Here is a 54,307-nt window from a genome sequence, read left to right on the forward strand (position 1 = left end):
AGAGTCCATCGGTACCCACACCGGCCTGATATTCGGTGAGTATACATATGAAGCAGATTTTGGACTGATGTTCCTCGGTGTACCGATCACAATGGGACCGGCGTGGCTATCGGTCATGGGAGCGAGTCTTGCCTTTTCTAAGTTATTCTCCTTTCGTCACAGGACCGTGATACTGGTTCCACTTTTTGCCGTGTGGTTGGACCTGGCCATCGATCCCGTGGCGGCCAATGTAAAATCCTACTGGATCTGGGCCGATGGCGGATTGTATTACGACATTCCTTCCCAAAACTTTCTCGGATGGTATCTGACAGCCCTTTTATTTGCCATCCTGATCTCCAGATTTGAACAAAAAACGACGATGATGGAGTTAGAGAGGAATAACCAGTACTTGTTCTTAATGCTGCATATCCTGTTCGGTTTTACTGCATTTATTTCTGGACTTTATGGGGTCTTGGCGGTCGGCGTCTCATCGAGCATCTGTTACTTGTTCTTGAAAAAGATCCGCACCGAACCATGATTCGACCGGAATAGGAAAAGCCTGGCTGCAGCCAGGCTTTTATCTGTCGTAATGGGATGACACTCATTCCCATGTAGACCTTATTCTCCGACCATCCCATCACCATCGCGGTCATCCATATATTCATAGAGCCAAGAATCCCTCGTGATCGGCATCTTGAATCCGGCCGCTTTCGCTTCAGCAATCGTCACCCTGCCGTTATGATCCGTATCAACCTTACTGATGTCATGAGTGCCTTCCTGTGTTGCGTCAGCCTCTGGAGCCGCTGCAGGTTCGGCTTCTGCTCGTGCATTCACGTCATCCGGGTTCACGTTATCGAAGTCATCCGTCACGGTTCTTCCCTTCATGATGTATGTATACGTGTAATGATCGGGAATCTGTGTTTCTGTATCTGGATAGCTGATCTTTGCCACGAAGTTTGTCACTCCTCCGGCATCGCGGATCACTTTTTCCATGTAAGCTTGATCCCCGTGACGGTTGAGGGTGCTGTCCTGAGGCGTGATGTTATAGGCATTGGACACTCCGCCCAGTGAGTCGGCGATCACATGCCCCTGGTCGAGGTAGGAACGCTCCGTCCCCGGAACATTGGCTTCATCGTAATAATACCTGCCTGACGACTTGACCGGCTCCGTTTTATCATCCTGAAGAATGATTTCCTTCGCCTCCACGCGGATCAACTGTCCATATTCATTGGTGAACGCCCAGTACTCCCTGTCACCGAATCCGATATCCACACGGACGTTGGGCTCACGATCACCGGACCTGTCCCCGCCGTCGACTTCGATCAGTTTATAGTCGCTGTAGTCAATGTCCCCATTGATGCTTGTTTCTGTCGGAGCACTGGTTGCAGGTTCGCTTTTACTGTCTTCAGGTTCTGCCTTGGCTTCCTGCGCCTCACCTTTTGCGCTCTCCTTGTTGCTTTCATCCGTTTTCTGTTCGCTTACTTGTTTCGTATCCTCTTTTGCTGACGACTGATCTTGCTCCTGTGCACAAGCCGCAAGCGTCATCATGACTAGTGAAACCAATAAGAAGGCTGCTTTCTTCATTTCCATTCCCCTTTTTTTATGTAAATTTCAAAGTCTTCTTCAATGATTTCATCTTTACCTGTTAATAAAAGGGATTGAAATGATTGAAATAATTTTTGGATTTCTTCTTGTTGATTTATTAATTTCAAACTTTTAATGTATTCTTTCTCGTCTTTATACCTCGTTATTTCTATCCATCTTGTATTATCAGCTTTGCTGTTTAAGTACATTGTATGTGATTCAATATATTGGCTATAAACCACGGATGCTTTTTCTTGAATTTGGAAATATTTATCTACTTTATCTTCTTGGATATGATATTGATACATTTTAACAAACATATTTCAAATCCCCCCTTACCTATTTATATTTGTATGCTAATCTTCAAAAAATAAATTTTTGACGCCAACGAATATACTTATTCTACCATCATTATACAGATATTCGAACATCCGATTGAGTCATATGTTTAGCATGCTTACCAATTACCGCCTCCCCCCTGCTGTTTGTGTCTAAACCATGACGCTTTCCAAATTATAGTCCTTTTCCCCATCGCCATCAATCAAACATTTGGATGATTATGGTATGGGGAAAACAGACCTACCTTTGAAGGAGGATGTAAAATGAAAACGCTTTACAAACCCACGCGCTGGAATCTGAACACCCTTTTATCAGGACTTGATATGGACCGGTGGGACCAACAGTTGAACACGAGTGGGGAAACCTTGCGTTCGTTCAATTCAACGGAAATGCCCGAGGAACAGGATATACGTCGCCTTTCTGACATCATCCAATACCTTGATTCAGCCGAATCCTTCTATTACTGCCTGACGGTGGAAGAAATCGCCCCCACTACATTATCGTCATTCCACTCCACGATCACATCCTTAACGTCAGAGGCCCGTACCATCCGCTCCAACTGGCAGGAATTGCTTGACACCATGAGCCACGCTCAACGGGAGGGCTGGTCTAAGACCATTCCCAACCGTCTTTTCATAGCTGAACTAACCTACAGGAACAGGTCGGCCGGTTCCCTAACAGCCTTAAAGTCCCTTGAAGAACGTTATCTCGATGAAGTCAGGAACCTGACCGTACATGCCGATCTCGGAGAAGGCGAAACGATTTTGCCTTTTTCTGAAGCCAATAAAATCGCCATGACCCATGCTGATCCCGCCATCAGGGAGCGCGCATTTCAGGGTCTGAACCGCGCGCTACAGGAAAAGGCTCCTGAAGCAGCGTCCATTTATAACGAAATGGTCGGGTCGAGGCTCGAGGATCACAAGCAGGACCATGTCGACTACCTTGATGACTCCCTTGCCGCGAATGGGATTTCCGGTGCGACCCTTCAAGCCATGTGGGACGCAGTCGATGCCCATCTGGATGGGTTCTCCGCATACCTCACCATCAAAGCGAAAGAGCACCGTAAAGAAAAACTGTCTTGGCTGGAGCTTATGACGTCACCTGAAGATGCTTCACCAAAGGTCCCGTTCCCACAGGCAATCGAAGGGATATTGACCTCCCTCAAAACCATCGATCCCAGGATGACGGACTTTGTAAAAGAAGCCCTCTCAAACGGCTGGGTGGATGCGGAAGCCCGCCCCGGAAAACCATCCGGCGGCTTCTGTGCACCGTTCCTCGCTCAAGGAGAGTCAAGGATTTCCCTCAGCTATGACAACAGCCTGGATAGTGCAAGACGACTGGCCCATGAGCTTGGCCATGCCTGGCATTTCAAGCAGATGAAAACCAGGAACACCCTTCGCTCACTGGAAGAAACGCTTGAAATGACCACGGCCGAGAGCGCTTCGATCCTGTTTGAAACGGCCCTGATCGATGAGGTCATCCAAGGGACACATGACCCGGCCATCAAAAAATCCATCCTTGGCTGGAAAGTGGAGCGAAGCATCAACTATTTGATGTCTATCCGGGCTGCCTATCTATTTGAAACGGCCTTTTATGAAAAGCGAAAATCAGGACCGCTCCCGGCAGAGGAGATGGAAGCTCTCCTCCTCGCCTCGCAACAAAAAGCGTATGGAAACAGATTAAAAGAATACGAACCGTGCCTGTGGATGAAATACCCGCACTTCTTCCGGGCTGACCTTTCCTTCTATAATTATCCCTACTCCTTCGGCTTCCTCTTCAGCATCGGCCTACTGGAGCTTGCCCACGAGCACGACGGATTTGCCCACAGCTTCCAGTCGTTCCTGAGTGAAACCGGCATGTTGCCACTGGAAGAACTGGCGAAGAAGCACTTCAACATCGACCTGTCCCAGCCTGCCTTCTGGCAACAGACAATGAAACGGGTCGTGGAGGATGTAAGGGAATATAGCCAGTGCATGTGATAGGCTGGAAGAAGGACAAAAAGTCGGTTTCCTGATGACAGGGAACCGACTTTTTCTGAAATTCGATCTTCTACACCTCATAAAACCCATTGAACCAATTACCAATATCTGTTACCATATCACCTGAATCGAATAATCATAAAGGAGAGGATTGGCATGGGTGTTTTTGATATTATTTTATTACTTACATTGTCAACAATGTTATTTACGATCTCAGAAGTATTAAAGATCAAAAAGGAAAATCAGCAGCTAAGGGAAGAGCTTGATGAACTGAAGAAGAGGATCACGTAAGTTCATATCCTCCTACTATCATGATGCTGAATCTGTGGGTCCCTACAATAACTGCCCCATTCTCCCTTTGGTTTGACTAGTTACCTGCTTTCATAGTGGATATAAAGGCGGTAAACTCTTCAAAACTCGTTTCTCCCAATACCAATTTAGACGTCTGAGCAAAGATCTCCTCATTTTTCGTCCGCGCACGATTCGTTGTTCGTTCAATCCATCCGTCTTCTTGAACCACTTTGTCTATCACATTCGTTCGGTTCAAGAATGCTTCATAGTACCTCAATCCGAATTTCCTTTGCGAGATGGCATTCATATGAATGCCGTCGGGATTGGCCGTCAACCCCTGTGAGGTTACTAGATACGTATGTTCTTCGGAATGGGCAACGTCAGCTAACACCTCGTTTAGTTGCTTATACTCCACCGCACTCTTTCCGAATCCTGATTCCCCAAGGTACTCTCCCAATTCCCCCATAATAATGGGGATCTCGGGAGCATTCAATTCCCCCCGCAAGTGGTTGAATAATGAACATACCTTTTCCTTATACGTTTCATAGCGTCCACCGTAGCTGTCGCTTTCTGCCTGATGCCACAGAATACCGACGAGTTCACTTGATTCCATGGCAAATCTTGCTTCGGAAATGGCATGTCTGGTCAGGATCCCATCAGGTGTCCACTCATCGATCGAGCTTCCACCCTCGGCGCAGGGGATCAATCCGATGGATTCCCCGGGGTGATCCTCTGTCCAGGCTTGAGCGAATGAGGCCCCCGGTCCAACTCCGGCTACGTGACGATCCACATTCAAGGGCTCAGCCATCATCTGCCATCTACCATTTCGCAGCATGCTGATATGCTCATTGTAGATCGGAGACACATCCTCCATGAATCCTCTTCCTGCCATATTCGACTGTCCAATCAATAAGATCGACTTCATTCCAACACCTCTTTCTTGATGTACGATGGGCCATCACTTGAGGGCGTTAAGCGTAGCTTCGGCCACCTCGGCAATCAGCGCATCGTCATACTCGGCATCCTCCGTATCATGACGGGTCATGATGGCGAGGATGATCGGCTCCCGATCTGGCGGCCAGACCACGGCGATATCATTTCTCGTCCCGTATCTTCCGGCCCCGCTCTTATCAGCGACCGTCCTGCCTTCAGGTGCGCCGGCCCGGATCAGTGTATCTCCCGTCGCATTTCCTTGCATCCAATCCAGTAGAAGTTCGCGCTTATCGTCCGTAAGCAGGTCGCCCACTGCAAATCCTTGAAGACTCGTGGCAAGGGCCGCCGGAGTGCTGGTGTCACGGGTATTTCCCGGGGTGAATTCATTCAAAGCCGTCTCGTATCGATCCGATTGTGTCACGTCATCGCCGATCTCCCTTAGAGATTGCTGGAATTGTTCAGGGCCTCCCAGTTCCTCAAAAAGTAAGTTACCGGCCGTGTTGTCACTGGTCCGGACCGCCGCCTCGCTTAGTTCCGCCAGGGTCATGCCGGTATCAACATGTTTTTCCGTTATCGGAGAGTATGAAACCAAGTCATCCTCAGTGTACGTGATGACCTCCTCCAGTTCTTCCATGGTATTTTGCTTCAATACAAGTGCCGCAGCCAACGCCTTGTAAGTGGAGGCAAAGGCGAAGCGCTCTTCTGATCGATAATCGATGGTCTGATCAGACCCCGTATCGATGGCATAGACCCCGACCCGGGCGTCATATTCACTTTCGATCGTGGCAAACGTCTCATCCAGATCGGTGCTCTCCTCCGCTTCCTTTTGGGTGGAAGGTTCGGTTGTTTTCTCCGGCTTCATGCAGGCAGATAGCGTCATCAGGACCAGTAAGGTAAACATCGTGACCGTAAGGATTTTCTTATTCAATACCATCACCTCTTTCTTTCTATACTACAGACACGTGTGATGGGATGGCTATCCATAATCAGACCTGCTACCAATGGTTTAGGTGCCGTTCCTTCTCCCGTTCATGTTTTTTATTCATCGCTAGATCAATCGATTCGCTCAACACGATACCCTTTCTCTTCAAGCTCACCAGGTACACTTGGATCGATTAACACATGAGCGGAACCGATGATCGCAAAGTAGGTCTTCCCATCATCTTTTTGTAAGATTTCATCCAGCTTGTCGGCCATGTGGACATTCCGGGTATCATTGACGGCCTGCTTATATTCGTCTCCCATGTCCTCGAAACCTGCCTGGAGCTGTTCCGTTAACGCCTCATTCTTTCCGTGAATCCAGTTGTACCCGATTAGATCTAAGAAGGCAGGAATATCTTCATAGGTGTGTATGGAATTCTCTAACGTCAGCACCTGTGTGTCCATGCTGAAATTCCGCAGCAGTTCATTCTGCATCGTAACGCTCTCGAGTTCAACGATTTCTTTTTTGTCTGCTAACGAACGTTGAAGGAAATACAGATCGACGCCATACTCAGGGGTCAGCTCACTTTTCGTATAATTCAATTGGGCCAACACACTTTCGACATACCAAGGCTGATAATCGGTATAATCCTCCACATCCATGCCGTTGTCTTTAAATATTTTAGAAAGTTTTGTGTAGGATTCTTCCGATAACACGTCTTTCAGCGTTGTGTCATCTTCGAATGATGCCATCTTGAGTGTTTCTTTTTCATCTACGTCCACTTCAAACATATTGATTTCCGGGAGTACAACATCGGAATGCTCATACGCTTCTTCGATCTCCGGAGCAAGGGGATAAAAGTCTTCATGCCCCAAATGGGTGGTTCCGTGCACATATAGGGTCGTGTCACCATGGACCACCTTCCATAGGAACCCACTATCGCCATCATAATGGAGGTCCTCTCCTGATTCCTGCTTGGTATCCCGTCCCCCTTCTCCTCCGCTTTTAGCCGACTCGTTTCCAGCGCTTGAGCAACCGGTGACCACCATCACGACGAACAGTAGGCTAAGGGACAATACGCGTTTCATCATACGATTCTCCATCCTTTCGTTTCATCTCTCGGCAGTAGACCATTTCCCGATCTACTCCCCCCAATTCACCGTCTCGATATCTACTAACCAATGATTCCGTAACATGAGGGTGCGCTCTGTGCCGGCAAGAACCGCTGCAACGCCAATCGTAACGTTTGACGAGGCGGATAGGCTGATTGGGGTGTTGAACGTCCCGATCTGCTCAGACACCCATGGAATATTCGAGAGTGTGTCCATGAGCTGGATCGATCCGATGGAAAGTGAGCTTAATAACGTGACGATCGCGCCCCATCCAATCCATGTGCTGAGCCTTGGAAGTCGTTGATGAACCCACCAACGGAAGCCTCTAATCGAACGCTTATCCGGATACACTGTAAATATATCTTCGTGATCCGTACGATAATGGATACCGTTGATGCCCGTTGAACTTGTCGTGACTTCCATGATGCCACGCTCTACCGGCAGGACTGCGGGAAGCTTGGAATAAGCAATATGCCTGCCCTCGCGATACAGATCAACCCTCGGTTCTTCCGTGAAATACTTGGACTTCAATGCGTAATGTGTTGTCTCTCCATCAGGATTCTTAATGGTCATATGAAATAATGAATGGGTGAACATATTCCAAAGTCGATACGGTTTTAAACGATGGCCATCCCCCTCCTTCACTTTTTTCAGCTTCTTCAAACGTTTCCGGATTCGGTGTGAACGGAACATGACGTCTCCTTTCTGTAGCACGGATGAATTTACTGACTGACCGTTTTAAATACTGACTGTTCAATCAGTTTTTAAGTAAAAAAATAACCTATACAGCTGGACAACGACCCCTACCAGGTACAGGAGAGTCCTGCACCCAGCATACTCATAGTGGTCGCCAACGCTACTTCAACATTTTCAATACGTTTTCCTTCACCTTTTCACTGTACCCTTCGAATCGTACATCCTCTTCATCTTGCGGCAAGGACATGGATAGGGAGATCGCCCCTCTAATGATCATGGCGACGACTTTATGATCCGTGCTGCTGAATTCACCTGTTTTCTGTCCTTCGAATAAGATCTCCTCTAACAACAGATTCAACTCTTCCTCCGGATTCATTTCCATCCTGAAATAAGGAACGTTATCTGGTGTGCGGACATTAAAGACAATTTCCAACAGGGCCGTCGTATTTTCCCGCTTCGTACCGCGGTAGGCTATTCCCGCTTCGATAAACGCCATCAACTTCCCCAAATACGTTTGTTCTTTCTCCACTTCATCCAGGATATAGCGTTTCTCTTCTTCGACCAGATAAAGCAGCGTACTGTTCATCAATTCTTCCTTACCCGAGAAATGGTAGGAGATCAATCCTGTGCTCGTTTTCGCTTTACTGGCAATCTTCGAGAGACTCGTGTTGACATAACCAAAATCCCTTAATACCTCTATTGCAGCTAAAATAATTTGTTCTTTGCGTGCATCCGCGATTAAATATTGTTTATTTTTCATCCTTACCAGCCTCTACACTTTTGATTGCTCATTCTTTTTCCTGATTGATCGTTCAGTTTTATTGTAAAGCGGTCTTTCATTCCTGTCAAGGAAAGGATGGAAGCATTTCCAAAGCATACGACTTTTGGATCCACCATCCGCCTTAGACGGTTGTAGGGGCGGGGCTGTGTAGAAACCGACATAAGACTCCTGTGTTGAAAATAGAGTTTATTGAGCGTGTGCCACAGCTTTGACTTCAATCCATTGCTCCGGGAACGCCAGATGAGTCACACCGATAAGGCTGCCGGCCGGTCTGTGCTGCCCCAAGTATTCCTTGAACAGTTGGATGACCGAATCGGAGTGCTCTTCCGGATGAGTCAGAAAGACTTCCACATATGCAAGATTGGTCTTCGTGACATCGAATTCCTTCAATACCCGATCGAGGTTCTCAAATGTTTGAAGGATCTGAGCTTCAATATCCCCCTTGCCCACAAACGCTCCCTCCTGATCGTGTGAAAATTGACCAGAAACATAAATCGTTCCGTTGACGCTGTATCCTTGGGTAATCCCGTGATCCCATAAATTGTGGTTGTAGGTTTTAACATGTGACATGTGATCCTCTCCTTTATCTCAATGTAAGGTCAGTATAAAATGGAAACAAAGAGAAAAACAGTACGCACAATAAAGATAGGGACTATCAGAAAGGATCGTGTCAACATGAGTATGGCTGAATTTAACGAAAAGGGAACGATTCAAGAGACATCCTTCGGGTATACGTTATCCGTCATTGGAGGTAAATGGAAGATGCTGATTCTGTATCTCCTTGCGGAAAATCAACCCGTTCGCTTTAATGACATGAAAAGAAGAATCGGAGCGATCACCTTTAAAACATTGAGTTCACAACTGAAAGAGTTGGAAGCAGACGGGATGGTCAAACGAAAGGAATATCCTCAAATCCCGCCTAAAGTAGAGTACAGTCTTACACCCAAAGGTGAATCCCTATTGCCATTATTGGAACAGTTGTGTGAGTGGGGAGAAAAAAACCGTACTGATTGATGGTGGTCATCTGAGATACCCACCATTATTCAAATCAAATGTCGCACCCGTATAGTGCTTTGATTTGTCAGAAAGCAAAAATATTACTGTATCCGCCACGTCCTCCGGCGTCACTGGCGTCTTGATCAACTGATGATTGACGTATTCTTCCTTCCTCCAATCAGGAATGGAGTCCATCATAGGGGTGAATACCATGGTGGGAGCCACTGCATTCACCCGGATCGAAGGGGAGAAATTCATGGCACTGCTTTTCGTCAACCCAAGGAGGGCCGCCTTTGATGCTCCGTACACTGCGTCAGAGCTTCCTTCCATCCCGGATACAGATGATAGATTCACAATGACACCGGTTTGATTTTGTTCAAGGATATTCTTGGCGAAGAACTTCGTGAAGAAGAGAGCCCCATTCACGTTGATGCTCATCACCTGATCGACCTCCTCAGAAGTGTAATCCAACAGATTCTTTGCAAGATAGATCCCAGCATTATTGACCAACCCATTTATGGTCGGGTGTTTCTCGCTCACCCATGCGAAAAAGTCCGAAACCTCCTGATGGCTGCTTACATCAAGTTGATACGTATGTAGTTTTTCTGTCCCCAGCTCTTGGATCAATGCTTTGAGCCCTTCTCGATTAATGTCACATCCGATTACGCTGGCACCTTCTTGGAGACAGGATTTCACGACCTCTTTCCCGATTCCTGAGGCGGCACCGGTGACGATGACGGTTAAATGTTTCAACATGATGACCCCTCCTTTACCGTTTATAGACTCAACTCATAATGAAGAAATGTTTCATCTTGCCTGTACCCATTCCGTTCATATAACCGCTGGGCTTCCAGGTTATCGGGTGCGGTGCTGAGGCTGAGTGAGGATGCCCCCGTTTCCACAGCATGCGCTCTCGCTGCCTGAAGCAAAGCATCCCCAACCCCCTTCCTCCTTGCATCCTTCGCAACAAATAAATCATTCAGAATCCATGCCCTTTTCATGCCGATGGACGAAAAGGTCGGGTAGAGCTGGGTGAAGCCTATTGCCTTTTCCCCTTCAAAGCCTAGGAAAATGACAGAATCATTCCCAGACAGGCGATCTTTCAGATACGTTCGTGCACCTGCAAGATCCGATGGCTGATTGTAGAACATGCGGTACTCATTAAACAGGATGGCTACTTCTTCTAGCTGCTTCGTCGTGGCTCGTTGGATATTCATGATGATCTCTCCTTTAAGTTGGGATAGTTAAAGTCTACCATTTTCAAAGACTTGATTCACGGACTGTTCTTTCACACATGAAAGCAGTACTCCTGCCAGGGTCAACACGCAGCCCCAAATGGCCACAAATGTCGGTACTTCTCCTAATAGCGCCCACCCCATGAGGAACGATAGGACAGGTGTGAGGAATAGGGGCATGGTCGCTTCAGCGGCACCCGAGTGGGAGGTCACATACGCCAGGGCAAAGTAGGGGATGACGGTTGGGAATACGCCTAAATACACAACTGCCACTGTTGAATAAGCATCAGCCTGAACGATCTCAGACCCGAGACCTGGAAGGAAGATCAGCATGCATAATGTTCCTGCCCAGATCGTGTAGATCGTGAAGGGGATAACTCCATATTTCTCAAGAAATCGATGTTGAATGACAAAGTAGATGCTTTCTCCCAGTGATGCCAACAAGATAAACCAGACACCGTACCCAATAACCTCCCCTTCCCCTTTCAGCGATAAGATGATGATGCCAGCCATGCTGATCAATGCCCCGAATGCTTTCCATCTTCCCCACTTTCTCTTGAACAAGAGTACGGCCAGAATGGCGGTCAAGATCGGTGTCGTCGAGACAAGCACGCTGGCCACCCCCGAACTGACCGTACGCTCACCAATGTTCAATCCGACGTGATACACCCCGAATCCCACTGCACCCATGAACAGGATGATAGGTAGATCCTTGCGCTCCGGCAACTTTATCTTAAAAATCATAGCCGGAATGATGAGGAAAGCCGATCCTATCAACATCCTGAGAAGGGATAGATGATAGGGAGAATAACCATGGAGACCCACCCGGATGACCGGGAAGGCCGACGCCCACAGGATGAGCGTGGCGGCATGGGCCAAGAGTAACTTCAGTTTTATTCCAATCTTCATTGCACTCCCTCTATTCACTAAAATACCAACCATTGATGGTGGATGTTTCCCATGATAGAGGATTATTGATACACTTACTCCAACCACTTAACCAACTTGTACCCAACCAATTGATTAGGAGATATCGATGAAGAATCCAAAGTACCGGCTCATAGCGGAGCATATCAAGCAGAAAATCACCAACGGCGAATGGGCGGTCGGAACCAAGATCCCCAGTCAGCGCCAGCTTTCAGAAGAATTCCGAGTGAATAGAAGTACGGTCATCACCGCTTTAGAAGAACTGACCGCTGAGGGGTTGGTCGAAGGGAAGACCGGTGTCGGCACGATTGTCACGAACAGCAGCTGGACATTATTAGGACAAGGCTCCCTGAAAAACTGGAACGAAAACCTGCAACTTGGCCCCTTGAAATCAAGCCTCCAAACCGTCCAAACCATCAACGACGAAGAATCCAATCCGGACCTGATCCAGCTGAGCAAAGGAGAGCTATCCCCCTCCTTCTTTCCCAAAAGGGAGATGCAAACCGTCATGACGAAGATGGCGACCGATTTCAAGACATTCGGGTACGAGGAGCCCAAAGGAAACGAGCGACTACGGGAGGAGATTAGCCTTCACCTATCGAAGAACGGCTTGAAAGTATCCCCCTCTTCCATTCTTATCGTCTCCGGGGCACTCCAAGGACTTCACCTGATTGCCCTCGGTCTTTTGCGGAGGCATTCAACCCTTTATTTAGAGTTGCCCTCCTACTTATACTCCCTAACGCTTTTCCAATCGCTCGGGATTGAACTGAAGGGTTTCAACATGGATCAATACGGGCTTACCACAAAAGGCTTTGCTGATTTCCATAAGAAGAAGGCCCTTTACACCATTCCCAATTTTCATAACCCGACCGGGGCTGTCATGCCTCTTCGTAAGCGAAAAGAGCTGATACGCTTTTGTGAAGAAAATCAGCTTCCCATCATTGAAGATGATATCTATCAGGAGCTCTGGATTGATGCACCACCGCCCCCTTCGCTCAAATCAATGGATCAGCATGGAAGCGTCCTATACCTAGGAAGTCTATCTAAATCCTTGAGCCCCGGACTTCGGATCGGGTGGGTCGTGGGTCCTGAACCTGTCATCAACCGACTGGCCGATCTCAAGATGCAATCGGACTACGGATCCAGCTCCCTCTCCCAATATGTTGCTGCGGAATGGTTAGGAAGTGGCTACCATGAAAGCCATGGGGCGAACGTCCGTGCAGCATTGAAGACCAGAAGGGATGCGGTCCTCACATACCTGGACGAACATCTGAGTGACTATGCGGATTGGACCGTGCCTACAGGTGGCTTCTTCATATGGCTCACCATCAAAAAACCTTTCATCTCAAAGAATCTCTTTAGAAGAGCGATGAAAAGAGGGGTCCTAATCAATCCAGGCTCAATTTATTCGGAGAATGAGGCAGGTCAGCATATTAGAATTTCGTTTGCATATGAAGATCTCGATCGGATTAAGAAAGGAATTACACAGTTAGAAAAGATACTTATAAATGAGGGTGTCGACGAAAGATCAGTCCCTCGAGTTGCCAAAAGACGGCCTAAAGAAATATGGGGTTGAGGGAATTTATGCCGAAAAAGAACCTGGTGGAAAATGGGACAGACCTGGTGATACGTTGGTGGTCTATAAATTGGACCGATTAGCAAGGAGTCAGAAACAGCTGATTGAAATTGCCGATCGTCTTCGGCAAGAGGACGTAGAGCTCGTAAGTATCTCGGGAGCAACTGGACATGAGGACGGAGATCGGCAAGGCTATGTTCGGGATGAGTGGAGTCGTGGCAGAATTAGAGCGAAACATATTCCGTGAGCGAACGGCTGCAGGATTGGCCACAGCTCGCGCTAGGGGACGACGCGGGGGAAGACCTAAGATGAATACGGAAAAGAACTGGTATGCCCTATCCTTATATGATGCACGGGAGATGACGATTTAAGAAATCACCGCGAAAACGGGGGTAAGTAAGTCGTTATTGTACAAAGGGCTAAATAAACGGAACCTAAAACAAGCAACCGAGTAGCCGGCATCTTGTTTTATCGCTTTCCTTCTGTATTTACATTATCAAAAGAATTCATAAGACTCTTCACAAACAAAAGGAGCCTTGCAAATCAAATCCATTTGCAAGGCTCCTTTTACTTTTTTGAAATGAATTGTTCCCTGTTCCCACTCTTTTGTCATTAAAGACGAGCTTGCAGGAACTGTTTAATTAAAGTGGCACTCGTTTTCAAATCTTCTTCTAATGGGAAATGGCCTGTATTCAATAAATGCACTTCGCAATCATCAAGATCCCTCTGGAATGCCAGAGCACCTTCTGGTCCGAAAAACATGTCATTTTTACCCCATATAGCGAGTGTAGGTGGCTGGTATGTTCTGAAGAATTCGTGCCAGTTTGAATACTGCTTTATGTTGTTTCTATAGTCGTATTGCAAAGCAAGCTGTATCTCGTCATTTCCTGGACGATTCAGAACAAACTGATCCATATTCCAAGCGTCCGGACTAATATGTTCGGGATTACGAGTACCGTTTATATATTGATATTTTGTAAATTCTGAAGATAATAGGAATCTTATTTTATTTTTATTTTCCTCAGTAGGATTTTCCCAGTATGTGCGTACAGGATCCCAGGCTGGCATTAACCCTTCTTCATAAGCATTTCCGTTTTGAGTTACAATAGCCTGAATTCGCTCAGGGTGTTGGCATGCCAACCTAAACCCTACTGGGGCACCATAATCATGTACATAAATACTAAATTTCTCTACGTTTAATTGCTCGACAAACTCATTAATGAGGGAGGCATAGTTACTAAATGTGTATTCGAATTCATTTATTTCTGGCTGATCGCTATTCCCAAATCCCGGATAATCTGGCGCCACCACATGAAACTCCTCCATTAGTTCCGGTATTAAGTTTCGATACATATGAGAAGAGGAAGGAAAACCATGAAGCAATAAAATTGTTGGATTTTCCGGTTGACCAGCTTCTCGATAGAAGATATTTACGCCCTTGATACTAATACTTTTGTGAGTTACTAACATACTACCACCTCATAAGCTTATATTTTTACTTCTAAAAGGGGCAATCGAATGTAGAGCTCCCAATGGAAAAGCCATTACAAACGATTTTATAACCACTAAAAAAAAGTTTTAGAAGTTATACTCAAAGTTACATCAGATTATATAACTTGTCAAAACTATTTTAACGGTTATAATTACAATGAGGTGATGAAATCATGGATAAATCAATATTCACTTTAGGTGGGGCCTTATGGATAAACCTTGTCAATACAACTTACATCTCTAATAAACAAGAGATTGACATCTTAGCTAATGCATCAAGTGCACTTCAATGGCTGAAGGAAAATAATCTATTGCGAGAGTCTGATGAATTACATTTAGAACAAAAAGAATCATTAGATTCCTTAATTGTTGAACTTCAATCAATCCGTACTGTATGTAACATCATATTGTCCGAGATCACCCAAAGAGGAGAGCTTTCGCTCGAAACAACCAATAGAATTAAAAAAGTTGTCGAAAATCTGCAAATCAACCCAACCATTAATTCAAAAAATGATAAATTGAAAATGAATTTCGAGGGGAAAACAGTTGAAGATCACGTAATGTACAATATTATGGAGTCCATGATGAATACTTTCGAAAACACTTCTCTCGAGCGTATTCGAAAGTGTAATCATGAAGAATGTAAACTCTATTTCGTCGATACATCTAAAGCAGGAAAGAGACGTTGGTGTAGCATGGAGCTTTGCGGAAACCGCAAAAAAGCAGCCGAGTTTTATTCGAAGCAAAAGAAATAATAACCTTAGTATCCTCTTATGATCGACACTTTAATGACAATTTCCGAGATTGCCACCGAAACGGGTGTCAGCAAGGCTCTATTGTACAAAGAGCTGAATAGGCGCAACCTAAAACAGGCTACCGAGTGATCGGCAGCCTGTTTTGTCGCTTTCCTACAAATAACTATATCGTAGAGTCGACCGTTACGTATATTTACGAGTAGACCTTATTTGAAAATCATCTCACCTTTTAAGAATCCTCAACTGGATGGGGTTCGGAATTACACGGTAATTGTACTTTTATAGTCGTTCCAATCTTGATTTGGCTTTCCACACTGACAGTTCCTCCATTTGCCTCAATTAAATCTCGGGCAATTGCCATCCCTAATCCAGTGCCCGAAGAAATCTCCGTATTTGTTCCCCGGTAATACCTCTTAAAGAGGTTCTTAATGGTCTCATCATCCATTCCCACCCCATTATCCGTTATAAGTAGAATACAGCTGTTGGATTCAGTTGTTAATTGAACCTGAACAAAAGTATCTGGAGGATTATGGTTAATTGCATTCATCAGTAGGTTATGCACGGCCCTCTCAATCCATCTTTTATCCATTCGGACCCATATTTCGCTGGATGAGTCATCTATGCTGAAAGGCGGTGTCTGAAAACGAGGATCAGCGTTTAAAGGAGAAAGAATCCCCTTCATAAACCCATTCATTTCCACTAGTTCTTTATTTATTGGTAAGTTCTCTTCGACTTGGAAGGTTATACTCAAATCATTAATCAGCCCTTCCATATGATTCGACTTTTTCTCTATCTCTTCAAGGAAACTTCGGGTTTCTTCACTTGACCACTCATACCCTTCATTTAGAAGAAGGGCCGAGTATCCCTTCATATAGGTAAGAGGGGTTTTTAAATCATGTGAAATTCCCGCCATCCATTCCTTTTTTTCTTTTTCAAGCTTAATCCTGTCCTTAGCAAGCTTTTCAAGATCGTCAGACAATTGTTCAATAGACACAATTACTTCCTTATATAATCGGAACCTGGTTTTTAACCTGCCGCTACGGGAATAAGCCTTTTTGATCACCTCTGACCCATCACCTTTGTGCAAGTTCATCACTCCGTTAGCCATGACAGATAATGGGCTCCCAAAATACCAAGAGAATAGAATGCTCCACCCCACTACATTAATGAGGAAGGTAAGCAATACAAGGACATCATAAAAGGGGCTCTGCTCTGTCACTCCCGTAGAAGGAAGGAGTACTTCCATCGTTAGCATGGATGTCAGTCCCATGCTTATCAACCATGTAATTAACCCTATTATGAAATATAAGACGAACATCACCTTCGTTCTAATCATGGAGAAGGTATAGGAGGCACGAACTTGTACCCAATTCCCCTCAGATTAACAATAAGGAATGGATTCCTAGTGTTGTCACCAATCTTCTTTCGGATTCTGGATATATATATGGTGACAGTCTTTTCCTCACCAAATACATCTTCACCCCAAACGCGCTCATACAATTCCCCGCTCGAAAACACTTGATTCGGGTGTTGCAGAAAAAACGTGAGCAGATCCATTTCTTTTGCAGTACACTCTACTTCCCTCTCTTCAACCACCAGCCTTGCTTCTGAAGGGGTAAGTAATATGTTCCCGTAAGTGAGGCTTGTTTGACTGCTCTTCGGTATGGAACGTGCTTCATACATCTTTTTCCTCCTGAATATCGCTTTGACTCGTGCAACAACTTCCAATGGGTTGAATGGTTTCGTAATGTAGTCATCCCCACCGGCTCCGAGACCAGTTAATTTATCAAAATCACTTGAGCAGGAACTTATAAAAATAATGGGAGCTTCCGAGTACTTGCGTATTTCTCTACATACTTCAAAACCATCCATATCCGGTAACATCACATCTAAAAGGATCAGATCAAATTCTTCAGCTTGAACTTTTAAAAGGGTGTCCTTTCCGTTCACACAGGAGGTTATATGTGAGAATCTTTCCTTTGTTAGTGTTACTTCCAATAGCTTGATCAGCCCGACTTCGTCGTCGACAATCAGTATTTTTTCTTTATTCATTTCTATCCTCCGTCCACATTCATGTTATATGTAAATAATACCATTATCTTCATGTGTACTGACCAAAATTACTTTCTTTTTCCTTCTGGTTTACTTTCTATTTACTTTAGTGGCTTACATTTATTTAGGAAGAAGAATTAAATTCAGAGGTGAAAATGATATGCAACTATCCATTCAGAATCTATCAAAACTCTATACTAATAAAACAGCTATTAACGATCTATCCATAAACCTAAAACCTGGAATCACTGGACTTCTTGGTCCTAATGGGGCTGGGAAATCAACCTTCATGAAGATATTAGCAGGTATTGAACAACCTAGCGGAGGTACTGTGACATGGAACGGGGCCTCTCTGGAAGAGCAAATCAACAGATACAGAAAAGTACTAGGTTATCTCCCCCAGGATTTTGGAGTGTATCCCAATCTTACTCCTATTGAATTTTTACAATACATAGCTGCTTTAAAAGGGTTAGACCATCGTTCTTCAAAAAAGCGGATAGAGGGACTACTCGAACAACTTAACCTCCATCAAGATCGCAAACGACCAATCGGTGGATTCTCTGGTGGAATGAAGCAACGTGTTGGAATTGCCCAAGCACTATTGAATGATCCTTCCATTCTTATTGTAGATGAACCGACGGTGGGGCTTGATCCCCATGAACGTATGAAATTTAGAGATATCATCCAATCACTTTCAGAAGATAGGATCGTAATTTTATCAACTCATATTGTTTCTGATGTTGAGTCGATATCAGACAACATCGCCATTCTTGCCAATGGTTCTCTAGAAGCTTTTAAGAGCCCCCAATTCATCATACAGTCATTGGAAGGGAAAGTTTGGAGTGGCGTAATTCCTTCGGATAGTTATCAAGATTATCATAGGAATTATAAAATAAGCAGTTCAGTCCAACGCAGCAACGGACTCCATTTGCGAATACTCTCTGATCAAAGGCCATTTCCTGAAGCGAACTTGGTATCGGCTAACCTAGAAGATGCTTATCTTCTTTATACTGGAGGCTATCGGAAATGAATACATCCTCTATTATTAAAACACTCTTCGTAAAACAAATTAGAACCACGTCATTTGCTTTTATCACACTCATTTGTTTGCTGGTATGTTTCATATGCGTACCAGCAAACAACGCAGGATACGAAGTCTTTTATATAGGGGGCGTCAGGGGGATCTATAATTCCGCTTGGCTTGGAGGTATGCTTGCGATGCTCTCTACGCTTCTGGTTTGGTTATTCGGTTTCTATAAGCTTCGAAGCCAGGTTACGGAAGATTACACTCTTGGAGTATCCTCACTGATAGCGACAAGCCCCATAAGCGACCAAAAGTACATGTTTATGAAAGTCATCTCCAACTATTTGGTATTGCTTCTCATTCAGAGTATTTTAACAGTTGGATTTATTGTGATGCAGGTTGTCAGGGGAGAAGAACATTCTATCCACCTATTACACTATTTACTCCCTTTCTTACTTGTATGTGTTCCTTCATACTTAGTCCTTGCTTCCTTGAGCGTTTTGTTCGATGTATGCCCCGGCTTGAAAGGGTCATTGGGAAATATTTTATTTTTTGGATTATGGTTATTTTTGAGCGTGGTAACCATCGCTTTGCCTTCTAGTTTCTTAGATGTCTTCGGCATCGACATCATCCGTGAAAGCATGGTGAATGGAGCTCAAACAGCTTTTCAACACATTGGGAATCATGCAGAAGGTGGCAGTTTCGGATATTATCCTCTCACTCAACCAAGTTCGACTTTTGAATGGGGTGGGGTTAATTGGAATGCCCGTTATGTTCTGCTAAGAGGACTTTGGATTGTGATAGCCATTGGACTAACCTTCCTTGCAGGCTTACTTTTTCATCGTTTTAGACATTCTTCTCAAAACAGCAGCCCGTCAAAAAAACGTACAAAAGAGAAAACGCCGGTTTTCAAGCGTGACATTGGCCTTGAGTCATTAACACCCATTCACCATGCCAGGTTCTCTTTTATAAACATGCTTATGGCCGATGCTCGGTTACTGTTAAAAGGGGTGTCTAAATGGGGGTGGTTCCTTCTACTTGTAATTTTCACCTCAACATTATTTCTCCAACCAGATACGTTTAAAAACGCATACTCATTCGTTCTATTAGTACCCATTGGTTTATGGGCATGCTTAGGGAACAGGGAACGGGAAATCGGCGTTCATACGCTAATCCTTTCTTCACGTTCGCCTATTCAAAAACTATTATCCACCTGGATTTCCTGTTCTTTTTTAACATTCATTTTTTTCTCAGGCATTATATTGAGACTGTATCTTAATCAAGATAGCGATTGGATCTCTTGGGTAATATCTGCCGGCTTTCTCCCTGCCCTTGGCCTTATGCTCGGTACACTTACGCATTCAAGGAAATTATTCGACGTTCTTTACTTGTTGTGGTGGTATCTCGGACCTTTCAACGATGTTGCCAATTTAAACTTTATATCTTTTAAGACATCATTTCTCTTTGCTATCATGACTTGCCTTTTGGTTTTGGCCACATTAGGTGTTCCATGGTTTTTAAAATACAGTTCCCGATTAAAGTTATTTAAAGGAAGAAGGTAATGAAATGAAATTCATTTATAGTAGTCTACTTATTCTCACTCTTCTTTTGACAGGTTGTAGCAAAGAAGAGACCCAAGAGTTCCCTGATCAAAAGAACATTTTTGTTGAAACTGATGGACAAAACATTTCAGTAGTCCCATCAAAAACCGATCAAATTACGGTTAAGAGCGAAGATGAATTAATCACTGATGTAAAGCAAGAAGGCATTCATTTCAGCCTTGCTGATACAAAACCGATCAATTTTAAAACCAGCACATTGACTATAGCAATACCTGACAATAATCACGATGCCATCTCCCTGATTTCTACATCAGGAAAAATAAAAGGGAAGGAAGTCCATGCTGCTAAACTGTACAGTAAGTCTGATTCAGGAAGCATTCGCCTGTCCTCTATTCAGGGAGAACAGATTGAAATCGAAACCCTTTCTGGAAATACAACATTGACTAGTGATAATCAACTAACTAAGGATACCAATATTAAAACTGAGACCGGTGATATCAACATTGTCTTTAAAAAGGAAATGAATAACATTCTGCTAGATTTACAAACTACATCCGGATCGATTCATACCCCTTTCCAGAAAGATCCTACGATTGATAATGGAAAACAACGTTTAACATATAAAAAGGGGAATGTTGAACATACGCTCTCCCTAGAATCCAATTCAGGAACTATAAATGTAGATGATTCTAAATAAACTATAGGCATGATCAGACTCGATTAAATGATCTGGTCTTCCATCAAGAATTAGTGGACTTGCCTTATATATGTGGAGCATTTCACATAGGCGTTAAATTCACCTGATCTATAACATACTGAGAGAGCCCTGCTTCGCTTTTCTTTGTGTACACAGCTCAAACTTCATTGTTATACACACTAGGTACCTCTAAATAAAAACAGAACTTCATATCCAGAAGTTCTGTTTTCTCACCTCATATCAGATGTTTTCTTCAACCCGCCCCAACCATTCTTCCATTAAAGCATTAAAAATCCCCGGCTGCTCAATCTGCAAGTTATGCCCTGCCTGGTCCACTACGGCAAATGTACCATGTGGATACTTGTCTTCTAATTCAAGGGCATCCCGATACCCCACCGTCGCGTCTTGTTTCCCGAGGAGGAACAAGCTTGGCTTGGCAAAGACCGATTGACCAATTTCAAATGAAAAACCATAACTCTCCTGTACTCTATCCAAAAAGGCATGATCCGCCACCCTAATTCCACTTATGATCTCGTTGTTGTATCTCTCCCACGTCGACTTATTCAGCACCACATTGTTGCTCCTGAAGTCTTCAAGTTCATTCTGGCTCAGTGTGCTGATGAAATTCTCATCAATCTTCAAAACCTCGTGCTCCGGCACGGTCCGATCCGGATGATTGGGCTTAATCACTGGACAGATGAAAGCTGCACCAAGGATGTTATGTTCATCCTTATGGATCAGGCCGTTGGTCAAATAACCACCGTACGATTCGCCAGCAATGACATACTTCTGATCAGGAATGACGGTCTGAATGAACTCATGGACCGCTCCCACCATATCATCTGAACATTTAATCCCGTCATAATCCCTCGTCAAGCCCATGCCTGGAAGGTCTATGTAGATCCGCCTCCACCCATGCCGTTCGTTGAATATAGGTTCCATGCACCCTTTCATTAAACGATGATCAGGTGAATAGCCGTGGATCATGATGATGGGGGTGCCTTGTCCTATTTCTTCATAATAGATGTCTGCTATATTTACAGTACAATAAGTCAGTTGAGTTGCCACTCTTTCTTACACCGAGTACTATTTTGAGATAATCATATATAGAATAGCCATACTTTTTTCCAATATAATAAACTAACTAAACAATGGAGATTAGAATATTTTAAAATCCATTTAAAATTTATTCATAATCTTCAAAATCCGTCTCCCAATCGTTTTGTTTATCAAAATCATATTCAGTCCAATTACTCCAATGGGTATTTCCACTACCTTGTTCAACTAAAGCTATATTTTTTTCGATTATAGCTCGTTCTAATGAAATGAAAAAAGGATTTTCACTTGGTGCCTCACTCTCGACCTCCACATGTTCCCAACATTCGGTGCTGTAAAAAGAAATCCAACCACTAGTTTCATTAATTGTTTTTAATACCTTATCACTAGGCATAAACCAATTGATTGAATCAGGGTAGTGTTCATTTAAAGCTCGTAGCAAATAAGTGTCGATATAACATTGGTCCAGAATTGAAATATTATTTTCTGTATAATCGTTTTCATTTAAGCTGTATAAGGTTACGTCTTCATTTACAGTAATCGTACCTTCAAATAAAGGATTGGACGAATTTTTATTCAGCTCAATATTTTCACAATCCACAAACCCGTAACTCTCTGGCTTGAGATTTGTATAATAATATATCCATGTTTCAGAACCTCCTTTCGAAACCCCCATCTTTTGAAAAGCAATTAGCCAGTTTTGATCTTGTACATATACGTCTAACTTGCATGTAACATAATCAAAGTTTGCATTTTCCAAGAAAATAAAATCGTAGTTATGATAGTGTTGATCTAATACATTGGTTAATCTCAACTCGCAACCTCCAGTTGTGAATGATTTTAGTTATGAATTACCTCTTTTTTATTATTCAATAAGCTATTCCTCCCTGTTTAGCAGAGCACCGTTTGCAATAACGGGATAATCTTCGGGGATCTCCTGGACTATATAGTTGGTTAGCTGGTTGATGGTCGTAAAATTCCTTTCAAAGGAAAAATTCAATTATATAAATTTCGATTGGTAAAATCAGAATACGAATGTGAATAATGTTTCTTATCATCGAAAGCAGCATAATCAAGTCTTTCGAGAGGTGTTAAATTTCCATCTTCTACTTCGGTCTTAGCAAAAGCAAAATAGGATAGTGACGGCATTTCAGATATGAATTGTATACTAGGTATTTTCCCGCACCCTTCCAACATAATTTTCTTCAAGGTTTTTATTTTACTTAATGAGTTCATGTTGAGAAGTTTCTTACAGTTTTCAATACTAATCTCTTCAAGTGTTAGACTAGATAATTCATCTAAATTCAAAGCTGTTCTACAATAATTCAATTCCAAACGCTTAAGATTCCCTGGAGAGGTACAACCTTTAAAAGAAGTAATATTGGATAGAGTTATAATTAATGATGTTAAGTCCAACATTTCTTCCAATTCAATTAAATTTTTATTTTTGGGTTTGTAATTATAAAGCATTAATTCCTTTAGTCTTGTTCTAGATGATAACCCTTTCATTTTGCTATTCCATTCTATATCTAAATCTATTAAATCAGGGAACCGCGTTAAATCAAGTGAGATTCCAGGAACATGAATACTTAATTTTTTCAGGGATTTTATATCATATAAACCTTCAATATCAGTGATGAAGCTACTGGAAATATAAACTTCCTCCACCCTTGGACAATCTCTTAAAAAATCTAGGTTATCCATTTTAAAATAATAGTCGGTGATCTGGAGCTTTTTTTCATCGTTCTCTTTAATATATTCTAAGTGATAAGATAAGTTATTATCCTCAACAATAATTCGGCCATCATGTATTTTTCTTAAGCGCTTAATTGGCATTCCCCTCAAACCTCCTTTAATAAATAGCAGGAGAATAAGAACTCTCTCCTTTTATCTTTTGTTTGATAATTTCCATCTTGGACTTATTGCATTATGATTGCCCTACTTGGGATTCTTCTTTATCCTGGCATTCTCTTATATAAACGCAGCGTTTTCATTTCTGATTATTTCATTTTTCCCAAGCAGATGTATTCGAGTAAGTTTCATAATCAAAACGACTAACATATTCAAAGGTCTCACCGGTTTTTCTACTGTAAGCTTCACTTGCCACTTCCAGGAGCTCTTCTGCATCCCACTCTAAGTCAATTTCCGCTGCCTCTTTGACTACCTGATCAAAATAATGTTGACCTTCTGTGATCACGGCACAACGCGCATAAAGGAAGGCATCGGGTGAGAGGCATTCTTTTGACTCACCATCAACTCCAGCATGTTCTGGCCTATCCAGTAAAAAGAGCTTGTGGCTAAGTGTCTCTTCAAACGCATAGATTGTTTCAATAGACATTTTTTCCAAATGACAGATTAATACCTCCATCGGATTCTCTTGATTCGTATCAATAAGATCAATTAACGACCAGAAGGTCTTCTCATCCAGCTCTTCAAAATAATCAGCTTCCAGCACTGTAGGTTCTTCCTTATAGACATTCTCTGCTAGTTTTTCTTTATCCTTCATCAAATGGATAGGAAGAAAATTGTTCCACATTCCCCTGTATGTATTACTTTCTTTAATATCGCTTTTTTCCTTTAGATCAACCTCTCCGATTAATTTGTAACCTTCTCCGGGTTTCCCGTCAATCCAATAGATGGTGGGTATCAGACCATTTGTATACAAGTCATAGCTATAATAGAAATGAGACAATCGTGCATCATCTATTTCAGGAGGTACCAAATCATAATACGCTGTTGTATAGACCAAATAAGAATTTCCAACTACACTAAGTACCCCAAGGGCGCACCAATATTTATTGGGGAATTCAGCTGCATATATCTGCCCTGGCATGGGTTTGTTTTTCTTTTTACTCACTCTTTCGCTCTCCTTTACTAACTTATCGAGGTCTAGGTGATTTATTTTTACCTTGCTTTAAGTCAAGTCTTTTCATTTATTATTGCCTATTAACAGATGCCTGTTCCCATTCGCTCCAACCACTCCTCCACTAAAGCATTAAAAATCCCCGGCTGCTCAATCTGCAGGTTATGCCCCGCCTGGTCCACTACGGCAAATGTACCACGTGGATACTTGTCTTCTAATGCAAGTGCATCCCGATACCCCACCGTCGCGTCTTGTTTCCCGAGGAGGAACAAGCTTGGCTTGGCAAAAACCGATTGACCAATTTCAAATGAAAAACCATAATTCTCCTGGACCTTATCCAAAAAGGCATGATCCGCCACCCTAATTCCACTTATGATCTCGCTGTTGTATCTCTCCCACGTCGACTTATTCAGCACCACATTGTTGCTCCTGAAGTCTTCAAGTTCATCCTGGTTCAGTGTGCTTATGAAATTCTCATTGATCTTCAAAACCTCGTGCTCCGGCACGTTCCGATCCTGATGATGGGGCTTGATCACTGGACAGATGAATGCTGCACCAAGGATGTTATGTTCATCCTTATGGATCAGGCCGTTGGTTAAATAACCACCGTATGACTCACCCGCTATAGCGTACTTCTGATCAGGAACGACCGTCTGAATGAACTCATGGACCGCTTCCAACATATCATCGGAACAATTTATCCCGTCATAATTCTTCGTCAAGCCCATTCCTGGAAGGTCTATATAGATCCGCCTCCACCCATGCCGTTCATTGAATACAGGCTCCATGTACCCTTTCATTAAACGATGATCAGGTGAATAGCCGTGGATCATGATGATGGGCGTGCCTTCTCCTATTTCTTCATAATAGATATCTGCTTTACGGACTTTACAATAAGGCATATGATCGTCTCCTTTTCTATGTCTATCAATCTGTTATCACCTATTATATCGTGTGTAGGCACGAAACGATGAAGAGGGAAACCCTTAAGGCAACAGGTCAGCAGGGATCTCCCTCCCTGATTCACGCATCGTGTAAAAGTGAACTGACAAGCTTTCTACCTCCACATCTTCCACTCTTTCTAATTGATCATCCTTTATGGGCAAAAAGGCGATTCCTTTTCCCTCTGAGATGAATTCCTGGATCAGTGAGAAAGAATCCAACTGATGCAGTTGCTCCTTGGGGATATGATTCTCTTCCATAAAGTCGATCGTACGCTTCCTGAAGGGACACTGTTGGTCCTGACTGACAAAGAAGTATTCCTTCGCGTAATCCATCGTCGTCTTTCCCTTCGCTTGCTGTAATCCCATTGAAATCGTATGGCTCCCCACTTGTTGGAAATCTGAATCGGCATACGTTCCATACGTGATGACCATGTCCACCTTTTGATTCCTTAATAGAGAGTACAGCTGGCTGCTGTTCTCGAGCGTCAATTCGTACTTCATGAACGTCCCGCTTATCCGTTTGCTGACATAGCTGGACAGAATCGATGGCGATGTGGCGATGCGGTAAGGAAGGGCGTTGGTCCTTTTGATTTCATTTTTCGCTTCGTCCACCAGGTTCAAGATCCTGTTGGCATAGTCGACGAGTACATCTCCTGATGGAAGGGTGGTGATGCCCTTATTCGATCGGTGTAGTAACGGTGTGTCTAGTTCTTGTTCCAATCGTTTGATCCGTTCTGTCAGGTGAGGCTGCACATACCCCAAGACGTTCGCGGCCTTACTGATCGACCCTTCTGTTACGACTGTTTTGAATATGATAAGGTCATTGATTTCCATATCGTTCAGCTCTTTTCCTGCTATCAGATTTCATGATGACCGGCATCATCTATACCTATTTTACACCTAATCTCTGCAGGATTATCATGAATCTATACCATTGAAAGAGAGTGATGAACATGATTGGCATGCAATACAACGTCATCCTGCCGAAGGATTATGATATGGGGATCATCAGAAACAGGGTCCAAGAGAACGGGATGAAGACGGATGGTTTCAACGGACTCGACTTCAAAGCCTATTTAATCACCGAGGCAGGAAAGAACGGTCAAACCTATAATTCTTACGCACCATTCTATATGTGGAACACCCATGAAGGAATGAACACGTTCCTATTCCACGGTTATTATGACAACATCCTGGACTCTTTCGGCTGGCAGCAGATTCAGATCGGTGTTCCCCTGGTCCTCGACGTAGACCCGGACTTTTCCAATAGTCAGTACGTTGTAGAATACGCCGGCCGGATTGCCGAGACCCCTTCATTAGCAAGCCACTCCCTTCTTGAGATCGCCGACGTGGAAGGATCCGGAGAATGCTTGGGGAATGTAGTGGTCTATAATCCGGATAAGTGGGGCTACAGCCATTTTCGTTTTTATGAAGAGAAACCGGATGTTGAGGCGTCAGAGCACCTGACCGTGTATGAGATTTTACATATTTCGAGATAAGCAAGTAAGGAGACCCGTGACGGGTCTCCCTTCCTCCATTATTTTCTCCTCACCGGAATCCAAATCTCACTTCTATACGTCGGTGAAGACAGATCCTTGCTTTCATTCCACAAAAGTTCCGGTCCTTCCATCAGTTCGTACCCGGATGATGGGAACCATTCGGAGTAAATCCGTCCCCACACGTCTTGAAGTGTTTCAGGAAAGGGACCGACGGATTCGAACACGGCCCATGTCAAAGCCGGTACCTCTAGATTCGCGAACCGGGCTGGGCATTCCTTCAATGTGGCCACCCCGATCATATGATCAAGCTCTCCCTTTTCCTCCATCCGTTCTTCGGAAAAGCGGGCGGATGCACTGATCAGTCCCGTTGGCTCCACATCGGACAGGTCCTTCAATTCCTTGATCATGTCTTCCGTCAAACGCTCCCACATGGCCGCAATCTTCGGGTTCACGCCGTGGAACTGGATCGGGACGCGTTCCTTCAGGCCAACGATGCGAAATGCCCCTTTTTCTTCTATTCGATAGTTCATTTCATTTCCTCCCTTAATGGCTAGTTGGAAGGTCATCGGTGGATACGCTTTGAGTGAAAGCCCACTCTTCCTGGCTTCTGAAGGCGTGATTCCATGAAGCTGCTGAAAGGCCCTGGCAAATGAATCAGGTGAATGGTACCCATATTTCATCGCCACATCGATCACCTTCGTCCCGTCCTGCTTCAGTTCGAACGCGGCAAGGGTCAGGCGCCTCCGACGAATATACTCTGACAACGTGACACCTGCCAAGAACGAGAACATCCGCTTGAAATGATACTCTGAGCATAACGCACGCTTTGCCACTTCCTTATAATCAATTTCCTGGGCCAGATTATCCTCGATATATGTCAGTGCCAGGTTCATTTGTTTTAGCGAATCCATCTTCATGACCTCCTCTTCCTATACATTATCAGGGTCAGCATGCCTTCATCCGACTTTTCATGCACGGTTATGCAGGGTGGCACCAGCGAACAAACCCACAGTCTCTACTTAAGTAGAGGTGGAGGTTCTTTTAAATAAAATAACACCTCTTCCCAAATGGGAAAAGGTGTTCCTGACTATGCCTATTCAAACACATGTCAGGCTCAAAGCTTTCTGAACCTCTTCAACGCATGAGTATTCAATAGATACAGAATAAATGCGTACACGATCAATCCAAGGAGATACCCCCATATCCCCGTGAACCCCTCTCCATATACCATGACCGCTTTGATGGCTGCAGCCCCGTAATAGATCGGCATGATGTAAGACAAATAGCCGAGATAATAAGGGATCAGGTCCAAGGGAATCAATCCTGAGAAAAACACCTGAGGGATGATGGTGAATGGGATCAATTGCACGACCTGTAGCTCGGACCGGGCGAAGATCGAAATCATGGCCCCGAAGGACACAGCCGTCACAGCCAACAGCACCATGGCCACCAGCACCCAGCCGATATTCCCCACCGACTGCAATTGAAGGACATAGACGGAGTAGATGACAATCAGAACCGCTTGAATGACGGCAAAGACGCCATAACCGGCCGTATATCCGAGAATCACTTCCCCACGCTTGATCGGGGTCATCATCAACCGTTCCAAGGTACCCCCGCTGCTTTCTCTTACAAGGGCCATCCCGGAAATGATGAACACCATGAAAAAGGAGAAGATGGCGAGGAACACATAGCCTAGGGAATCAAACGTTGATTGGTCTGCGTCCCCGTATACATAGGTCACATCCAGTTCTGCCTTTGGATTCAAGGAGCCCATGGCGGCTTGGATCCCGCTGGCAGCCTTCGCCGCTTTGGAATCAGGCTCATGCATGATGAGCTCATTGCCCGATTGCTCAGAGAGCAGGAAGATTGCATCCACATCCTCATGATCGTTCAAGTAGTCTTTCGCAGCCTGGGTGTCATCGATGCTGACGTCGGTGACCTTTACATCCTCTCCTTTCAACGCGGTGACAACCGGATCCGGTACAGTCGATGTATTCACTCCGACGGTGGGCACATACCCGGAATCCCCTAGCAGGAAATAGACCAGGGTCAAAATCAATAAGGGCGCAACCAGGATCATCATGATGCTTCGTTTGTCATTGATGGTTTGCCGTATGACACGCTTGGCGAGATGGATCATGTTTCAGCACCGCCTTCCACGGACCCCGATGCCATGAAGAATAGCTCATCCACCCGGCCGTTCTCCGTTTTATCGAGTAGCGTCGGCACCGCATCATACTCAATCAACGACCCGTTGTAGATCAGTGCTGCCCTGTCACACTCGGTGACTTCATCCATCACATGGGTGGATACGATGATGGTGGTCCCGGCATGCTTGATCCGCTGGAATTGCTCCCAAATCGTCCGGCGCAGGACCGGATCGATCCCGACGGTCGGTTCATCCAGGAACAACAGATCCGGAGAATGCAAAATCGAAGCCGCAAGGGATAGGCGCTTTTTCATCCCTCCCGAAAAATTCTTCACCAATTTCCTCCGGTGCTCTGTCAGATCCACGATGGCAAGCACTTCATCAATGCGCTCTTCCAACGCTTTCTTACCCAAATGATACAGACCCCCGAAAAAGGTCAAGTTGGCCTCAGCAGACAAATCATCATACAAAGCATCATTCTGTGGCATGAACCCGATCTTCTTCAACATGTTCATATCGGGCATTGGGACATCCCCGAATCGGATGCTACCCTGATCTGCCCCGATGGCACCGATCATCAGACGGATCAAGGTGGTTTTCCCTGAACCGGATGGGCCTAGTAAACAACAGATCGTTCCTGCCGGGATGGTGAAGCTGATGTCGTTGATCACGTTCTTATCATCAAAGGATTTACTCACATTCGAAACGGTAATCTCCATTCTTATCCCCCTCACTCATTGCTCAACATTTTTTCTTTTATATGGTTCATGTTAGGGTAAAATAATAAACAACACGTTGTTCATTACGATGTAATCATAGTATACGTACAGATTTTACCCTGCTCAATCATCATTTATGAGTGAAGTGTAGATTAACCCACACATTCCAAGGATGTGTCGGAAAAAATGTCAGGGAGGAACCGTCAGATGAGCGATGCACATTTGGATCTGCGCGTGATCCGCACAAAAACGTCTATAAAACAGGCACTGATCGAGCTGATTGAAGAGAAAGGCTTTGAAGCGCTCACCGTCAAAGATATTACAACCAAAGCAAACATCAATCGAGGGACATTCTACAGTCATTATCAGGATAAATATGACTTGATGACCAAGTGTGAAGAAGAACTGTTGAAGGAAATGAAGAACAAGATTGCGAAGAACATCCCACAGATCATCTCGGACCTCAATGAACGTCATACCATCCCGTTTGCTTTCCTCGTCCCCTTCTTTGACTATATTCAACAAAACAAAGGACTCATGAACATACTGCTCAGTCCGAACAGTGATTCCTCTCTTCAAACCAAAATAAAAGAAGTGATGACCAACGCCCTCTTCAGTCGGCACACCGAAGCCATTTTCATAGAGGAGGACCTCGCTATCCCAAAGGCGTATGTCATTTCCTATATTGCCTCCGCCCACTTAGGCGTGATCAAAGAATGGCTGGATTCCGGTGGCGAGGAGTCCCCGCATGAAATGGCTCGGATCATTTCCTCCATGACCCTCACCGGCCCGTTGGCAGCTGCGGGGATCAAGAAGTAACAGGCGGACTCCATCACCAATAGAAAAACAGCGCATTCCTTTACGGAAAGCGCTGTTTTGTTGTTTTATTCCCCTTGTTCCTCCAACGGAACCTTCTTCCCGATCCCGAACGCAAAGTAACTGATGGTCACCAGCGCGAGGAACACGATACCCACGATGAGCGACATGCGCGTATCGTCATTGAACCACATGCCAACGAGGACGGCGACCAGGAAGGCAAGGGTCAGATAGTTCGTAACCGGTGCAAATGGCATTTTGAACGGGTGATCGTCGAGTTCTGCTCCCTTCATCTTCCGGAAGCGGATCTGGCTGATCAGGATGATGAACCACGGAACCATTCCCGGGAGGACGCTTGAACTGTATACGTAAACGAACAGGTTTTCCGGTGCGATGTAGCTCAGGATGACTCCGATTCCAAGTCCGATCATGACTCCGATCGTCCCGAGTAGTGGTACACCATTACGGGACAGCTTCGTGAAGGATTTCGGTGCTTGTCCATTCACCCCGAGTGTGTAGAGCATGCGCCCTGCGCTGTAGATCCCGCTGTTGCAGCCGGACATGGCCGCGGTGATGACGACGAAGTTGATGACACCGGCCGCTGCCGTGATCCCGACTTTGGCGAATGTCGCGACGAACGGGCTTCCGATGGAATTCAACTCATCCCACGGATACACGGTGACGATGACAAAGATCGCCCCGATATAGAAAATCAGGATCCGCCAGATGATGCTCTGGATCGCTTTCGTCAGGGTGTTCTTCGGATCGCGTGCCTCTCCGGCCGTGATCCCGATCAATTCCACCCCTTGGTAGGCCGCCACCACTAGGGAGAGGGCGAAGAAGAAGCCCGACCATCCTCCGGCGAAGAAGCCGCCGTTTGCCCACAGGTTCGAGAGCCCGATGGCGTCTCCCCCGTTTCCGAGACCGAAGAAGATCAGGCCGATCCCGGCGAAAATCATCAGGACGATGGTGATGATTTTAATGAGTGCAAACCAAAATTCGAATTCCCCGAAGGATTTCACGGAAATCAGATTCGCCGCACCCAGGATGGCCATGGCAATGATCCCCGGTATCCACGCCGGCAGATCCGGGAACCAGTACTGCATGTACGCCCCCACTGCGACGATCTCGGCCATCCCGACGATGACCCATTGGAACCAGTTGCTCCACGCTGTCATGTACCCGGCTAGCGGATGGATATATTTATGCCCGAAGGTCGCGAACGAACCGGTGCTCGGCTCGACGTACAGCATTTCCCCCATGGCACGCATGATGAAGAAGATGAAAATCCCGGCAATTGCATACGCCAGCAGGACAGACGGGCCCGTCCACTGGATCGTACTTGCCGATCCCATAAATAATCCGACGCCAATCGTACCGCCCAAAGCAATCATCTGAATGTGACGTGCTTCCAGGCCTCGATGCAACTCTTTGTTAGCCATGCTGTTCCCCTCTTTTACGATTATTCGCTCTGATGTCGTAGAACGTGAAGCTTAATTGTTTTTCATTATAATATGTTTCCTATGTGAAAACAATTGTGTTTTCAGGAAAAACAATCATTCGTGAGGACTATTGACAAACGAACGTCCATGGAACGATCAGGGTTCCTTATTTCAGTATAATTTTTCACTAGATCCTTGTTCATATAATTGAAATGGAAGACTCCTTTAGTATCCGTCTTTGTCCATACAATCATCCCCCTCCATACGTCTTAAGTCTTAGGTGAAAATAAAGCCGTGGTCCATCAAAAGGAAACGTTTTACACGGTAGAATAAGGGATAGAATCGAGTGTTGAAATGGAGTGAGAACATGAAGAAAATGTGGACTTTCTGGTGGCTGACCAACCTGTTCTGGGTGATCCTGTTCGGTGTGATCTCGGCGTTCATCTGGCTGCGAGATGTGGACGGGGCAGGGATTGTGCAGTCTCCGGAAGCGAAGTTGGTGGCGTTTCTGATCCTTGCGGCTGCGTTCCTTTTCCCGGCCATCATTCAAGGCGTTTGGCTTGTGGTGAACGTGGTGATGAATCGGAAGAAAACGGTGATATAAGAAAACAGAACTTCCTTCACACAGGGAGTTCTGTTTCGTTATGTAAAGAGTCGGTTGCACATAGAACTTTTAATCGTTTGTTTCACTGATGGAAATGAAAAATCTCCTAAAATAAGGTACCGATCTATGATAAGATGGGGACACATCACAAGAAAGGAGTGCGAAGCTCATGACAGACACCGGTTGGACCATCATCCTCAACGCGGTTGCCGCTCTTGGTTTTGCCATCAGTCTCTTCTATTACGATCCCTTTTTCTACACACGGATGATGGCATGCCTTTTTGCCGTATCGGAAGTCGTGATCTTGCTGCAGAGGAAAGGAATAAAGAAAGGCGTGTATCTTGTCTATTCCATCATCATCCTGGCCATGATGGTCATCGCGAATCAGGTTGATCAGGATCGTATTGATGCCTGGCAGACCATCCTTCTTTGCATCAGTGTGTTTATGCTGTTAAGCACCACCTATCGAACCTTGTACCATGAGCCTCGTACACGTCCAAGCAGCTGAAGACCTGAACGGTTTTCAGCTGTTTTCATGATTTTTCTCATGGCGTAGCAGCCACTCTTTCCGCCAGACGCCTCCCGCATACCCTGTCATTGTCCCGTTTGAGCCGATGATGCGGTGGCACGGAATGACGATGCTGAGCTTGTTCTTCCCATTGGCACTGCCTACGGCTCGGATTGCCTTTTCATTGCCGATCGAGAGGGCGAGGTCCTTATACGAACCCGTTTCTCCGTACGCCAGGTCGAGCAGTCCTTCCCAGACGCGCTTCTGGAAATCGGTCCCCTTCACATGGACGGGAAACGAGAACGTCCGCCGGCTGCCGTTGAAATACTCGGCCAGCTGATCATGACAGTCGATCAGTACGTCAGGCGTATCGTCCTCACGCATATGCACCCTCTCTTCCCTTTCCACAAATAAGATCGACGACACGGCCTCGTTGGTCCCGATGATTTCCAAGATCCCAAGGGGCGTGTCCATATCCAGTTTATACTCCTTCTCCGTACAATGATCGCCAGAGATAAAACGTAGCATAGGCTTCCCACCCTTTCCAATTGATTGCGAGTTCTTCGATTTCCTCGATTGTCGGCTTTCGTTCCAGGCCGAGGGCTTCCTTCAGGGCCAGGTGAAGGCCGACATCGGCGACGGGGAACGCGCTGCGGTCATGGAAGCATTTCATCCGCACATAATCGGCCGTCCATGCCCCGACACCGCGTATGGCAATCAACTTCTCCCGGATCACGGATGGATCCAATTGGAGTAGCACCTCTTTAGAGAGTTCACCTTTCGCCATGGCGGTTGCGAGATCGAGGACGTACTCTGCTTTACGCGTGGTGAACTGCAGCTCACGCAGTTCATCGATGGAGAGGGTGGCCACACGTTCGCAGGAAGGAAACAGCCAATTCGTGTTACCGTTGAATGTCAGACTTTCTCCGTACTGTTCCACAAATCGTTTCTTCAGCGTGTAGGCAAATGTCAGGTTGATCTGCTGACCAAGGATGGCCCATACAAGCGCCTCGAACAAGTCGGGTATGCAGAGGATTCGCATGCCTTCGTACCGCTCAGCGAATGGCTTCAGGACGGGATCCCGCCCAGCCATCTCCATGAACCCGGCGAGGTCCTGTTCCAAATCAAACCACTCCACCATGAAATCGGCCACATACGCTCGAGCGCGTGTTGATGGAGCTGTGTTCAGGAACGCGACATTCAAGGCTTCGCCGGAGGAGGTGACCTTACAGAGAATTAACTCTCCCTCAACCTTCAGAAGCTTGACCACCTCTCCATCTCCTACCTCGTGAAGTACTTCCTGGTCCGATCTGGCCAAAAACCTCAAGCACTCCTCAAAGCTGAAAGGATGCGGCAGATTGAGCTCAATCGACGATCCACGATCATTCCACTTCATCCAACTGCCCCCTCCGATACTCACTCGGTGAGCATCCCTTCATGCGACTGAACACTTTATAAAAGTTTGACGGACTCTGGAACCCCACTTCATAACAGATCTGAAGATTCGTCAAACCGGTCTCACCCAGCAGGTTCGCCGCCTTATCGATCCGGACCTTCTCCAGATACGTCCGCGGTGTATGGGAGGTTTCTTCCTTGAAGACACGCTCCAGGTGATAGCTGCTCAGCCCCACCCCGTCAGCGATATCCTGCAGCTTCAACGGCTCCTTGTGGTGGTTGACCAGGAAGGCAATGGTCTCCTGGACGACACTGATATTCGGCGAATGCTCCTCTTCCGGTTTGCACCTCTTGCAGGCTCGATACCCCGCCTGCTCCGCCTCCGCACGCTCCTGGAAGAACTCCACGTTCACCTTCTTCGGCTTCCTCGACCGGCACGAGGGCCGACAGTAAATCTTCGTCGTCTTCACTGCCGTAAAGAACAATCCGTCATATGTCCGGTCGCACGCCATGATCTTCTCCCACATCTCTTCAAATGACAGATTCACCACCGTCTCCATCCTGCTTCACCGCTTTCTTTCAATCTCGTTGCTTCTATTTTACCAATCCTGCGCAGGGCATTTCATCCTCATTCTTGCTGTTATGGTCTGCTGGATTTTTGGGATAAATTGTTAGATGCATGACTAAACCACGAGCGTGTATGTTAAAATTAGTAAAAACCAGCACTACACACATATACATGAGACATAGGGGAGGAATGATGAATATGGACCTGTTCTTCTACATGCTGATGGGCTGCTTGATTGCCGCGGGAAACATTCTCGCCTTTATCACCTTCCGCAAAAAGAAAAGCCTGTATTCCGCTGCGTTGACAATCCTGCTCATGGCACCCGTGCTTGGCGGTGTCGGGGGGATTACCGCACTGATTGTCATCCGCGATGCCTTTGCCGTCTTTTATGGACTTCAAGTAGCGTACTTCCTGCTCGTGAACAGCGCGATCATCCTTGTCATTGCCGTCATCACGTCTGCCGTCCGAAACTACCGTACTCCTTAAGGAGGGGAATCACATGAAGAAAACCTATTCCATTCTTTCAGGAGCTTTTTCCGTCATGGCCATCTTTCCAATTCTCGCCGGATTGACGAAGTGGGGATTTCCACTGTATGTAGCGGTCCTGGAAGTGAGCCTCTTCTTGCCGTTCACACTGGCACTGGCTGGACTCGTTTTTGCGCTGATGGGACTGAAAGGCAAATTGAAAATCAGCTTGGTCGTGATGAATGCAGCCGGGCTATCCCTGTCGTTGTTTCTCGTGTTTGTAGCGCTGTTTGGATTTCAGCAGCCATAAAAGTATACCCCCAAAATGAAAACCCTTCCATTTTACTAACGAACAACCTCCCTCCTTCATGCTACAATGAAACTGTCTGACATCCAAAAGGAGGGATCTACCATGTTCACATCAACCAATGATTTTCTACGTGAATGGAACCAGGAAGCCGCTACGACCCAGAAAGTGTTCGATGCACTCACTGATGCGTCACTGAAACAGGAAGCCGGGCCTGACCTATACACTATCGGTAGCGTGGCTTGGCACGTAACGGGCGCAGCGTATTATTTCCTTGCCCAAGTAGGGGTCACCTTCGAGGCGCCAGATCTCCAAAAGGCTGCGCCGGCATCCGCCAGCGAGATTGCCGAGACGTATAAGCTCGTGAGCACGCGCCTCGCCGATGCCGTTTCAGAGCAGGTGTCCGATGAGAAGCTGAACGAACCAATTAGCCTCTTCGGCATGGACATGCCGTTCCAAGGTGTCCTCCGCCTGCTCATCCAGCATCAGGCCCACCACCGCGGCCAGCTGACTGTCCTCATGAGGCAGGCAGGACTGCAGGTTCCTGGTGTATACGGACCGAGTAAGGAAGAGACCGAAGCGATGCGGGCAGGAAAGTGACGAGCGCTTCTTCAGAAAGGAAGACCCGTTGATATGACGGGTCTTCTTTCAACTTTATGAACTTTTCACAAATACGGTATGGATAAGCACCCTGCTCTCCCTTCCTTCATAAAGTGATAAGAAGCTGGGAGGGATTGCTGTGAGTAGTACCCCTTTATTCATTGTTACCGGACTCAGCGGAGCAGGGAAGACAAAAGCATCCAAGGTGTTGCGGCGATTGGCACAGAATTTCTACGTGTTCGACATGGACAGCCTGGTTGAACACAAGGATTTTCAAAAAGCTGCATCTCAATGGCTGACCATCGCTCGCTACAACAGCATCAGCAATAAGGCAATAGTTTTATTCGGCCCTGTCCCAAATCCGTATAATATTGAAGAATGCCCCGACTATAAAGCCTTCTCTACTGTCCATACCGCCTTACTTCACTGTGATCTGGAAGACAGATATGCCCGTTTGAAGGAGCGGGGCAATATCTGGCTGGAAGAGAATATCAGGCTGACCATCGAAGAGTCGGACCATATATATAAGAAGGCCGTGACCGATAACATGCCCATCATTAACACGTCCCGTCATTCTGTTGAGGAGTAGCTAAAGGGTTATTCTACTGGGTGGAGAACATCCTGCATATCCTCAACGGGAGAAAATCGTGACTCAGGGAAAGGCGTTCCATAATAGAAAAGAGCCAAGGATAGGCTCCTCGGCTTTTTGGGTTGCGTTGCTCTTTTGGGATCATCCTTTTCCATGGACTAGAATGACTGCACTAATGAAAACTCAGAACCTTCCTATCGCCACGATTAGCGCCAGGATCAACAACACCACATTCATCCCGATGGCCTGATTTTCTTTTCTGCTGCCGTGGAAGATGGCCGCGGCCAGCATGATGATGGCGATACCGATGGCTGCAAGGGGCGTGAGGATCGGAGCAATGCCCAGAGCATATGGGAGGATCAGGCCGATGCCCCCGAGGATTTCGGCGGCACCGACAAAGAGGACAAACCCCTTCGAAGAATCCTTGACCCAAGGCATCCCCTCTTTTGCCTTGTCATATTGGAAGGTTTTCATCGAACCGAAGAGGACGAATGCCGCTCCGAGGATGATCTGGACGATCCATAGGAAGATGTTCATGCTGCCGCCACCTCCCTCGTTTTACGGTGTCCGAAGAAGACGACTGCCGACAGGATCAGAAGCACTAGGGGCGTTGCTGCCACCCCGATTCCCTGTCCGGCAATCAAGTGCGTGAACGCGGCACCAGTCATGACCACCATCAGCACCGCGCTAAAGAAAGCCGCGAGCCCTTTCTTCCAGAACCCGATGATCAAGCCAATCGCAGCCACAAGCTCGATCGCCCCCACCATATACATAAAGCCGGTTCCGTATCCATATACATCATTGAATGCCTCCACCTGCATCGGGTTGGCACTCAGTTTCATAAAGCTAAAAAAGATGAATCCTACTGCTAAAATTCCTTGAATGATTCGAACGGTCCATTTCATCGTTCTCATTCCTCCTTGTTTCAATTTACGTCCTACGGTTATAATAATCTGCAAGATGAACCTTTGGAAGTAGGCACATGAATGTGCCGTGGTATCGTCGAGGATACCTAAAGATAGGAGGAATGCACATTGGCACACGAATGCGACGGCAAACGGCCGGAAGGGACGATCGAAGCGGCCCTCGAGATCCTCGTGGGGAAATGGAAGCCCGTCATCCTGTTTCATCTCATGCATAAAGGGACGCTCCGCTTCAGCGAACTGCAGAAGCTCATCCCCGACGTGACGAAAAAAATGCTCACCAGCCACCTGCGCGAACTCGAGAACCATGACATCATCCACCGCAAAATCTACGCCCAGATCCCGCCAAAGGTCGAATACTCCATGACCGACTACGGCAAAAGCCTCGAACCCCTCCTCATCTCCATGCACGAATGGGGCCAGGCGCACCTGGTACATCTGGATGAGGTCTATAAGGGTGAAGAGCAGGCTTGACTGAATAGGAAACGCCCGGGGAATAATCCCCGGGCGTTCTTTATGCCTTGAAAGCCTGTTGTTTCTCTCGCCTTTTCCACTCCATCACCCAAAAAAGGATTGCCTGAGGAATCAGGTTCAGCACCCCGACCACCACGACCATCCGGCTACCCCACAGCGGTTTGAAGTACCCGTCCCACGCAGGATCCTCAGCCATCCCGCTGTTGAAATAAAGGGACACCGCCACCATAAGGATGTTCCCGATGATCAGGTAAGGAATATAGCTGAATCGCTGACACACATAAGCCAGGACGAGTGTCACCGCGATCATGATCCCGTACCCCGTCAACAAGCCACTCGTGAAATCTTTGTACATGGCATAATAGGCAAACGGAAAAGCGTATAACAAGACTATGACGATTCCGATGATTTGTTTTTTCATCGCTGTTTCCCTCTATCTTTTATTTTTATTTCGAGCGAGAATGGCTCACTTCGCACCGGAAGCCGCCGCTTCAACTACCCCACAATCCTCATACCTCTTACATTTTTTCTTTAGGTGACTGATGAACGGCTCCGGATCGTCCATATAAATGAACACTTTCCCCACCGGCTTTTTCTGTCCAAAGTAACCAAGGGAATTCACCGGTTCTTTCAAGATGATTTCATATTTCAGTTCATCCACCATCCCGAAGACGCGGGTAAAGACTCTCGGAAGCATGCAGACGTGGAATACTCCCTTTTCGTGGATCATACTTCCCCTGCTGTCATACTGGATCCTCGCCGGCTGAATGGTAGAGATATCTCCAATATCCATGACCAATGATCTCCTCACACCGACCTTCATGATGACTTTATTCCCATCCAGTCTAAGAGGAGAATGCCTCGCCAAATGATAGTCCCCCAGCATATACAGGATACTGTAGAAATGGAGCACCAACAGGATATTGGCCCTGATCGGATCCGTCTCCTTCAGATAGATATGAAAGACGACCCCTTCGATCAACTGCTCATGAAGAAGGGCGATGAACAGCCAGAAGTAATTCGAACCTTTGTGGAAAGGATAACAGCCTACCGATTCCCGCTTCCCCTTCCATTTGAAGACCGCATGATAGAAAACAGACCATTCCTTTTTCCACAGTAGCAAAAAGGGATTCTGCTCAATGATCCCTTTCCTCCAGTAAATAAAAAGGACAACAGATACTATAATCACTACTGCAAGTAAAATACAACCCGATACAATCAAAGGACCATCCACCGCCATCACCCACACCCATTTATGTCATTATCATCCATTTTATTATACCATGCCCCAGGCACGGCAGCTCAAATAAAAAACGCCATCCCTATTGGAATGACGCTTCTTCCCGAGTCTTGCTTATTGGCTTCCAATGCACAGCTAAAAGAATGCAACGGTTCCGAAAAAGATGGCACCAATCAGAAGGTTCCTCCTCCACGTGATCATCCGACCATTCATGTACGTTTGATGGTGCGGGCCATGTACCCGCCAGATCATTAAGATTATGGTCGCCTCTCAAAAATCCTTTTTGGAATTCCCTTATAAAAGGACTATTCCATACCGAATCGTTCCAACACGCTCTGATCCGTTTTTGGCAGCTCCATGCCTTCTTTCCAGATTAGCTTGCGATCATCGGGGGTTCCGAAGTAGATGGCCTCTATCTTCTGACCCTGAAGCTCTTCCTGCTCGGCTACATCAACAAACTCATCGTCATCTTCAAATGCATAGGGTAAAGTTGATTTCTCCTTGATCACCTTGCGTTTTGCCGTCACATAAAAGGTTCCATCATTCCTTAAATCGTATTTCAATCTCGAAATCCTATAGCCATCATCCACATTCAGATGAAAGAAGATCTTCCCGTCCGCTTGGCTTACCTTGCTGATCTCGGCATCCTCCGTCCCGACACTGACCACATCCCATTGGAAAAGTCCTGCATACGTAAGGACCAGACAACAAGCGAGCAGTGCTGTGACAAGCATCCCCTTCCAAAACGACCGCTTCCTCCCCTTCTTCCACGAGGACGCGATTCCCTTCATTACACGGTCATCGCTATTCCGATCAACCGTCACCTTCTCCTCCACCGGCAACCCGGCACGCATCCGCTGAAGCTCATTCCTGCACGCTTCACATTGGCTAAGATGCCCCTCCACAAGTGTCCGGCTCTCCTCACTGCACACGTCATCATGATATAGGGGCAACAGGTCTTCGATGACCCGGCATGGTACGTCCCTCATACCTCTTCCTCCTTCAACCGATCCTGAATTTTTTGCCGTGCCCGGTGATACGTCACCCTGGCCCAGCTCTCCGTCTTGCCGAACAACCCGCTGATGTCCCGGAAGGAAAGCTCCCCGAAGATCCGCAGGGTGAACACTTCCTTATACGGATCTTGAAGGGAGTGCAACACCTTATGGACCCGCATCGCCTCTTCCCGATTCTCCATGAGCCGCTCCATGACCGCGTCCCCGCTGGACTCGACCGCTTCTTCCGGAACCAATCGCTTCTGCTTTGATAGATGGGTAAAGTATGTATTCTTCGCGATCTGGCACAGCCACACATTCATCTTGCACTGCCCCTTGAAGCCATCGATCGCCTTCAGCGCCTTGAAAAACGTCTCCTGCGTGATCTCTTCGGCCAGCTTCTCATTGCGGCTCATGGACAGGATGAATGCATACACTTCCCGGAAGTGCTGATCATAGATCTTCTCAAATTCTGTCACCCGGCTGCCTCCCTTCTGTTGTATGACCTGGTTGGGGTGGATTCGTTACAGGATTGAATAAAAAAAGTGGTGGTGATTCGCACGTTCCTATATTCATCAGGTATATTATCGTTTTTAAGCAGGTACACGCCCCATATAATACGGTGACTGAGCGGAACTCGTCAGGATCATTTCAGTTCACTCGTGAATCCCGAACCGGGTATTTGCTACTTTTTTAGGATACTAGCGAAAGAACTCGTTTCTTTTCAAGCAGGATGGGAATATCAGCGATCACAAAGTGTGATTTCCGTCTATATTCGGTCAGTGACAGCATTCGACATACTTCGCACCCACTTTTGCCGCTTTTGCCCCATTTCCCCCTTAACCAACGTCCCCGATTCCGTTCCCTGCATGAAATACTTGCGAATTCAAAAAAAATATTTGCGGAATCTTTGATTCTATTTGCGATAATCAGAAATGTATTTGCGAATGGGCTTTTCACTGATTTTTACATTTGCGAGATACACAGAATTCATACGATTGCTGTCCTTTATTTGCAAACAAGACAGTTTACTAGCTACCAACAAAAACCTTTCATCCAGCACACGCCCTCCTAAGTATATAATTACAAGTCCCCTTGAACATAGAGGGTGCCACAAAAATTCCACACAAAAAAAGACAGCCCATCCCATGAGCTGCCTCGAATCCAAATCTACCTCTTCACTTCATAATGCAATTCCACAAACTGATTGAACGACTGCGTCCCCTTCAGAGTTAGATTCAGACTGCGATCACCTTCCCTAAACAACGGAATCCCGTTCCCAAGAATCACCGGCGCAACGGTGATGATGAATTCATCCACCAATCCTTCCTGGATGAACGCATCTAGCAGTTCCCCACCGCCGACGACCCAGATGTCCTTGCCCTTTCGACTTTTTTGTTCCTCTACAAACGACCGGACATCACCATTCCGATAGCTCACATGTTCCGTATCCTCCCAAGAGGAACGGGAGAACACCACACATTCTTTCCCTTCATACGGGAATGCTCCCATCTCCTGATTCATGACCCAATCATACGTCTTCTTTCCCATCACTACTGTATCAACGGTGTCGTAGAAAGCGGAAAACCCATTGTCCCCTTCGCCCTCCACCTGGAAAAGCCACTCCAATGACTCATCTTTCGTCGCAATATACCCGTCAAGGCTACATGCAATGAAGACAACCACCTTACGATCCTGATGCATCTCATCTTCCTCCTTTTCATAATCGATACATTCAGTATACGATTAAAACATGACATCCTTTGTCATATTAATACTGACTAGTTTAACCAAAGGGGCGGATGGTATGAGAGCGGATCGATTGATGAACATCATGATCCTATTACAGAACCGGGGCAAGATGACAGCGAAAGAACTGGCGGATGAGCTGGAGGTGTCGGAGCGGACGATCCTCCGGGATATGGACGCCCTGACGCATGCGGGGATCCCGGTCGTATCCGAACGCGGGAAGGATGGGGGATGGCGCCTGATGGATCACTTCCGCAGCCGCCTGAGCGGATTGACCAGCGCGGACATGACCTCGCTCTTCCTTTCCCCCTCCAAGGAACTCCTTGAAGATCTCGGGCTTCATTACTCCCTCGATACGCGGCAGAAGCTGTTTGGGGCCATCCCCGACACATATCGTGAAGAGGCGCAGGCCATGTGGGAGAAAATCCATATCGATTCAGGCACATGGAAACCTTCCAGCGAGAAAGCCCACGCCCTCGCCGTCGTGAAGCAGGCACTATGGGAAAATAAAAAATTGTTCATCCGCTACGGACGCACAGAAGGGGACATGAAGGAACGGATCGTGAACCCATTGGGCCTTGTCGCAAAGGGAAGTACGTGGTATCTGGTGGCAACCCGGGACGGGGACATCCGTAATTACCGGGTCTCCCGGATTGGCCAAGCGAGCCTGGAAGAGGAGACGTTCGAACGCCCTCCCCATTTTCACCTTCCCGATTACTGGGAACATTCCAAGGCGTCCTTTGTGAAGAATCTCCCCGCCTATGACGTGGACGTATGGCTTCACCCCCGTATCATAGGAAGGATCACCTTCACCGGCAAATTCGTGAAAGTAGTGAAGAAAGATCAGCCCGCAGACAACGGATGGATCCCCGCCACCCTTCAGTTCAATGATGAGCGGGAAGCCATTGAATTCATCCTTGGCTTCTCCGATCAAATCAGGGTTGAATCCCCTCATCTGAAGGAAAAAGTACTGGCGGCAGCACAGGCAGTCATTACGTTTTACCAAAACGAATCCTGATCCTGATTAAAAAGGATCGCCTCTCGCCCGGGCGATCCGTTCATCTATCCAGACCAGCAAGCATCGCTCATTTCCTCTGAAAAACAACTCCCATGGCAAAGAAACTGCAAAACATATTGACCACTACAACCCAATTAATTACACTTATAGAAACAATTGTATCAAAAGAAGCACCATGCAGCGGAAAGGGGAAAATATGAAATACATACTGATAATAGCCAGTGCGCTCTTCCTGCTAGTCGGATGCAGCCACAAAGAGGAGGTAAAGAGAGAATCCCTCGGAGAAACCCGCAATCCGCCAGACACTTCCGGTATCTCCCCTGTTTCAACGAACGAGAATCCAGCCACCACGAGCGAGCACCTTCTTTCCATTTCAAAGGATTCCATCGACCATCTAGCACCTGACTCCTATCATCTTACCCATTCTTCGTGTCCAAAGGGATTAGTCGCACCTTCCTATATTACGGACCAGTCCATCTTCTATGTGCATGACTCAAGCAGCGAGCAGCCGATTGATCAGATCATTGCCTTTTCCCGATCAAGCGAGACATGCGAGGTTCTATATGAAGCAACGGAAGGTATTGATTCTCTCGTCGGAATCGATCAAACGCTGTATTGGACCGAGTATGATACAAGGCGCACGTCCGATGTCAGCTGGACGATCCACGCATTGGACCTTGATACCGGGAAGGTCCAGACGATTCACGAAGGAGAGAGTACAAATGAAAACCCCACGCCTATCCTGACGACCAATGACCAGGCCCTGAACTGGATCCAATACGAAGTGAAGGATGACCGCGTGATTTCCCAGGTGATCAGCTATGATACGAAAACCAGTGAGGTCAGAATACTTGTGACGGCGCAATTAAACGAAACCAAAAATCCGGACGGAGACTATATCCTGGAGCAGAAAAGGACAGCGAATAGCCTGCTTCTCCATAAAGCCATCTCCAAAGACGGTGAACGGATGCTCACGCTGGAACGGGTGGCAGACAATGAGAAGAAAACCCTCCTCACAGATGAGGGAATCCTGAATTTTGATGGGATGGATGATCGTTTTGCCTATACATCTGACGAAGGATTAACCATCGTAGACGGCGGAAAAGAGGAAACCTACAGGTTCAAGACAACCTCAAGAACCCCGTCGGATGCCGCTGTTTTTGTCAATCCGCACACGGTCGCCTTCAGAGATCGCGCAGAAAACGTTTATCTCGCCGATCTGGATACGAAAACAGCTCTTGCATTACGGCGTGATGGGTTTGGCCACACGGCATCAAAGCCCATATACTTCAACAATACTCTCTGTTTTGCCGTTTTACAGGTAGAAAGCCCGGATGAATCCGTCACGTTCTATACGTATAAGATGAAGTAAGCTTCAAGAGTTCATGAAGGAGGAATGTCACATGCCGAATACACTTCCACCCTGGTTTTGGATCGCCTATTACCTATTTTTGGCCGTCACCATCGGGGTTGCGATCTACAACGTTTTCACCCGAAAAGAAATATTGTCCCTCCTCACCATTTGGGTAGCCATCACGGTTCCCATCGTTTCTCTTTTTAATAGCATCGTTGCACCGGCGGAACTGAATGAATTTCAACACCTGGTGAGCGAACTGCAGCAAGGGTCGCTTTGGGCCTGGTATGCCTGCAGTGGTTTCTTGTTCCTTGCCGTATGGTGGATCATGTTACTTCTGAAGATTATTGCGCGTCAAAAAAAGATCGTCACCCGCTAAACCATGTCATGATTGGCCCCATCGTCGGGGTCTTTTTTGTGCCTACCCAGCCGATAATCCCCTCAAAACTGGATATACTACCAGTTAAAGTAAGCCCCTTGCTTAAAACGTTCCCTTCCATTGAAATAAGCACGCCGAACCGGCTGAATCACCTTTCCCCCGCCCCATCCTCTGTGCTATAGTATTCTGGTATTCAAACGGAACGGAGTGATCACATATGAATTCGACAGCTAAAGAAATCACATTGATTATTATCGGATCCCTGTTCTTCGCGCTTGGGGTGAATCTGTTCGCGATTCCGAATGAGCTCGGCGAGGGAGGCGTGACGGGGATCTCCATGACCCTCTACTATGTATTCGGCTGGTCACCGGGCTTCACGAACTTCGTGATGAATGGCATTTTGCTCGCCATCGGCTATAAAGTATTGAATAAACGCGTGACGTGGTACACGCTGCTCGCAATCTTCTTCACCTCAGTGTTCCTCCACTTCACGGAAGAGATGGGGCGCTCCCTTGATATCATGCTCGGTACGGTCTTTGCCGGTGTGTTCATCGGGATCGGTCTCGGCCTTGTTCTCCGCTCAGGCGGTACAACGGGCGGATCCACGATCGTTGCCCGCATGCTCAACCAGAAGTTCGGCTGGGCCGTGAGCACGAGCATGTTCGTGTTCGATATCCTCGTCGTGATCGGATCCGGGTTCGTCATCGGGATCGAGAACACGATGTACACGGGGATCTCGATTTACATCAGTACAAAGATCCTCGATTATCTCATCGACGGCTTCGATACGAGGAAGGCTGTCACCATCATCTCGCCCCTCACCGACGCCATCGCCGAGAAGGTGAGCGCCGAAATGGACCGCGGAGCTACAATCATCAACGCCCGCGGCCACTACTCGAAGGAATCCAAGGATATCCTGTACGTGGTCATCAATAAGCAGGAGCTCTTCCTACTGAAAAAGATGATCCAACAGATCGACGATAAAGCATTCGTCGTCGTCCATGATGTGCGCGATGTATTCGGTGAAGGTTTCACCTTCCCGAAAACATAATGAAAAACGCCTGGAATTTAGAATCCAGGCGTTTTTTCTATGATTTCTTCTTTGTGGAGCTTCCGTCTCCACCTGAGCACGATGAAGCCAACAACGAGCACGACGATCGTCATCACCAGTGGCAATCGGTCAAGCAACAACCCCACTACGAATTCCACCCCGACCTTTTCATCAAACGTGTATACAAGTCCGGTCCACACCCCCGTGTAGATCGATGAGGCGATGAGCGTTGCCGTCACATATTTCCTGAGTGGCATCCGCATGATGCCCGCCACATAGTGGATCGGATGACGGATCCCCGGCACGAAAAACGATACCATCACCGCCCAGAATCCATAGCGGGACAGCATCTTTTCTGCCTTGTTCAACCACTTCGTCGACATCCATCTATTGAATAATGGAATGCTCCGGAAGAACATCCCCACCACATAAAACCACAGGAAGGCCACGAAGACCATCCCCCACGACGCCAGCCAGACACCATACGGATTCACCCCGTCCGCCGCCCAGATCCCGAGGCTCGATAGAAGGATCACCTCATCCGAGATCGGCGTAAACATGATGCCTGCCGCAAGCCTGAGCAATTCAATGATCTCCATAATGCACCTCCCCCTCCGTTCATTGATACCTTCATTATATTCACGGAACCTTAATGTTTCAGGTGGGAAGTTCTTAAGAAATCTTAAGGAATTCGCTCGACCCTCCACTTTACCAATATCTACATATGGTATAATATGGGCATAACAAAAGAAAGGGTGAATCACATGAAACTTTTCCTTCAATCCATTGCTTTCTCCATCGCCATCCACATCCTTTATTTCTTAGGAACCCTAGTCGCAGGTTTCATCAATACGAGGAACTACACGCCCAACTTTGAGACTGCAGGATCCCTAACTTCAGATGTTGCATTCGGTACCACCGCGTCACCCCTACTGCTTCCCGTCACTTTCATCTGTTTCGCCGTGATCGGTGGAGCCCTCATCACATTATTCAAGAGCAAATCGGAGGTCTACTGAGGAATGTAGAATGACGGCTACTCCATCGGGTTTGCGGCTTGATGGTCTCGGTTTTCAAACGTTGGGTACTCATTACCCTGTAAACAAAAAAGAACCTCCTCATGGGGAAGTTCTCAGGCTGTCAAGAACGTCTCGACACCTGACTAAGATACTATGACCGTTATCACATTTATCTTTCTTTATATGTTTTGTCTAACAAACTTCGAATGAAATGTGGGCTATTTTTAAAATCTACATCTTTACTGTCATAAGTAAAACGGTCAATAATACTTCTTTCATATTGCCTTTTAACTTCAGAAAAATCCCTCTCTTTTAACTCGTTCTGTGTTAATTTTTTTTGAGATAAGTTAATATACTCCTCGATAATGCCTGCATTCTTATTGTCGACAAATTCAATTCTAACTCTGTAGTAGCCGACTTCCTCTTTTTCTATGCTATAAATCAAATTCAGTATTTTTTTGGTATAATCACTTTTATCATAGCCACGCTCAACAGGGATTGAGATTACAAAAGAAGGATTTAGTTTGTTTATTTCAATTTCCTTCCCCCCGTCTCCCCCAAGATCCCCATTATATGCAGTCGTAATATAATATTTTGTATTTACACTCAGCTCACTTAAATTTTCTGAAAATAAATTTCTCACAAATTTCTCTTCTAATAATTTTGAATAAGAATCTTCATAATTTGTATTGTTACTATCTCTAGAAACTATAAAAACCATCTCATTATTGGAAATCGGATTTGCTCTAGCTTGTATTAATTCACCTGCTGCAAAACCTAGATTGAATGTTTGAATTTCTCCTATTTCAAACTCTTCCTTATATTTCTCTTTTAAGTAGTCTTTCATCGTTGATTCTTCTGATGTTGAATTCTCAGACGAGATATGTCCTGCAATAAATAAGAGAACTATCAGTATTAATATAGAAAAAACAATCCACAAATTAAATTCAAATCGCTTTACAAACGACAGGATAAGCACCCTCTTATTCGAATATCGTCATGCATGATTACTTAACACTCTTCCGCGTTGGAGTAACTTTTAGCAGAGGCACCATCCAGCACAGCATTATTACAAACAACTTTTTTAAATCATGTAACTTTCTCAATAATACATTGGTCACTAGTAAAGCCAATTATTGTTATTTCAGCGTTTCAATGGATTGGCTCATAGGCGTGCCTCCTGTATGTAGTCTTCACCTAACTATACCATTATTTGTATTTATATTCCTGACAATATAAGAAAAAAGACGCCATTGGCGCCCTTTCTTATCGATTAAGAATCTTATCCTCTTTGCTGTAGATGTTAATATGGTCGTCATCATCCTTCACCTTAGAGCTCAGTTTATCCGACTGCAATACTTCATCGATGGCTTTCTCCAGTTCCTCTGCAAATGCCTTCGCATCGACATCCTTTTTCGATATGCTCAAGAATGCCTGGATTTCCGGCTCCGGATGGACAGAGTAGCCCACCATTCTGACGTTGTACTCCTGTTTCCCAAGAAGATCGTCTTGCAGGAGGGTGAGGATTTCCCGCCAGCGTTTATCTTGATCCCGTTTATCCATGTTAATTTTCTTGAAGGACACGTTGATTTCATCCATTCCGTGTGAGCTTACGATTCCATCGAGTATTTCCTTGATTTCTTCTTCCGTGTCTTCATTACTAGGGATTTCAATTTGCAGCTCTCTCGAACCATAATCCACGCTCGTCTGGAGCAAGCTGATGCCCCGTTTATCTGCTTCCTTTGCCAATTCGTCATAGATGGTCATGAACTCCTGGGAATTTCTTTTTTCTTCCTCGGTCGGTTCCATTACTTCTTCTCTACCTCGGTTCACCTCTACTCCATACGCATCATGATGTCTTTTCTTTAAGATATCCTTCACATCTCGCTCTATTTCTGATTTCACCTTGGTATAGTAGGAATTGTCACCACCGACCGAGATCCGGATGACCTTCTCAGGATACGAAACTCCCATTCCCATGATGGTATACTTCTCTTCAAGTTCATCTGCAATCTCCTGAACAACATCCTCACCATTTTCCGGTACGACGATCTTACCCAGATACGGAATCTTTGCTACCATGCTCGCCATAGCCGGCGATACTAATGCCGACCCAACAAACAGGCCGAACAAGACAACGGCGGCACTCGCTGTGAGCAAGAAGCGATTGACCGGAAACCTCCTCCGCTCCTTCTTCCCTCTATGGATGGCAACTTCGATGGACCAGTTCAACCGTTCCTCCGGGATATCAATGTCATCGATCTGTTCCTTCATCTCATTTGTCCACGGCTCTTTCATCACACGCACCCCTTTTTCATCTCTGTTTTCAAATAGGAAATCGCCCTATGTAAGCGGACTTTGACCGTGCCTTCAGGACATTCGAGGAGTTCGGCGATCTGCTTCACCGTCAAATCCTTGTAGTACCGGAGGATGATCACCGTCTTGTATGGAACATCCAGCCGCTCGATCGCCCTTACCAGATCCATCCGGTCCTCGATCCCGAGGTCCTGCTCCTTCGCCACATCATCGAGATCATCCTTAAGCGTCATCTTTTCGTGCTTCCGGATGAAATCCAGAGCCGCATGAATCAATATCCTCGTAATCCACGTGGAAAAGTAATGGGGTTGCTTCAGTTTATCAATCGATACGTACGCTTTATAAACCGCTTCCTGGACCACATCCAGTGCATCATTTTCATTCTTCACATAGAGATAGGCCATCCGGTAGAGCCGGGCCTTCTCGAACTGGATCAATTCCTGGAATGCCTTCGCATTCCCCTTCTTTGCTTTCTTCACCAAATCCACCATGGGCTTCACCACCTTTTCTATACGTTAGACAATCCTGATAGATGGAACGTTTCAACTATTTTTTCAAAAAGAAAAAGCCTCAAGATAACTTGAAGCTTATGTTCGTCTATTACTATAGCTGAATGTTAACAATAGGCGCCATCCCCATAGGATATGACGTTTTCACTACTTTATTTTCTACTTACTCAGTTCACCCATTCCACGACGTCTTCCATGGCCTGTCTGGACTTCCCACGATGAGGTTCTTCTACACGATACCCGAATGCCGCCATGACCGAGATCCCGAAGTTCTCGCTGTCGAGGATACCTGCTTCCTCGAGGATAAGGGTGGCTTTTTCATAGTTGAATCCTTCGATCGGACATGAATCAATGCCGATCATGGCGGCTGAGGTCATCATATTGCCGAGGGCGATGTACGTTTGCTTGCTGGCCCAGTCGAATAATGCCCGTTCGCTTTCGTAGATGTTGATGTCCTCGTCTTGGAATCTTCTGTAAGCCGCCACCATCTCGTCCATCATGTGATCGGGTACTTCCTTGACGTTTCTCAACAGGTGCTGCGCATAGTCTGATTCTGGCGTCGCATTCTTACGCGCAAGGATGATGGCCATATGACTTGCAGTCGGCAACTGCCCTTGTGCTCCGAAGCTTACTTCGCGCAGTCGCTCGCGGATTTCAGGATTTTGAAGGATAACGAATTTCCAAGGCTCATAGCCCACGGAGCTCGGTGACAACCTTCCTGTCTCAAGGATATAGTCAAAATCGGCATCGGAGATTTTTTTCTCCGGATCGAATGCTTTTGTTGCATGACGGAAGGAAAATGCGTCGAGGACGGCTTGTTTTGTGTTTTCGTTGCTCATGATTGATTCCACCTTTTCTTGAATATGATTGACTCTTTTTATTGTATTGAACATCTATCGTTTAGTAAAATAGATATATCAGAACGAAACGTTCAGTAATATTGAACTTAAGGAGAGTCACTATGGAACTGCGTCATCTACTCACATTCAAGACCATCGTCGAAAAAGGCGGATTCAAAAAAGCGGCAGACGAGCTGGGATATGCCCAGTCTTCCGTCACCAATCACATCAAGGACCTGGAAGATGAGCTTCATCAACCCCTATTCGATCGACTCGGGAAGAAAGTGGTCCTCACCACCTTCGGAAAAGAGTTCTTCCCCTATGCCACCAAGATCATCGACCTATATACAGAAGTAAAAGAAAAGGCCACCCATCAAGATGAGCCGAGCGGCAACCTCAGGATCGGGGCATTCGATCACCTCACGAGCTATCGTCTGCCACAGATCCTCGTCGAATACAAAAGAAGATACCCGAACGTGAACCTGTCTATTTCGTCCATCGACTTTCACAATCTCCACTCGGAACTTCAGAACGGCACCATCGACCTTGCCCTTATCCTTGAGACGAAAGAGTGGACCCCGAAGGAGCTGACCGTCCAACCGATCAAGCACGAGCCGATGGTACTGATATCACCGCCAACCGAACAAGATACCGATCCGACACGGACCGTCCTATATACAGAAAAGACGTGTGCCTACAAGAGCCTGTTCGACCGGTACATTGACCAGCAAAGCCTCGAAATCCAGGGAAGCGTGGAATTCGGAAACATCGAAGCCATCAAGCGCTGTGTCATGAGTGGCCTCGGAAGCTCCATGCTCCCGTATTTCACCGTGAAGAATGAAATCGATCAACACGCGTTCAAAGGCGACATCATTGAAGATCCGGCCTATCAAATCACCACATTCGTGGCGTATCACAAGGACAAATGGATCTCACCGGCCATCGCTTCCATGATCTCTCTCATTGAGGATCATGCCGAGCATTGGGATTGATTGATTCATAGAAAAAACGTGCATCATCCTTTTAATTTGGAGATGCACGTTTTATATGGTGCTGTTTGCCTTTACGGGCCGGCACCCCCGCTCCGCCTGACTCGTTTCACCAAAACGGTCACCAGGTACCCCATCAGCAAGAGAAGGATATACAGGCGTACATCGAAGGAACGAACATTTCGGCAACCACTTCTGAAAAGGAGATCCCGCTCAGCACCGATATATGTTCCGTTGCTCCCGATAGCAGGATGAACATGGCCAGATTGGAAAGAAAAAATCCAATGACCATCAGTGAGACGGCCCGCCCTACGGATACCTTCTTCTCCAGCTCCTCTATTTCCCCGATAGCACTTCCCACTCATCATACACAACGGCTTCGCCAAGTCCCCCTGTACGCAGCCATTCAAAGGCCTTGAGTACAAGCGGCGACGCATTATCAATCGTCACTTCTTCTTCAGAAACCCATACAGCCCCCAGGGAATCCTGCCCCTCGAATTGCTCGGGTACCACGATCCCACCGCCGATTTTCCTGACAGAATAATAGACGGCGATATGATGGACATTGGTGAAGCCACGCCATTCCCATGGGAGCTTGAAGTCCCTCACACCGATGTTCTCTTCGATTTCAATTTCCACACCCGTTTCCTCAAGGAACTCCCTCTTCATTGCCTCATTCAGCGACTCCCCGTCTTCAAGACTTCCGCCCGGAAGATCATACCGGTGAATATAGGGTCCCCCGTTCTTCAGGATGACCAGGAGCTTCCCGTCCCTGGCATAAATTCCGTACACGCCGAATGCCCTATGATACTTCTGAACTGTCATATTGTCTTCTCTCCGTTTCTTTCATCATTGAACGGGTGCGAGCTGAAGCTTTCCGTCTTTCTCAAAGTCGCATCCTTCCAAGCTATAATGCTCTCCGTCGTTCCCCTTTGTAATCGTGAAGTCCCCACAGACATATTCTTCGATAAGTTCACCATCTACGCTGTGAGTCACCTCGATCTGCTTGCTCGTATAGTCCATGGTATGTACGACCCGTTGACCCTCGATCCCGTAACTTACATAATCGATGACCTGGGATTTCCCCTCTTTGACATTCTTTGCAAATGTCTTTAACCCTTCGCTATTCTGAATCTCCCCGTGATTGTTGACCACTTCGACCGTCGCGAGACGCTGGCAACCGCACAGGATACTTACTAGAAGCATGGCCAATGCAAAATAACGCATCCCCATTCCACACCCTTTTTGTTTAAATATACCATTAACTAAAATGAACATCTTGCTTTTTCACGCAAAAAAACAGGGAGTCCCTTCCCCCCTGTTCGGCTAATCCTGCTCCCCACTTACGTCCACGTCCAACCCATCTACCACAATGGAAAACGAAACAGAGTCCATGAGCCAGGATTCAAAGCATCTTCGAATGGCATATGCGATTTCTTCTTTGGTTCCACTTTCATCAATATTCAGTTCCTCTAGGCTGAACGTTTGCTCCATACGTGCATCTTCTCCTGCCGTGCTGGCAGTGAAGGTTACGGTTGTCATGTTGGATCCCTCTCCTGTCCCATTCCATTGGGTGTTCATTTCTAATACAATACGTTTCGTTTTGCTGCGGGAGTCCGCTGCACTTCACTATGTGATATGAAAGGGTGCCAGCAATCTAGATATCTATTGATACGTACTCTATGTAAAGACCTCTGATTCCTCGTATCTTTTTACGAGCGCTCACCTGTTCAAACCAAAGAGTGCATTGAAGCGAAAGGCGCTTGACTCCTGCGGAAAGGAGGAGAAGCGAGACCCCGCAGGCACGAGGAGGCTCGATCTCCTCCCCGCGGAAAGCAAGCGCCTGCAGCGGAAAGGAACGGTCACATTTCCATTTATCCAAACTTTAAAATAAAACATTCTCACCAGTGACAGAAGAAGAAATGCGAATTTTCCCTTCCCCTACTGACCACTTCCAGTATGACGATTGTCCCCCATCATGTAGTTCGAACTATCACCCG

The 54,307-nt window shown here is 46.2% G+C and carries 69 protein-coding genes (1 of these 69 cut by a window edge); 25 read left to right on the forward strand and 44 right to left on the reverse strand.

Going from position 1 to position 54,307, the window contains the following annotated elements:
- Nucleotides 1-517: carotenoid biosynthesis protein (locus tag ACNA6I_RS13860; RefSeq protein WP_416313575.1), on the forward strand; the 517-nt coding region annotated here is incomplete at its 5' end.
- 80 nt (nt 518-597) lie between these two features.
- On the opposite strand, the gene ACNA6I_RS13865 is transcribed toward ACNA6I_RS13860, so the two are convergent.
- Together ACNA6I_RS13865 and ACNA6I_RS13870 are read right to left on the reverse strand one after the other, a co-directional pair.
- A complete protein-coding gene (locus ACNA6I_RS13865; RefSeq protein WP_252265910.1) occupies nt 598-1,563 on the reverse strand; it encodes a DNA/RNA non-specific endonuclease in 966 nt (321 codons plus the stop codon).
- A complete protein-coding gene (locus ACNA6I_RS13870) occupies nt 1,560-1,883 on the reverse strand; it encodes a hypothetical protein (protein ID WP_416313576.1) in 324 nt (107 codons plus the stop codon). Before ACNA6I_RS13870 ends, ACNA6I_RS13865 begins: the two co-directional genes overlap by 4 nt.
- Before the next feature lie 282 nt (nt 1,884-2,165).
- On the opposite strand from ACNA6I_RS13870, the gene ACNA6I_RS13875 reads away from it, so the two are divergent.
- A complete protein-coding gene (locus tag ACNA6I_RS13875) occupies nt 2,166-3,881 on the forward strand; it encodes a M3 family metallopeptidase (RefSeq protein WP_416313577.1) in 1,716 nt (571 codons plus the stop codon).
- Nucleotides 3,882-4,248: 367 nt separating this feature from the next.
- Here the strand turns inward: ACNA6I_RS13875 and ACNA6I_RS13880 are convergent, their stop codons facing one another.
- From ACNA6I_RS13880 to ACNA6I_RS13905, 6 genes are all read right to left on the reverse strand, one after another.
- Nucleotides 4,249-5,097, reverse strand: coding sequence for a sialate O-acetylesterase (locus tag ACNA6I_RS13880; protein ID WP_416313578.1), 849 nt, complete (start codon nt 5,095-5,097; stop codon nt 4,249-4,251).
- A gap of 33 nt (nt 5,098-5,130) precedes the next feature.
- Entirely contained in the window at nt 5,131-5,985 is an 855-nt protein-coding gene (gene bla / locus ACNA6I_RS13885) for a class A beta-lactamase (RefSeq protein ID WP_416313772.1), read from the reverse strand.
- Nucleotides 5,986-6,158: 173 nt separating this feature from the next.
- Nucleotides 6,159-7,118, reverse strand: a complete 960-nt coding sequence (locus ACNA6I_RS13890) for a TraB/GumN family protein (protein WP_416313579.1) — start codon at nt 7,116-7,118, stop codon at nt 6,159-6,161.
- 51 nt (nt 7,119-7,169) lie between these two features.
- On the reverse strand, nt 7,170-7,802 hold the full coding sequence (locus tag ACNA6I_RS13895; RefSeq protein ID WP_416313580.1) for a hypothetical protein: 633 nt from the start codon (nt 7,800-7,802) through the stop codon (nt 7,170-7,172).
- A 193-nt stretch (nt 7,803-7,995) separates the two neighbouring features.
- The gene (locus ACNA6I_RS13900; RefSeq protein ID WP_416313581.1) at nt 7,996-8,595 is read right to left on the reverse strand and encodes a TetR/AcrR family transcriptional regulator; all 600 of its coding nucleotides are present in this window, start codon (nt 8,593-8,595) and stop codon (nt 7,996-7,998) included.
- A gap of 207 nt (nt 8,596-8,802) precedes the next feature.
- Nucleotides 8,803-9,186 (reverse strand): RidA family protein, encoded by a 384-nt coding sequence (locus tag ACNA6I_RS13905; RefSeq protein WP_416313582.1) that lies wholly within the window; start codon nt 9,184-9,186, stop codon nt 8,803-8,805.
- 105 nt (nt 9,187-9,291) lie between these two features.
- Here ACNA6I_RS13905 and ACNA6I_RS13910 point away from each other — a divergent pair, with 105 nt between their 5' ends.
- Nucleotides 9,292-9,630 (forward strand): winged helix-turn-helix transcriptional regulator, encoded by a 339-nt coding sequence (locus ACNA6I_RS13910; RefSeq protein ID WP_048015352.1) that lies wholly within the window; start codon nt 9,292-9,294, stop codon nt 9,628-9,630.
- A 6-nt stretch (nt 9,631-9,636) separates the two neighbouring features.
- Here the strand turns inward: ACNA6I_RS13910 and ACNA6I_RS13915 are convergent, their stop codons facing one another.
- The 3 genes from ACNA6I_RS13915 to ACNA6I_RS13925 are packed head-to-tail and all read right to left on the reverse strand — an operon-like array spanning nt 9,637 to nt 11,756.
- Entirely contained in the window at nt 9,637-10,368 is a 732-nt protein-coding gene (locus ACNA6I_RS13915; RefSeq protein WP_416313583.1) for an SDR family NAD(P)-dependent oxidoreductase, read from the reverse strand.
- 20 nt (nt 10,369-10,388) lie between these two features.
- A complete protein-coding gene (locus ACNA6I_RS13920; protein ID WP_048005500.1) occupies nt 10,389-10,829 on the reverse strand; it encodes a GNAT family N-acetyltransferase in 441 nt (146 codons plus the stop codon).
- A 27-nt stretch (nt 10,830-10,856) separates the two neighbouring features.
- Nucleotides 10,857-11,756, reverse strand: a complete 900-nt coding sequence (locus ACNA6I_RS13925; protein WP_063190975.1) for a DMT family transporter — start codon at nt 11,754-11,756, stop codon at nt 10,857-10,859.
- Between the two features lie 127 nt (nt 11,757-11,883).
- Between ACNA6I_RS13925 and ACNA6I_RS13930 the strand changes: the two genes are divergently transcribed.
- Genes ACNA6I_RS13930 through ACNA6I_RS13940 form a run of 3 tightly spaced genes read left to right on the forward strand, consistent with a single transcriptional unit; the run spans nt 11,884 to nt 13,721 of the window.
- Entirely contained in the window at nt 11,884-13,350 is a 1,467-nt protein-coding gene (locus ACNA6I_RS13930) for a PLP-dependent aminotransferase family protein (protein WP_416313584.1), read from the forward strand.
- Nucleotides 13,283-13,597: a recombinase family protein gene (locus ACNA6I_RS13935; RefSeq protein WP_416313585.1), complete on the forward strand. Its 315-nt coding sequence runs from the start codon at nt 13,283-13,285 to the stop codon at nt 13,595-13,597. Before ACNA6I_RS13930 ends, ACNA6I_RS13935 begins: the two co-directional genes overlap by 68 nt.
- Nucleotides 13,521-13,721 (forward strand): recombinase family protein, encoded by a 201-nt coding sequence (locus ACNA6I_RS13940; RefSeq protein ID WP_416313586.1) that lies wholly within the window; start codon nt 13,521-13,523, stop codon nt 13,719-13,721. The genes ACNA6I_RS13935 and ACNA6I_RS13940 overlap by 77 nt, the downstream gene beginning before the upstream one ends.
- 241 nt (nt 13,722-13,962) lie before the next feature.
- Here the strand turns inward: ACNA6I_RS13940 and ACNA6I_RS13945 are convergent, their stop codons facing one another.
- Nucleotides 13,963-14,820, reverse strand: a complete 858-nt coding sequence (locus ACNA6I_RS13945; RefSeq protein ID WP_252265901.1) for an alpha/beta fold hydrolase — start codon at nt 14,818-14,820, stop codon at nt 13,963-13,965.
- A 194-nt stretch (nt 14,821-15,014) separates the two neighbouring features.
- Between ACNA6I_RS13945 and ACNA6I_RS13950 the strand changes: the two genes are divergently transcribed.
- Nucleotides 15,015-15,596, forward strand: a complete 582-nt coding sequence (locus ACNA6I_RS13950; RefSeq protein ID WP_079514937.1) for a CGNR zinc finger domain-containing protein — start codon at nt 15,015-15,017, stop codon at nt 15,594-15,596.
- Nucleotides 15,597-15,825: 229 nt separating this feature from the next.
- Here ACNA6I_RS13950 and ACNA6I_RS13955 read toward each other — a convergent pair whose 3' ends face one another.
- Together ACNA6I_RS13955 and ACNA6I_RS13960 are read right to left on the reverse strand one after the other, a co-directional pair.
- Nucleotides 15,826-16,932, reverse strand: a complete 1,107-nt coding sequence (locus ACNA6I_RS13955) for a sensor histidine kinase (RefSeq protein ID WP_079514936.1) — start codon at nt 16,930-16,932, stop codon at nt 15,826-15,828.
- The gene (locus ACNA6I_RS13960; protein WP_079514935.1) at nt 16,929-17,648 is read right to left on the reverse strand and encodes a response regulator transcription factor; all 720 of its coding nucleotides are present in this window, start codon (nt 17,646-17,648) and stop codon (nt 16,929-16,931) included. The genes ACNA6I_RS13955 and ACNA6I_RS13960 overlap by 4 nt, the downstream gene beginning before the upstream one ends.
- 160 nt (nt 17,649-17,808) lie before the next feature.
- On the opposite strand from ACNA6I_RS13960, the gene ACNA6I_RS13965 reads away from it, so the two are divergent.
- From ACNA6I_RS13965 to ACNA6I_RS13975, 3 genes are read left to right on the forward strand one after another with little or no spacing between them, the layout of a single operon-like run.
- Nucleotides 17,809-18,678, forward strand: coding sequence for an ABC transporter ATP-binding protein (locus ACNA6I_RS13965; RefSeq protein WP_079514934.1), 870 nt, complete (start codon nt 17,809-17,811; stop codon nt 18,676-18,678).
- Nucleotides 18,675-20,234 (forward strand): hypothetical protein, encoded by a 1,560-nt coding sequence (locus tag ACNA6I_RS13970; RefSeq protein ID WP_416313587.1) that lies wholly within the window; start codon nt 18,675-18,677, stop codon nt 20,232-20,234. Before ACNA6I_RS13965 ends, ACNA6I_RS13970 begins: the two co-directional genes overlap by 4 nt.
- Before the next feature lie 4 nt (nt 20,235-20,238).
- Complete coding sequence (locus tag ACNA6I_RS13975) at nt 20,239-20,931, forward strand: DUF4097 family beta strand repeat-containing protein (RefSeq protein ID WP_079514932.1); 693 nt, start codon at nt 20,239-20,241, stop codon at nt 20,929-20,931.
- 240 nt (nt 20,932-21,171) lie between these two features.
- On the opposite strand, the gene ACNA6I_RS13980 is transcribed toward ACNA6I_RS13975, so the two are convergent.
- The 6 genes from ACNA6I_RS13980 to ACNA6I_RS14005 form a co-directional block, all read right to left on the reverse strand.
- Nucleotides 21,172-21,987 (reverse strand): alpha/beta fold hydrolase, encoded by an 816-nt coding sequence (locus ACNA6I_RS13980; protein WP_416313773.1) that lies wholly within the window; start codon nt 21,985-21,987, stop codon nt 21,172-21,174.
- 130 nt (nt 21,988-22,117) lie between these two features.
- Nucleotides 22,118-22,801 (reverse strand): DUF7003 family protein, encoded by a 684-nt coding sequence (locus ACNA6I_RS13985; protein ID WP_416313588.1) that lies wholly within the window; start codon nt 22,799-22,801, stop codon nt 22,118-22,120.
- A 182-nt stretch (nt 22,802-22,983) separates the two neighbouring features.
- Complete coding sequence (locus tag ACNA6I_RS13990; RefSeq protein ID WP_416313589.1) at nt 22,984-23,823, reverse strand: hypothetical protein; 840 nt, start codon at nt 23,821-23,823, stop codon at nt 22,984-22,986.
- A 169-nt stretch (nt 23,824-23,992) separates the two neighbouring features.
- Nucleotides 23,993-24,844, reverse strand: coding sequence for a DUF4240 domain-containing protein (locus ACNA6I_RS13995; RefSeq protein WP_416313590.1), 852 nt, complete (start codon nt 24,842-24,844; stop codon nt 23,993-23,995).
- Between the two features lie 89 nt (nt 24,845-24,933).
- Complete coding sequence (locus tag ACNA6I_RS14000) at nt 24,934-25,752, reverse strand: alpha/beta fold hydrolase (RefSeq protein WP_416313591.1); 819 nt, start codon at nt 25,750-25,752, stop codon at nt 24,934-24,936.
- An 84-nt stretch (nt 25,753-25,836) separates the two neighbouring features.
- On the reverse strand, nt 25,837-26,628 hold the full coding sequence (locus tag ACNA6I_RS14005; RefSeq protein WP_416313592.1) for a LysR family transcriptional regulator: 792 nt from the start codon (nt 26,626-26,628) through the stop codon (nt 25,837-25,839).
- A gap of 164 nt (nt 26,629-26,792) precedes the next feature.
- On the opposite strand from ACNA6I_RS14005, the gene ACNA6I_RS14010 reads away from it, so the two are divergent.
- Nucleotides 26,793-27,293 carry a DUF4865 family protein gene (locus ACNA6I_RS14010; protein ID WP_416313774.1) on the forward strand — a complete coding sequence of 167 codons (501 nt, stop codon included), beginning with the start codon at nt 26,793-26,795 and terminating at the stop codon, nt 27,291-27,293.
- A 38-nt stretch (nt 27,294-27,331) separates the two neighbouring features.
- Here ACNA6I_RS14010 and ACNA6I_RS14015 read toward each other — a convergent pair whose 3' ends face one another.
- From ACNA6I_RS14015 to ACNA6I_RS14025, 3 genes are all read right to left on the reverse strand, one after another.
- The gene (locus ACNA6I_RS14015) at nt 27,332-28,204 is read right to left on the reverse strand and encodes an AraC family transcriptional regulator (RefSeq protein WP_416313593.1); all 873 of its coding nucleotides are present in this window, start codon (nt 28,202-28,204) and stop codon (nt 27,332-27,334) included.
- 203 nt (nt 28,205-28,407) lie between these two features.
- Nucleotides 28,408-29,436, reverse strand: a complete 1,029-nt coding sequence (locus ACNA6I_RS14020; RefSeq protein WP_416313594.1) for an ABC transporter permease — start codon at nt 29,434-29,436, stop codon at nt 28,408-28,410.
- Nucleotides 29,433-30,164, reverse strand: a complete 732-nt coding sequence (locus tag ACNA6I_RS14025) for an ABC transporter ATP-binding protein (protein WP_053428547.1) — start codon at nt 30,162-30,164, stop codon at nt 29,433-29,435. The genes ACNA6I_RS14020 and ACNA6I_RS14025 overlap by 4 nt, the downstream gene beginning before the upstream one ends.
- A gap of 207 nt (nt 30,165-30,371) precedes the next feature.
- On the opposite strand from ACNA6I_RS14025, the gene ACNA6I_RS14030 reads away from it, so the two are divergent.
- Complete coding sequence (locus ACNA6I_RS14030; RefSeq protein WP_416313595.1) at nt 30,372-30,983, forward strand: TetR/AcrR family transcriptional regulator; 612 nt, start codon at nt 30,372-30,374, stop codon at nt 30,981-30,983.
- A 65-nt stretch (nt 30,984-31,048) separates the two neighbouring features.
- Here the strand turns inward: ACNA6I_RS14030 and ACNA6I_RS14035 are convergent, their stop codons facing one another.
- On the reverse strand, nt 31,049-32,422 hold the full coding sequence (locus ACNA6I_RS14035; protein WP_416313596.1) for an amino acid permease: 1,374 nt from the start codon (nt 32,420-32,422) through the stop codon (nt 31,049-31,051).
- A gap of 367 nt (nt 32,423-32,789) precedes the next feature.
- On the opposite strand from ACNA6I_RS14035, the gene ACNA6I_RS14040 reads away from it, so the two are divergent.
- Both ACNA6I_RS14040 and ACNA6I_RS14045 read left to right on the forward strand, forming a co-directional pair.
- The gene (locus ACNA6I_RS14040) at nt 32,790-33,026 is read left to right on the forward strand and encodes a DUF3923 family protein (RefSeq protein ID WP_048005514.1); all 237 of its coding nucleotides are present in this window, start codon (nt 32,790-32,792) and stop codon (nt 33,024-33,026) included.
- 169 nt (nt 33,027-33,195) lie between these two features.
- Nucleotides 33,196-33,534 (forward strand): hypothetical protein, encoded by a 339-nt coding sequence (locus ACNA6I_RS14045; RefSeq protein ID WP_416313597.1) that lies wholly within the window; start codon nt 33,196-33,198, stop codon nt 33,532-33,534.
- A 15-nt stretch (nt 33,535-33,549) separates the two neighbouring features.
- Here ACNA6I_RS14045 and ACNA6I_RS14050 read toward each other — a convergent pair whose 3' ends face one another.
- From ACNA6I_RS14050 to ACNA6I_RS14060, 3 genes are read right to left on the reverse strand one after another with little or no spacing between them, the layout of a single operon-like run.
- On the reverse strand, nt 33,550-34,062 hold the full coding sequence (locus ACNA6I_RS14050; RefSeq protein ID WP_416313598.1) for a methylated-DNA--[protein]-cysteine S-methyltransferase: 513 nt from the start codon (nt 34,060-34,062) through the stop codon (nt 33,550-33,552).
- Nucleotides 34,016-34,930 (reverse strand): DNA-3-methyladenine glycosylase family protein, encoded by a 915-nt coding sequence (locus ACNA6I_RS14055; protein WP_416313599.1) that lies wholly within the window; start codon nt 34,928-34,930, stop codon nt 34,016-34,018. Before ACNA6I_RS14055 ends, ACNA6I_RS14050 begins: the two co-directional genes overlap by 47 nt.
- Nucleotides 34,917-35,489: a bifunctional transcriptional activator/DNA repair enzyme AdaA gene (locus ACNA6I_RS14060; RefSeq protein ID WP_416313600.1), complete on the reverse strand. Its 573-nt coding sequence runs from the start codon at nt 35,487-35,489 to the stop codon at nt 34,917-34,919. The genes ACNA6I_RS14055 and ACNA6I_RS14060 overlap by 14 nt, the downstream gene beginning before the upstream one ends.
- Nucleotides 35,490-35,686: 197 nt before the next feature.
- On the opposite strand from ACNA6I_RS14060, the gene ACNA6I_RS14065 reads away from it, so the two are divergent.
- From ACNA6I_RS14065 to ACNA6I_RS14080, 4 genes are all read left to right on the forward strand, one after another.
- The gene (locus ACNA6I_RS14065; RefSeq protein ID WP_416313601.1) at nt 35,687-35,983 is read left to right on the forward strand and encodes a 3-isopropylmalate dehydrogenase; all 297 of its coding nucleotides are present in this window, start codon (nt 35,687-35,689) and stop codon (nt 35,981-35,983) included.
- 13 nt (nt 35,984-35,996) lie between these two features.
- Entirely contained in the window at nt 35,997-36,272 is a 276-nt protein-coding gene (locus ACNA6I_RS14070) for a hypothetical protein (RefSeq protein ID WP_251401282.1), read from the forward strand.
- A gap of 102 nt (nt 36,273-36,374) precedes the next feature.
- Nucleotides 36,375-36,869, forward strand: coding sequence for a DinB family protein (locus ACNA6I_RS14075; protein ID WP_416313602.1), 495 nt, complete (start codon nt 36,375-36,377; stop codon nt 36,867-36,869).
- Nucleotides 36,870-37,008: 139 nt separating this feature from the next.
- A complete protein-coding gene (locus ACNA6I_RS14080; protein WP_416313603.1) occupies nt 37,009-37,458 on the forward strand; it encodes a hypothetical protein in 450 nt (149 codons plus the stop codon).
- A gap of 183 nt (nt 37,459-37,641) precedes the next feature.
- Here ACNA6I_RS14080 and ACNA6I_RS14085 read toward each other — a convergent pair whose 3' ends face one another.
- Nucleotides 37,642-37,995 (reverse strand): DoxX family protein, encoded by a 354-nt coding sequence (locus ACNA6I_RS14085; RefSeq protein WP_252265870.1) that lies wholly within the window; start codon nt 37,993-37,995, stop codon nt 37,642-37,644.
- Nucleotides 37,992-38,363, reverse strand: a complete 372-nt coding sequence (locus ACNA6I_RS14090; RefSeq protein ID WP_252265869.1) for a DoxX family protein — start codon at nt 38,361-38,363, stop codon at nt 37,992-37,994. Before ACNA6I_RS14090 ends, ACNA6I_RS14085 begins: the two co-directional genes overlap by 4 nt.
- Before the next feature lie 129 nt (nt 38,364-38,492).
- Here ACNA6I_RS14090 and ACNA6I_RS14095 point away from each other — a divergent pair, with 129 nt between their 5' ends.
- A complete protein-coding gene (locus ACNA6I_RS14095) occupies nt 38,493-38,855 on the forward strand; it encodes a winged helix-turn-helix transcriptional regulator (RefSeq protein ID WP_252265868.1) in 363 nt (120 codons plus the stop codon).
- A gap of 40 nt (nt 38,856-38,895) precedes the next feature.
- Here the strand turns inward: ACNA6I_RS14095 and ACNA6I_RS14100 are convergent, their stop codons facing one another.
- From ACNA6I_RS14100 to ACNA6I_RS14120, 5 genes are all read right to left on the reverse strand, one after another.
- Nucleotides 38,896-39,276 (reverse strand): hypothetical protein, encoded by a 381-nt coding sequence (locus ACNA6I_RS14100; protein WP_416313604.1) that lies wholly within the window; start codon nt 39,274-39,276, stop codon nt 38,896-38,898.
- Nucleotides 39,277-39,321: 45 nt separating this feature from the next.
- Nucleotides 39,322-39,978, reverse strand: coding sequence for a hypothetical protein (locus ACNA6I_RS14105; RefSeq protein WP_416313605.1), 657 nt, complete (start codon nt 39,976-39,978; stop codon nt 39,322-39,324).
- Nucleotides 39,979-40,400: 422 nt separating this feature from the next.
- Complete coding sequence (locus ACNA6I_RS14110) at nt 40,401-41,084, reverse strand: zf-HC2 domain-containing protein (RefSeq protein ID WP_416313606.1); 684 nt, start codon at nt 41,082-41,084, stop codon at nt 40,401-40,403.
- Complete coding sequence (locus ACNA6I_RS14115; RefSeq protein WP_367034947.1) at nt 41,081-41,566, reverse strand: RNA polymerase sigma factor; 486 nt, start codon at nt 41,564-41,566, stop codon at nt 41,081-41,083. The genes ACNA6I_RS14110 and ACNA6I_RS14115 overlap by 4 nt, the downstream gene beginning before the upstream one ends.
- 691 nt (nt 41,567-42,257) lie before the next feature.
- Nucleotides 42,258-42,791: a dihydrofolate reductase family protein gene (locus ACNA6I_RS14120; RefSeq protein ID WP_367037620.1), complete on the reverse strand. Its 534-nt coding sequence runs from the start codon at nt 42,789-42,791 to the stop codon at nt 42,258-42,260.
- Between the two features lie 121 nt (nt 42,792-42,912).
- Between ACNA6I_RS14120 and ACNA6I_RS14125 the strand changes: the two genes are divergently transcribed.
- The 4 genes from ACNA6I_RS14125 to ACNA6I_RS14140 all read left to right on the forward strand — a co-directional run bounded on the left by ACNA6I_RS14125 (nt 42,913) and on the right by ACNA6I_RS14140 (nt 46,638).
- The gene (locus ACNA6I_RS14125; RefSeq protein WP_416313607.1) at nt 42,913-43,854 is read left to right on the forward strand and encodes a helix-turn-helix transcriptional regulator; all 942 of its coding nucleotides are present in this window, start codon (nt 42,913-42,915) and stop codon (nt 43,852-43,854) included.
- Nucleotides 43,855-44,050: 196 nt separating this feature from the next.
- A complete protein-coding gene (locus ACNA6I_RS14130) occupies nt 44,051-45,226 on the forward strand; it encodes a hypothetical protein (RefSeq protein ID WP_416313608.1) in 1,176 nt (391 codons plus the stop codon).
- Nucleotides 45,227-45,257: 31 nt separating this feature from the next.
- Nucleotides 45,258-45,587, forward strand: coding sequence for a hypothetical protein (locus ACNA6I_RS14135; RefSeq protein WP_416313609.1), 330 nt, complete (start codon nt 45,258-45,260; stop codon nt 45,585-45,587).
- A 217-nt stretch (nt 45,588-45,804) separates the two neighbouring features.
- The gene (locus ACNA6I_RS14140) at nt 45,805-46,638 is read left to right on the forward strand and encodes a YitT family protein (RefSeq protein WP_159644646.1); all 834 of its coding nucleotides are present in this window, start codon (nt 45,805-45,807) and stop codon (nt 46,636-46,638) included.
- A 17-nt stretch (nt 46,639-46,655) separates the two neighbouring features.
- Here the strand turns inward: ACNA6I_RS14140 and ACNA6I_RS14145 are convergent, their stop codons facing one another.
- Nucleotides 46,656-47,237, reverse strand: coding sequence for a DedA family protein (locus ACNA6I_RS14145; RefSeq protein ID WP_416313610.1), 582 nt, complete (start codon nt 47,235-47,237; stop codon nt 46,656-46,658).
- Between the two features lie 165 nt (nt 47,238-47,402).
- Here ACNA6I_RS14145 and ACNA6I_RS14150 point away from each other — a divergent pair, with 165 nt between their 5' ends.
- Nucleotides 47,403-47,654, forward strand: coding sequence for a hypothetical protein (locus ACNA6I_RS14150; RefSeq protein ID WP_416313611.1), 252 nt, complete (start codon nt 47,403-47,405; stop codon nt 47,652-47,654).
- Nucleotides 47,655-47,823: 169 nt separating this feature from the next.
- Here ACNA6I_RS14150 and ACNA6I_RS14155 read toward each other — a convergent pair whose 3' ends face one another.
- From ACNA6I_RS14155 to ACNA6I_RS14170, 4 genes are all read right to left on the reverse strand, one after another.
- On the reverse strand, nt 47,824-48,501 hold the full coding sequence (locus tag ACNA6I_RS14155) for a hypothetical protein (protein WP_416313612.1): 678 nt from the start codon (nt 48,499-48,501) through the stop codon (nt 47,824-47,826).
- 419 nt (nt 48,502-48,920) lie between these two features.
- Entirely contained in the window at nt 48,921-49,952 is a 1,032-nt protein-coding gene (locus ACNA6I_RS14160) for a DUF4030 domain-containing protein (RefSeq protein ID WP_416313613.1), read from the reverse strand.
- A complete protein-coding gene (locus tag ACNA6I_RS14165; protein WP_416313614.1) occupies nt 49,952-50,449 on the reverse strand; it encodes a sigma-70 family RNA polymerase sigma factor in 498 nt (165 codons plus the stop codon). The genes ACNA6I_RS14160 and ACNA6I_RS14165 overlap by 1 nt, the downstream gene beginning before the upstream one ends.
- 197 nt (nt 50,450-50,646) lie before the next feature.
- Nucleotides 50,647-51,318, reverse strand: coding sequence for an NAD(P)H-dependent oxidoreductase (locus tag ACNA6I_RS14170; protein WP_416313615.1), 672 nt, complete (start codon nt 51,316-51,318; stop codon nt 50,647-50,649).
- A 122-nt stretch (nt 51,319-51,440) separates the two neighbouring features.
- Between ACNA6I_RS14170 and ACNA6I_RS14175 the strand changes: the two genes are divergently transcribed.
- Nucleotides 51,441-52,310, forward strand: a complete 870-nt coding sequence (locus ACNA6I_RS14175; protein ID WP_252265856.1) for a LysR family transcriptional regulator — start codon at nt 51,441-51,443, stop codon at nt 52,308-52,310.
- A 133-nt stretch (nt 52,311-52,443) separates the two neighbouring features.
- Here the strand turns inward: ACNA6I_RS14175 and ACNA6I_RS14180 are convergent, their stop codons facing one another.
- The 5 genes from ACNA6I_RS14180 to ACNA6I_RS14200 all read right to left on the reverse strand — a co-directional run.
- Entirely contained in the window at nt 52,444-52,668 is a 225-nt protein-coding gene (locus ACNA6I_RS14180) for a hypothetical protein (RefSeq protein ID WP_252265855.1), read from the reverse strand.
- The gene (locus ACNA6I_RS14185; protein WP_252265854.1) at nt 52,644-53,132 is read right to left on the reverse strand and encodes an NUDIX hydrolase; all 489 of its coding nucleotides are present in this window, start codon (nt 53,130-53,132) and stop codon (nt 52,644-52,646) included. The genes ACNA6I_RS14180 and ACNA6I_RS14185 overlap by 25 nt, the downstream gene beginning before the upstream one ends.
- Before the next feature lie 24 nt (nt 53,133-53,156).
- Nucleotides 53,157-53,513 carry a DUF4362 domain-containing protein gene (locus ACNA6I_RS14190; RefSeq protein ID WP_416313616.1) on the reverse strand — a complete coding sequence of 119 codons (357 nt, stop codon included), beginning with the start codon at nt 53,511-53,513 and terminating at the stop codon, nt 53,157-53,159.
- A gap of 120 nt (nt 53,514-53,633) precedes the next feature.
- On the reverse strand, nt 53,634-53,849 hold the full coding sequence (locus ACNA6I_RS14195) for a hypothetical protein (protein ID WP_048005537.1): 216 nt from the start codon (nt 53,847-53,849) through the stop codon (nt 53,634-53,636).
- 399 nt (nt 53,850-54,248) lie between these two features.
- On the reverse strand, nt 54,249-54,307 hold the final stretch of the coding sequence (locus ACNA6I_RS14200; RefSeq protein WP_162838961.1) for a hypothetical protein. 115 nt of this gene lie beyond the right edge of the window; 59 of the gene's 174 nt are visible here — the last part of the coding sequence; its start codon lies off the right edge, out of view; its stop codon occupies nt 54,249-54,251.

This window comes from Rossellomorea sp. FS2 (genome assembly GCF_047915635.1).
Classification (GTDB): Bacteria; Bacillota; Bacilli; order Bacillales; family Bacillaceae_B; genus Rossellomorea; species Rossellomorea marisflavi_A.

Coding starts and splice junctions, on each gene's coding strand:
- ACNA6I_RS14020 (WP_416313594.1), bottom strand. CDS start 29,436: ATGATCCATCTCGCCAAGCGTGTCATACGGCAAACCATCAATGACAAA.
- ACNA6I_RS14090 (WP_252265869.1), bottom strand. CDS start 38,363: ATGAAATGGACCGTTCGAATCATTCAAGGAATTTTAGCAGTAGGATTC.
- ACNA6I_RS14155 (WP_416313612.1), bottom strand. CDS start 48,501: ATGAAAGACTACTTAAAAGAGAAATATAAGGAAGAGTTTGAAATAGGA.
- ACNA6I_RS14130 (WP_416313608.1), top strand. CDS start 44,051: ATGAAATACATACTGATAATAGCCAGTGCGCTCTTCCTGCTAGTCGGA.
- ACNA6I_RS13910 (WP_048015352.1), top strand. CDS start 9,292: ATGAGTATGGCTGAATTTAACGAAAAGGGAACGATTCAAGAGACATCC.
- ACNA6I_RS14010 (WP_416313774.1), top strand. CDS start 26,793: ATGGGGATCATCAGAAACAGGGTCCAAGAGAACGGGATGAAGACGGAT.
- ACNA6I_RS13870 (WP_416313576.1), bottom strand. CDS start 1,883: ATGTTTGTTAAAATGTATCAATATCATATCCAAGAAGATAAAGTAGAT.
- ACNA6I_RS13900 (WP_416313581.1), bottom strand. CDS start 8,595: ATGAAAAATAAACAATATTTAATCGCGGATGCACGCAAAGAACAAATT.
- ACNA6I_RS14195 (WP_048005537.1), bottom strand. CDS start 53,849: ATGACAACCGTAACCTTCACTGCCAGCACGGCAGGAGAAGATGCACGT.
- ACNA6I_RS14160 (WP_416313613.1), bottom strand. CDS start 49,952: ATGAAAGAGCCGTGGACAAATGAGATGAAGGAACAGATCGATGACATT.
- ACNA6I_RS13920 (WP_048005500.1), bottom strand. CDS start 10,829: ATGAATATCCAACGAGCCACGACGAAGCAGCTAGAAGAAGTAGCCATC.
- ACNA6I_RS13975 (WP_079514932.1), top strand. CDS start 20,239: ATGAAATTCATTTATAGTAGTCTACTTATTCTCACTCTTCTTTTGACA.
- ACNA6I_RS13990 (WP_416313589.1), bottom strand. CDS start 23,823: ATGCCAATTAAGCGCTTAAGAAAAATACATGATGGCCGAATTATTGTT.
- ACNA6I_RS13935 (WP_416313585.1), top strand. CDS start 13,283: ATGAGGGTGTCGACGAAAGATCAGTCCCTCGAGTTGCCAAAAGACGGC.
- ACNA6I_RS13955 (WP_079514936.1), bottom strand. CDS start 16,932: ATGATTAGAACGAAGGTGATGTTCGTCTTATATTTCATAATAGGGTTA.
- ACNA6I_RS14070 (WP_251401282.1), top strand. CDS start 35,997: ATGAAGAAAACCTATTCCATTCTTTCAGGAGCTTTTTCCGTCATGGCC.
- ACNA6I_RS14175 (WP_252265856.1), top strand. CDS start 51,441: ATGGAACTGCGTCATCTACTCACATTCAAGACCATCGTCGAAAAAGGC.
- ACNA6I_RS13945 (WP_252265901.1), bottom strand. CDS start 14,820: ATGTTAGTAACTCACAAAAGTATTAGTATCAAGGGCGTAAATATCTTC.
- ACNA6I_RS14040 (WP_048005514.1), top strand. CDS start 32,790: ATGAAGAAAATGTGGACTTTCTGGTGGCTGACCAACCTGTTCTGGGTG.
- ACNA6I_RS13965 (WP_079514934.1), top strand. CDS start 17,809: ATGCAACTATCCATTCAGAATCTATCAAAACTCTATACTAATAAAACA.
- ACNA6I_RS14100 (WP_416313604.1), bottom strand. CDS start 39,276: ATGAAAAAACAAATCATCGGAATCGTCATAGTCTTGTTATACGCTTTT.
- ACNA6I_RS13930 (WP_416313584.1), top strand. CDS start 11,884: ATGAAGAATCCAAAGTACCGGCTCATAGCGGAGCATATCAAGCAGAAA.
- ACNA6I_RS14035 (WP_416313596.1), bottom strand. CDS start 32,422: ATGGCTAACAAAGAGTTGCATCGAGGCCTGGAAGCACGTCACATTCAG.
- ACNA6I_RS14075 (WP_416313602.1), top strand. CDS start 36,375: ATGTTCACATCAACCAATGATTTTCTACGTGAATGGAACCAGGAAGCC.
- ACNA6I_RS14150 (WP_416313611.1), top strand. CDS start 47,403: ATGAAACTTTTCCTTCAATCCATTGCTTTCTCCATCGCCATCCACATC.
- ACNA6I_RS14120 (WP_367037620.1), bottom strand. CDS start 42,791: ATGCATCAGGATCGTAAGGTGGTTGTCTTCATTGCATGTAGCCTTGAC.
- ACNA6I_RS14185 (WP_252265854.1), bottom strand. CDS start 53,132: ATGACAGTTCAGAAGTATCATAGGGCATTCGGCGTGTACGGAATTTAT.
- ACNA6I_RS14060 (WP_416313600.1), bottom strand. CDS start 35,489: ATGGAGACGGTGGTGAATCTGTCATTTGAAGAGATGTGGGAGAAGATC.
- ACNA6I_RS13915 (WP_416313583.1), bottom strand. CDS start 10,368: ATGTTGAAACATTTAACCGTCATCGTCACCGGTGCCGCCTCAGGAATC.
- ACNA6I_RS14140 (WP_159644646.1), top strand. CDS start 45,805: ATGAATTCGACAGCTAAAGAAATCACATTGATTATTATCGGATCCCTG.
- ACNA6I_RS14125 (WP_416313607.1), top strand. CDS start 42,913: ATGAACATCATGATCCTATTACAGAACCGGGGCAAGATGACAGCGAAA.
- ACNA6I_RS13950 (WP_079514937.1), top strand. CDS start 15,015: ATGGATAAATCAATATTCACTTTAGGTGGGGCCTTATGGATAAACCTT.
- ACNA6I_RS13940 (WP_416313586.1), top strand. CDS start 13,521: ATGAGGACGGAGATCGGCAAGGCTATGTTCGGGATGAGTGGAGTCGTG.
- ACNA6I_RS14135 (WP_416313609.1), top strand. CDS start 45,258: ATGCCGAATACACTTCCACCCTGGTTTTGGATCGCCTATTACCTATTT.
- ACNA6I_RS14045 (WP_416313597.1), top strand. CDS start 33,196: ATGACAGACACCGGTTGGACCATCATCCTCAACGCGGTTGCCGCTCTT.
- ACNA6I_RS14170 (WP_416313615.1), bottom strand. CDS start 51,318: ATGAGCAACGAAAACACAAAACAAGCCGTCCTCGACGCATTTTCCTTC.
- ACNA6I_RS14050 (WP_416313598.1), bottom strand. CDS start 34,062: ATGCTACGTTTTATCTCTGGCGATCATTGTACGGAGAAGGAGTATAAA.
- ACNA6I_RS14030 (WP_416313595.1), top strand. CDS start 30,372: ATGAGCGATGCACATTTGGATCTGCGCGTGATCCGCACAAAAACGTCT.
- ACNA6I_RS14085 (WP_252265870.1), bottom strand. CDS start 37,995: ATGAACATCTTCCTATGGATCGTCCAGATCATCCTCGGAGCGGCATTC.
- ACNA6I_RS13890 (WP_416313579.1), bottom strand. CDS start 7,118: ATGATGAAACGCGTATTGTCCCTTAGCCTACTGTTCGTCGTGATGGTG.
- ACNA6I_RS13925 (WP_063190975.1), bottom strand. CDS start 11,756: ATGAAGATTGGAATAAAACTGAAGTTACTCTTGGCCCATGCCGCCACG.
- ACNA6I_RS14015 (WP_416313593.1), bottom strand. CDS start 28,204: ATGGATTCGCTAAAACAAATGAACCTGGCACTGACATATATCGAGGAT.
- ACNA6I_RS14025 (WP_053428547.1), bottom strand. CDS start 30,164: ATGGAGATTACCGTTTCGAATGTGAGTAAATCCTTTGATGATAAGAAC.
- bla (WP_416313772.1), bottom strand. CDS start 5,985: ATGACGCTATCTGCCTGCATGAAGCCGGAGAAAACAACCGAACCTTCC.
- ACNA6I_RS13880 (WP_416313578.1), bottom strand. CDS start 5,097: ATGAAGTCGATCTTATTGATTGGACAGTCGAATATGGCAGGAAGAGGA.
- ACNA6I_RS14055 (WP_416313599.1), bottom strand. CDS start 34,930: ATGAAGTGGAATGATCGTGGATCGTCGATTGAGCTCAATCTGCCGCAT.
- ACNA6I_RS13865 (WP_252265910.1), bottom strand. CDS start 1,563: ATGAAGAAAGCAGCCTTCTTATTGGTTTCACTAGTCATGATGACGCTT.
- ACNA6I_RS14110 (WP_416313606.1), bottom strand. CDS start 41,084: ATGAGGGACGTACCATGCCGGGTCATCGAAGACCTGTTGCCCCTATAT.
- ACNA6I_RS14005 (WP_416313592.1), bottom strand. CDS start 26,628: ATGGAAATCAATGACCTTATCATATTCAAAACAGTCGTAACAGAAGGG.
- ACNA6I_RS13960 (WP_079514935.1), bottom strand. CDS start 17,648: ATGAATAAAGAAAAAATACTGATTGTCGACGACGAAGTCGGGCTGATC.
- ACNA6I_RS14000 (WP_416313591.1), bottom strand. CDS start 25,752: ATGCCTTATTGTAAAGTCCGTAAAGCAGATATCTATTATGAAGAAATA.
- ACNA6I_RS13905 (WP_416313582.1), bottom strand. CDS start 9,186: ATGTCACATGTTAAAACCTACAACCACAATTTATGGGATCACGGGATT.
- ACNA6I_RS13970 (WP_416313587.1), top strand. CDS start 18,675: ATGAATACATCCTCTATTATTAAAACACTCTTCGTAAAACAAATTAGA.
- ACNA6I_RS13875 (WP_416313577.1), top strand. CDS start 2,166: ATGAAAACGCTTTACAAACCCACGCGCTGGAATCTGAACACCCTTTTA.
- ACNA6I_RS14145 (WP_416313610.1), bottom strand. CDS start 47,237: ATGGAGATCATTGAATTGCTCAGGCTTGCGGCAGGCATCATGTTTACG.
- ACNA6I_RS14190 (WP_416313616.1), bottom strand. CDS start 53,513: ATGCTTCTAGTAAGTATCCTGTGCGGTTGCCAGCGTCTCGCGACGGTC.
- ACNA6I_RS14065 (WP_416313601.1), top strand. CDS start 35,687: ATGATGAATATGGACCTGTTCTTCTACATGCTGATGGGCTGCTTGATT.